This window comes from Bacillus sp. KH172YL63 (assembly GCF_011398925.1).
Classification (GTDB): Bacteria; Bacillota; Bacilli; order Bacillales; family Bacillaceae_B; genus Rossellomorea.
Genome location: NZ_AP022842.1, coordinates 3001759 through 3059429 on the forward strand (window position 1 = coordinate 3001759; position 57671 = coordinate 3059429).

Sequence of the window (57671 nt, forward strand, 5' to 3'; positions counted from 1 at the left end):
GTTCAATTCCACGCTGCGCTGTAAATAAGGCAGGGCAAGTTTCGGCTGTTCTAATTGGAATAGACTGACACCGAGCATAAAGAATACATCAGCATTTTCCATCCCTTTTGAAACAGCTTTTTCAAACTGACTCTTCGCCTCGTCGAAATTGTTTTCATTGAAGTACAGATTACCAAGGGAATAAAACGCTGCAGCGGCATTTTCGTCAATCGAAATCGCACGTTCAAAGAATCTCTTTGCCTTGTCATTGTCGCCAACCGACATGAGGACGTTACCGAAATTGATGTATCCAACAGGTTCATTCGGCTTTTCCTCGATCGCTTCGGTAAAAAGTTTCACGGCTTCTTCCACTTTGCCTTCTTGTAATAATTCGATTCCTTTTAAATTCTTATCCATGATAAACACCTCTATATTGTAATTGATTTATGTATGCAAATTGAGAAAGAGTTTCCCTCTTTATCTTTACCAGTATAACATAATGGGCCGTACAAAATGACAGGGATCACTGAGGCAGGTTTTGTATAAAACAAACAAAAAAACAAAAAGGACCAAGCGAAGAGAGGATTGGTTTCTCTTCTTCTCAGTCCTTTTTTCAGATTCATGCCTCAGCCCACGAATGTGAGCTTCTTTTCGTCCCGGTAGATCGTATCGATCGTTCCGCCGCCCAGGCATTCATCGCCGTTGTAGAATACGACTGCCTGTCCAGGTGTGACCGCTCGGATCGGTTCGTCAAAAATGACTTTCACCTTTCCGTCTTCCAACGGAACAACCGTTACGCTGTTATCGTCCTGGCGATATCGGAATTTTGCCGTACAGGCAAATTCCGCCGGTTTCTCCACATTTGAAGTCCAGTGAACATCGGTCGCAAGAATGGAGTCAGAATATAGGGCAGGGTGCTCGAAGCTTTGCCCGACATACAGGACGTTCCTTTCAAGGTCCTTGCCGATGGCGAACCATGGATCACCGGCTCCGCCGATTCCAAGGCCATGACGCTGACCGATTGTGTAGTACATCAGTCCATCATGTTTCCCCATCACTTTTCCGTCTAACGTTTCCATCGTGCCTGGTTGGGCAGGGAGATAGTTGCTCAGGAAGTCTTTGAAGTTCCGCTCTCCGATGAAGCAGATCCCGGTACTGTCTTTCTTTGCCGCTGTAGCGAGTCCCGCTTCCTTGGCAATTTCCCTTACTTTTTTCTTGTCGATCCCGCCGAGTGGGAACATGACTTTTTCTAACTGCTCCTGGCCAAGCTGATTAAGGAAATAGGTTTGGTCCTTATTGTTATCAACCCCGCGGAGCATCTTATATTCACCGTCACGGTACTCAACCTGGGCATAGTGGCCGGTAGCCAGATAGTCTGCTCCAAGCTTGAGTGCATGCTCAAGGAACGCCTTGAACTTGATTTCCTTGTTACACATCACATCCGGATTCGGCGTTCTTCCCGCTTTATATTCATCAAGGAAATAGGTAAACACCTTATCCCAGTATTGTTTCTCAAAATTCACCGCGTAGTAAGGAATCCCAATTTGGTTACATACCCGGATCACATCGTTGTAATCTTCCGTTGCCGTACATACTCCGTTTTCATCGGTATCATCCCAGTTTTTCATGAAAATCCCGATTACTTCGTATCCCTGCTGTTTGAGCAACAGAGCAGCAACTGAAGAATCCACTCCGCCGGACATTCCGACGACGACCCTTGTATCCTTTGGTTCTTTCTTCACTTACGCCACCTCCTTTTTCCTTCATCCGCCCGTTGACAGATGCTTTAAGCTGTTAACCGTTTGACGATTTTTGCGACTTCACGTGCCGCCCCGATGACCTGTTCTTCCGTGTTGCCGAGTCCAAAACTGAAACGGATCGAGTTCCGGATATGGTCGGACTCCTTGCCGAACATTGCAACAAGCACATGGGAAGGTTCTATTGATCCAGCCGTACAAGCAGAACCGCTTGATACAGCGATACCTGACATATCTAAATTAACCAGCATGGATTCAACATCCGTGCCGGGAAAGCTTAAGTTTAGCACATGAGGCAATCCGTGCTCAAGGGAACCGTTCTCTTCAAATTGGATTCCCTCGGCTTTCAGCGTATCTTTCATCAACGTCTTGAAGCCTGTGTACAGGGTATTCTTCTCTTCAATGGCGCTGACGGCGAGCCCGACTGCTTTACCGAGCCCTGCAATTGCCGGGACGTTCTCGGTTCCCGCACGGCGCTTTCTTTCCTGCTCCCCGCCGTAGAGACCCGGTTGAAGCTCCACTGATTTTCGTGCGTACAGGAAGCCGATCCCTTTCGGCCCGTTGATCTTATGGCCTGACACAGACATCAGGTCGACACCAAGCTCACGTACATCAAGCTTCGTCAACCCAAAGGCCTGTACAGCGTCACAATGAAAATAAGCCTGATGATCCTTCAGCAGCTCACCGATCTCTTTAATCGGCTGGATCGTCCCCACTTCATTATTCCCATACATGATCGTCACGAGGATTGTGTCCTCCCTGAGAGATTTCTTCAGATCATCAAGAGAGATTCTTCCGGTCCTGTCCACAGGCAGATAGGTGACCTCGAACCCTTTTGATTCAAGGAATGTACAAGCATGCAAAACCGCATGATGCTCAGTCTGTGTCGTGATGATATGTTTCCCTTTTTCTTTATGTGCCTCGGCTGAACCGATGATGGCCAGATTATCCGCCTCAGTTCCCCCGCTTGTAAAAATGATTTCATTATAGTCTGCATGGATGCTTCCGGCAATCGCATTCCGTGCCTCATCGACCAGCTGACGGGACGCACGGCCAAACGCATGGATGCTTGATGGATTGCCAAAGGTCTCCTTCATCACAGATGTCATTTCTTCAATCACATCAGGATGCATAGGGGACGTTGCAGCATGATCCAGATACATTCTTTCCATTTATCGCAACCTCCTAGATGTAGAACATGTACGCATCGGATTCACCATCATCGGAATGACTGGCCAAATCTTCGATCGTCGTATTGTCGAGCACTTCTTTGACTGCATCACGGATACGGATCCATAATTCCCGCTTTGCCGGCTCCTCATTTTCGATCCCCTCAACAGGGCTGATCGGTCCTTCAAGGATGCGGATGATATCGCCTGCAGTGATTTCAGAAGGCTCATGCCCTAAAACATACCCACCGTAGGCACCTCTGATACTCCGGACAAGCCCTCCATTACGAAGGGGGGCTACGAGCTGCTCTAAGTAGTGTTCCGAGAGCTCATGCTGCTGAGCGATCGTTTTCAGGGATGTCGGCCCTTCACCGTGGCGTTTAGCCAATTCAATCATAATCGTTAAACCATAACGGCCTTTAGTAGATATTTTCATAACCAGCACCTCAAATATATTTAATAACGCCCCGCGCATGACGAAGCGTGTATGTCCACTATATTGACTTTGTTATTATAGCATATCCGGCAACCGTCTGCGAAAGGGTCTGATTCTCCCTCCCACCATCCACATCATTTCCTAAATGGAAGAGCCTGTGATAAAGTGAAGCTAACTAGAACGCCAGTTTGGAGAGATGTTTCATGTCCATTAAACCACTTGCATTTAAGATGAGACCAAGGACCATTGATGAAATCATCGGGCAGCAGCATTTAGTCGGTGAAGGAAAGATCATAGACCGGATGGTGAAAGCGAAGCAGCTGTCATCGATGATCCTATATGGACCGCCCGGGATCGGAAAGACCTCCATCGCCAGCGCCATCGCCGGAAGCACGAAATACCGGTTCAAAACCTTGAACGCTGTCACGAATAATAAAAAAGATATACAGATCGTCGCAGAGGAAGCGAAGATGTCCGGTAAAGTAATCCTCCTCCTTGACGAGGTTCACCGGCTGGATAAAGGGAAGCAGGATTTTCTCCTCCCTTATTTGGAGAACGGCATGATCACCCTGATCGGGGCAACGACAAGCAACCCTTATCACGCCATCAACCCTGCCATCCGGAGCAGGTGCCAGATTTTCGAATTGAAGCCGCTGACCACCGAGGAAATGAAGACGGCGCTGACCAGGGCGATTGAAGATGAAGACCGTGGGCTCGGTGGATACTCCCTGGATGTGAGTGACGAAGCGATCGGACACTTCGCAGGCAGCAGCTTCGGGGATGTCAGAAGTTCACTGAATGCCCTTGAGCTTGCCGTATTGTCCACTTCCCCCGATGAAAACGGCGTGATCCATATCGATGTCGGTATTGCGGAAGAATGTCTTCAGAAAAAGAGCTTTTCGCATGATAAGGACGGGGATGCTCATTATGATGTGCTGAGTGCTTTCCAGAAATCGATCCGGGGCAGTGATGTGAACGCAGCCCTTCATTATCTCGGAAGGCTCGTCGAAGCCGGTGACCTCCCAAGCATCGCCCGCAGATTGCTGGTGATCGCTTATGAAGATATCGGACTCGCCAACCCGCAGGCCGGGCCGAGGACATTGGCAGCAGTTGAAACCGCCGAGAAAATCGGGTTCCCCGAAGCAAGGATCCCCCTTTCAAACGCGATCATTGAGCTGTGTTTGTCACCTAAGTCCAACTCTGCAATCATGGCGATCGACCTTGCCCTTGCAGATATCCGCAAAGGAAAGAGCGGTGAAGTGCCGGATCACCTGAAAGATGCTCATTATCAGGGCGCGAAACAGCTGGGCAGGGGCGTCGAGTACAAGTACCCTCACAGCTTTGAATCGGGATGGGTGCCGCAAACCTATTTGCCCGACAAATTAAAGAACGCTCACTATTACACCCCGAAATCGACCGGAAAGTTCGAGCAGGCGATCGCCCAGGTGTATGAGAAGATCAATAAGCAGATGAAATAAGAAACCGGAAGCGTCCTGGATGGGAATCCTTTTCCCAGTTCAGGACGCTTTTTTGATGTGTGTAAAGGTTTGAACGTGTGGTGTCTGCCTTGTTCGAAACCGGATGGTCATTTTCTTGCGGCCGGAAACCGATCCCTTTTTTCCTTTGTATGAGATACCACATCCCCCATCGGAACATACATTAATAAAAAGCCAAGGAGGTGGATGGGTATGATTGTGATCAGCAATGAACTCCCCCTTAAAACGCTCCCGGATTTGACCCCTGTTGAAGAAATCATTTTTCAAACATTGAAGGGAAGCCCTACCGACTATCGCTATCAGCATCTCGGCGAGCTCAAGTATGAACTGAAAATAAGAGAGAGAATCATCAGCAATGCAAAAGCATTGAATGAAAGTGACGCTAAATTCTCCGCTTTCGAGCACTCAACCTTCAATACAGCATATTGGGATAAGACCCCCTACGGTTATAGACTGAAGGAATCAAAGCGCCCTTCAGACGGGATAGAGGATATTTTCACAAACAGCTCGGCCTACAGCTTCGAATGCGTCACAAGCATCGTCTTGATCTATTACAAATCCATCCTCGATACGATCAGGACTTCTTCATTCAACGAACTGTTTTCTCCGCTGCTTGTGTGGGGCCATCATTATGATGATGACATGGGGATGGTCACGTATGAAGGTCTTGATTACATCCCTGGGGACGTATATTATTTCTACAATCCTGATTTCGAGGATCCGATCTGGATGGGGGAAAACTCTGTTTTCTTGAAAGAAAATGAGTACTTCGGCCATGGGGTCGGCGTCGTCTCCCATGATGAAATGATCGATGCGCTGAATACACTCAGGAAAAAAGATGCAAAAGAGTCAGCCTATCTCCTCAATCAAGTGACAAGACTGAAGTTCTCTGAATTGTATCGATTCACATAAAAAGGGACGGACTCAGATGAGCCGTCCCTTTCCGTTCATTATGCTGCAACGTCCCGTTTGTTGAAGACGATGAAAGCAAGCAGCTGGAAGATGATGAAGTAGATGATCAGCATGGTGATGGAGAAGCCCATCGTCATACTGTCAACGAGTGGCGACGTGAAGCCTGTATATTGCGTCAGGTCTGTATTGGCAAACAGGCTGTATTTGGCCCAGTCGAATTTCATTGCCAATAAAGTCGTCGCATTCCCACCGACGAACAGGAGAAATAGTGAAATCCCGATAGCCAGTGAGCTGCTTCTGAACACAGCAGAAATCATGAAGGCCATCGTAGCCATCATCACAATATTGATCGTTTGCAATAAATAAGTTTTGATCAGGTACCCGATGATGTGCTGTTCCACCACTTGTCCATCCACGTACGCCAGGTGAGTGGATTGATCGGTTCCGCCGAACAATAAGAGTCCCAACACTACTGACAGAATAAATAATAATAACAGCATACTCATGCCATACAAAATGACAGTGATATATTTAGAGAGCAGGATTTTGGTTCTTGAAATCGGGCGGATAAGCAATAATTTGATGGTGCCCCAGCTAAACTCACCTGCGACAATGCCCGCTGCCACGATGATGGCAAACAATCCGACAACCAACACGATATTGGCGTTCGTTTCAACGTATGTCCAGGCTGTCTCCTTTACGGTTGGCGCGATATCGTTTTCAATCCGATATTCATTCAATGCAATTCTTCTTTCAGCATCTTTTTTGATGAATTTATTCATATCCGGAGCTTGCTCCAGCCTTTGCTTCTCTGCTTCTACCTGCGAAGAGAGTTCCTGCTTCCAGTTCTCCATTTCTTTTGTTTTCCCATCATCATACTTTGAAAACGCAGCTGTCACCCCAATGATGAGAATAAGCAGACCCAGCATGACATATGTACCGACACGTTTGAAGATTTTTGTCCATTCGTTCCTTATGAGACTAAGCATGCACGACCTCTCCTTTATCGTTTGTGATTTCAAGGAATCTGTCTTCCAATGTTTTCGCGACAGGCATGACGCTGTAGATTTCGATATCAGCTTCCACTAGAGCACGGATGACATCCGGCACTTGTTCTTTGAGAAGGGCAGCCTGTATGTCAGTGCCTTTTATTTCGAATTTGATTTCCGGATCCAATGCAGTCAGGGCTGCTTTCAGTTTGTCAGCATCATTGACTTCCAGGTGATACACTTGTTCTGATCCTTCAACGAAATCACGGACCTGTTGGACTTCCACAAGCTTACCGGATTGAATGATCGCGATCCGGTCACACATCATTTCCATTTCGGATAGCAAGTGACTCGACACGATGACTGCCATGCCTTCTTCCTCTGCAAGCTTTCTGATATATGCACGGATCTCACGGATACCGGCAGGGTCCAGTCCATTTGTAGGTTCGTCGAGAATGAGGAGCTTCGGCTTATGAAGCAGGCATTGAGCAAGCCCGAGACGTTGTCTCATCCCAAGGGAATAGGTTTTCACCTTATCATGGATCCGGTCCTTTAACCCGACAAGCTCGATGACTTCTTTCATTCTTTCTTCAGTGATCCCTTTTTGCATGCGGGCGAAATGTTTAAGATTTTGATAGCCTGACATGAACTTATAAAGCTCAGGATTTTCAACAATGGCACCGACATCCTTGATGGCACCTTCGAAATCTTTCTTGATGCTTTTTCCCGAAATCAGGATGTCACCTTTTGAAATATTCATCAAGCCGACGATCATTCGGATCGTCGTCGTCTTACCGGCACCGTTAGGGCCGAGGAATCCGAATACTTCCCCTTCATATACATCAAATGTCAACTGATCGATGATCGTCTTGCCTTTGATGATTTTCGAGACGCCTTGTAGTTGTGCAATAGCTTTCATCATTTCATCTTCCCTTCTGATTTTGTCGTTTGTTTCAGCCATTGAAGGACGGACAGACCTTCTGACTCCCTGAGTTCTTCCACGTCACAGTGGCCTTTCACTTCCCCATTCTGGATGATATAGGCTTCATCCAGGATTCCTTCGATCTCATCAATTTCATGGGTGGCGATGATCACCGTCTGGTTCCCAAAATCGATATAAGACAAGAGCCCCTTCACAATCGAATCCCGTACCATCGGATCCAGTCCTGAAAACGGCTCATCGAGGAGAAGGACTTCCGTGTTCCGGGACAGGGCGAGGACGAGCTTCAATCTCCCCCGGTTCCCTTTAGATAAATGCTTGATCTTCTTATCCCTGTCGAGCGCCATGAAATCCAGCAATTCCAGGGATCTCTCCCGATCAAAATCAGGGAACTGAGAGGCGTAGAATCGGATCATCCCTTCCACTGTAAAAGCGTCATAAAACATATCCAGCTCTGTTAAATAGGCTACAGCACTGGCAAACTTCCGGGTGACACGCTCCCCGTTCATCGTTACAGATCCGGTATTCGGAAGAACAAGTCCCGCAATCATCTTTAACGTTGTCGACTTTCCGCTGCCGTTTGGACCAAGCAGGCCATAAATCTTGCCTTTTTCAAAATGGAGGGATGTGTTACGCAAGGCTGCTTCATTGCCGTACTTCTTTGTCACATGTTTGAATTCCACAACCACCTCTATTCCCCCTCCCTCTTATTCAAATATTTCTTTACGCCTTGAATCATTTCCGCCTTCGTCAATCCAAGTTCTTCCATATTATTAATGAATGACTGGATGACCTCAGCCTGCACTTTTTCATTTATCACCGAAAGAATCTCTTCCCTTTCAGTCACAAATGTCCCTTGACCTCTTTTCGTCTCCACAATGTCCATCCTCTCCAGTTCACTGTAAGTACGTTGAATGGTATTCGGATTCACCCCGGATTGTACGGCCATTTCCCTGACAGAAGGCAGTTTATCTCCGGGGGATAATTCCTTCCTGACGATTCTCCTGATGATCCGGTCTGCTATTTGGACGTAAATCGGCTTGGATGCAGCATATTCTTCCGTCATAGCCTACACCTCAACTCTGCGGTCGAGAAGCCTGCAGGAAATGGTAAGGATGATGACCATGATCAGTGCCTCAAAGAGAAAAGGCATGACAGGCAAAGGAATCATCACAGGGCTTAAACCCACATCCGCCTCATGGGCGCCTACCGATAAGAAAATCCCTGAACTGACCTCCACGGTGAACGTATCCAGGAAAAAGGTCTCCACCCTCTGAATGCTCATGAAGAAAGCGACAACCGTCTGATATATGATGATGAAGCCGATAATGAACAGCCAGCGGATATTCTTCAGTGTTGGATATTTTGAGAGTGAGTGATAGAACGTCCACAGGAATATCACCCAGCCTGAAAAGTATAGACCAACGAGGGTCACACCCAGGTTGAAAAGAATTCCTTCTTTGATCGGCCAATAGGAAAACAGGGAATCAGCGGGATACAGCACCATCATTAAGACGCCAAGCCCGTCGATCATCAACAGGGACAGCGTGGAGTAGATGAATGCAATGATCAGTTTTGGCAATAAGAGCATGAAGCCATTGTGGGGACTGTGCAGCCAAAGCTGCGTTTTTCCTTCCAAGCGGAGCATGGAGCCTATCATCCCCGGAAGACATGTGATGTGCAGCACACCGATCATGATAAGAAACAGTTGGGACATCCTCAGTTCATTCGAATGGTGCCCGATGATCACCCCAATGAGAAAAAGCAGCAGAATAATGACAATCCAGCTATAAAACCAAAGGATTGATGTTTTAAAATCTTTCCAGAGGAGTCCTGTAAAAGCACTCATTTGTTCACTTCCTATTTCTTCGCGTTTTAGTGTTCTAGTTAGATAGTACACTGACACAACATGGCTCGTCAATCCTTTTTTACCTATTAATGGAATTATTTTTCCGGACGTATGAGTAAAACTAGGAGAAGAGGAGTGTGAATGATGGAGAAGAAAAAGTGTCCCTGGACCCCGGCTGAAGAAAAGCTTCTCAAGGAAATCGTCCAGGATCATATAGAAAGAGGAAAATCCAAAAAAGAAGCATTCATTGCGGCATCAAGTAAAATCAACAGAAGTCCCGGAACATGTTCGCAACGCTATTACAAAAAAATCAATTCATATCAGACAAACCTTACATTGGAAGCATGCATCGAATTTTTACGGCAAGCACACGCCCATAGACAGCTGTTGAAAGAAAGAGACGATCTCCTATCCAGGCAAACTGAAATGAAGAAACAATACCACACCCAACGTGATTATTATGAAAAAATGATGGATCTTCTCTCCATTTTGAAGAAAGCAGAAAATGAATAAACATAAAGAGGCTGGACAAAAGGGTGTCCGCCAATAAAAAAATCCGAACGAAGTCGAAAATCTACTTCGTTCGGATTTTTTATGCTACCACTATTATTAGACGATAATGTGAGCATCTACGGTTCGAGACTGTGGAATTAAAAAATTGCCATAGCAGTGAATCAAGGGAAATTGTAATTGAATGACGATGATCACTACTATTAAGAAGATGAATAAGCAGTAATTCAATGATTTTTTGGTTTTTTTATCTTAGTTAGTTGATTGGAGCGGAAGATGCTCGACTCCTGCGGGAAACGCTGGACAGGTGAGACCCCGCAGGCGCAGCCGAGGAGGCTCACCGCCAGCCCCGCGGAAAGCGAGCATCTGGAGCGGAAATCAACTGCACCTAACTTATCTAAAAGCAACAATGTTTACGAAAACAGCCTTTGGGAAAGAAAAGAACGATTATTTGTCTTTTACCCTCTTGATTTCAATATCCTTCAATAATTGGTTGATTACATGACTGGCTGCAATCAGACCAGCTACTGATGGAACGAATGCATTTGAGGAAGGAGGAAGCTGTGCTTTACGGATTTTCGCATCATCTTTCCCTACTTCTTTACGGATTTCTTCCCGGATGACGATTGGACTTTCATCAGAGAATACAACCGTCACACCCTTTTTGATTCCTTCTTTTTTCAGGCGGGTACGGATGACCTTTGCAATCGGGTCGGTATGGGTTTTGCTGATATCCGCAATCTGGAAGCGGGTCGGATCGTTTTTGTTCGCAGCGCCCATGCTCGCAATCAATGGAATGTCACGCTTCAGGCATTCTTTCATCAAATGGATTTTATAAGAAATCGTATCAGAAGCATCGATAACAAAATCCAATCCTTGATTAAAGAACTCCTCATACGTTTCTTCTGTGTAAAACATCTTTAATGCAATGACTTCGCAGTCTGGATTAATATCTTTGATACGGTCCCTCATCAGGTCCACTTTCGGTTGACCTACTGTCGAAAGTAAGGCGTGCACCTGACGGTTGACGTTTGTGATATCAACATCATCTTTATCCACTAGAACAAGACGGCCTACACCTGACCTCGCTAAAGCTTCAGCTGCAAAGGATCCGACTCCCCCGATTCCAAGTACTGCCACCGTGCTATCTTTAAGGGTTTGAATTCCTTGTTTGCCGATCGCTAGTTCATTTCGTGAAAACTGGTGTAGCAAAATAATCAACTCCATTATAAGTATTCAACTAGGTTTATACTGAATTAGAATAAAGGAAACAGGGCCGAAAATCAATATGAAATGTTGGCCATAGCTTTCGTTTACCCTATTTCGGGCTTCTTTAGTCAAGGACCAAGGCTGAATCTGCACGCTGCCCAGATCTGAAAAACAAGCGCAAAAGAGCCAGGCTGTCTTCAGCCTGGCTCTAGGATTATATAGGTTCTATTAATTGAAAAATGATTGGTCGAGTCCCAATCGTGCCGTCGCCATCGTGTCCTTCGTTTTGAACCCGCTCTCGGCAGGTGGGTGCTCTATTCCACTATTTGTTAGTCCTCGGAATGAGGCATGAACGCCTAGCAGAAACGTCAAGCTCCCGAAGTTTGAAGTGTTCGGTCAAAACTGTTAGGTAAAAACGTCGCACACATCAGGACTCGTTTGTGATTGATTAAATAATACCATATCAATCTCTGTATTTCAACGAATGACCCCCGGAATTTATTTACATCATTCTACATCCAGCGACAAAGACAGTTCTTTCAACTGATCTTCACTCACTCCACCAGGCGCATCGGTCAATACGCAGCTTGCACTCGCCGTTTTCGGGAAGGCAATTGTATCACGCAGGTTCGTGCGTCCTGCAAGAAGCATGACTAAGCGGTCAAGTCCCAGTGCGATACCGCCGTGTGGAGGCGTTCCGTATTCGAATGCTTCCAGTAAGAAACCGAATTGGGCTTCTGCTTCTTCTTTAGAGAAGCCAAGTACTTTGAACATTTTCTCCTGAATATCACGCTCGTAAATACGAAGTGATCCACCGCCCAGCTCGTAGCCATTCAACACAAGGTCATATGCTTCTGCACGGATTGAAGCAGGATCCGTTTCGAAAAGGTCCAGGTCTTCCCTGACAGGCATCGTGAATGGATGGTGTGCTGCGTAATAACGGTTTTCACCTTCGTCATACTCAAGCAGCGGCCAGTCTGTCACCCATAGGAAGTTGAATTTCGATTCATCGATCAATTTTAATTCTTTACCCAGTTTTAAACGGAGGGCACCAAGGGCATCGGCGACCACAGACTTCTTGTCAGCAACAAAGAGTAATAAATCCCCTGTTTCAGCGTCTGCAGTAGAAGAAATTTGGGCTGCATCTTCTTCAGTGACAAATTTCGAGATCGGTCCTTTTAAGCCTTCTTCCTCCACTTTCAGCCAAGCTAGTCCTTTTGCACCGTAGCGTGAAACGAATTCTGTCAGGCCATCGATGTCTTTACGGGAATAAGATGACGCCCCGCCTTTTACGTTGATCAGTTTGACTTGACCGCCATTTGCGACTGCGCCGGCAAATACTTTGAATCCTGATTCTTTGACAATTTCAGAAACGTCGATCAGCTCCATACCGAAGCGTGTGTCTGGTTTGTCAGAACCATAACGGCTCATGGCTTCATCGTATGTCATTCGCGGAATTGGTAATGATACGTCCACTTCTTTCACATCGTTCATCAGCTTTTTCATCATGTCTTCAACAAGTGCGATGATTTGCTCTTTATCCATGAAGCTCATTTCCATATCGACCTGAGTAAACTCAGGCTGACGGTCTGCCCTAAGGTCTTCATCACGGAAGCAGCGAGCGATTTGATAATAACGGTCAAAGCCTGACACCATCAATAATTGCTTGAAGATTTGCGGTGATTGAGGAAGTGCATAGAATTCCCCTTTGTGCACCCGGCTTGGAACAAGATAATCCCTTGCCCCTTCAGGTGTGCTCTTTGTCAGGATCGGTGTTTCAACATCCAGGAATCCATTGTCGTTCAGGAAATTCCGGAATGATGTCGTCACATTATGACGCATTTTGAACGTTTCGAGCATCGCAGGACGGCGAAGGTCTACATAGCGGTATTTCAAGCGAACATCCTCTGACACTTCCATTTGATCGTCGATCATGAATGGAGGTGTTTTCGCTTCGTTGATGATTTGAACGTCATCTGCCTGAATTTCCACACTTCCTGTTTTCAGGTTGGGGTTCACCGTTCCTTCTCCCCTAGCTACGACTGTACCGGTCACACTCAATACGTACTCATTCCGGATCTTCTCGGCAAGTGCAAGCGCCTCACTTGATACATCTGGATTAAAGACGACCTGGACGATGCCTTCTCTGTCACGAAGATCGATGAAGATCAATCCTCCCAGGTCTCTTCTTTTTTGTACCCAGCCTTTGATCGTGATTTTTTCACCGATATATGATTCTGTTATTTCTCCGCAATATGCCGTTCTTCTTGTCATGCTTTCTCCTCCTCGTCTAATCCTTCTGTTCTATTTGCCAAGCTTGAGTTTGATATTTTCCACAAAACGGTCGAGGTCCACTTCTTCCTGCTCGCCTGTCGTCATATCCTTCAGGTTGATTTTGTTTTCCTGTATTTCATTGTCGCCTATCACGGCTACATATTTTGCTTCATAGCGGTCTGCCGCTTTGAATTGACCTTTGACTTTACGGTCCAGGTAATCCTTCTCAGAAGATACACCGGCCGCTCTTAATGTGTGGAGAAGCTTGACTGCATAATCCTTTGCCTCTTCCCCCATGGAAACGATGAAACAGTCAACACCCTGCTCGATAGGCAGTTCGACCTTTTCCGCTTCTAATGCTGAAAGCAGCCTTTCGATACTGAAGGCAAAACCGATCCCTGGTGTTTCAGGGCCGCCTACCATTTCGACAAGGCCATTGTAGCGTCCTCCCCCGCAAAGCGTGGTGATCGCGCCGAATCCTTCTGCATCACTCATGATTTCAAAAGCTGTGTGATTATAGTAATCAAGTCCCCTTACAAGCGTCGGATCGACGACGAATTCCACATCCATTGCAGAAAGGTGAGCCTGAACCTTTTCAAAATAAGCCTTTGATTCGTCATTTAAATAGTCCAGGATAGAAGGTGCCGTCGCCATCAACTCATGATCACGATCCTTTTTACAATCGAGGATCCTGAGCGGGTTCTTCTCTAATCGGTTCTGACAATCTCCACAGAACTCTTCGATCCTTGGCTGGAAGTGGTTGATCAGCGCTTCCCTGTGAGCGTCCCTGCTGCCCGCATCGCCGAGGCTGTTGATGACGAGCTTTAATTGAGTGAGACCCAATTCCTTATAGATCCCCATCGCCAACGAAATCACTTCTGCATCGATTGCCGGATCTTCACTTCCGAGAGCTTCCACCCCGAACTGGACGAATTGACGATAACGGCCCGCCTGCGGTCTTTCATAACGGAACATCGGTCCTGCATAATAAAGCTTTGTCGGTTGATTCGGGTTGCCGAACATTTTATTCCCAACGAAAGAGCGGACAACGGAAGCCGTTCCTTCCGGCCTCAATGCAAGGCTCCTGCCTCCCCGGTCTTCAAACATATACATTTCCTTCTGGACGATATCGGTCGTATCCCCGACGCCCCGTGTGAATAGTTCGCTCGCTTCAAAAATCGGCGTGCGGATTTCTTTATACTGATAGTTGCGGCAAAGGGTCTTTGCCACTTCCTCTACATACTGCCACTTTTCTACTTCACCAGGCAGAATATCCTGTGTACCTCTTGGAATCTGAATGGACAAGATGATTTCCTCCTTCTTACCTTTAAATTTAAATTTATGTAAATAAAAAAAGCCCTCAATCCCTTGTATCATATACAAGGGACGAGAGCTGTTATTCCCGTGGTGCCACCCTAATTGAGATCTATAAGACCTCCACTTAGCCAGTTAACGCCTGGTACGTTCATCTCCTACTAAAGGGACTTTTTCAGAGAGAAACCTCCTGAGTGTTCATTCACTAAGTCACATTGTAGAAATGCTTTCAGCCGGGGCATTTCCTCTCTTTACAAGTGGGGTTCAGCTACTGTGCTCGATCAACGGTTTTTGTAAATGTTATTTTATTTCTATAATGATACGGATGCACCAACCCCATGTCAAGAGGTTAAAGAAAATTTCGTCACGATCTCTCCATTTTCTTCTTTAACAACTTCACTTCCCTCAAGGTAAGCCCGAACTCAGATGCAAGCTCCACATTCAATGCATCTTTTTCCCTAGCTAAAAATTGATGAAAATCCACATCAAATAATTGATTGTCACCATTGGCATTCATAAATCCTTTTTCACTTGACCTCACATCACTCATCCTTTCAAAAAACATTCCTACCCCTATCATTTCCAATTACCTATTTTATTTTCGTCATGAAGGAATTTTATTTTTTTTATCGTATTAAAACGTTAAGGATTCTATTGAGCCGGACGAATTTCACAATCACATTCAACAGTCAGGGTAAAAGATCCGATATATACTAAGGTAGTGGCAGCATACATACTGGAGGTGTAGAGAATGAAGAAATTGATTGCATCACTATTGATCCTCCTCCTGATCGCCCCTGTGCAGCCCGGTGCACCTGCACATGCAGAATCTGGGGGCGTGACAATCAGTGTTTCCACGCTGAACGTCCGGACCGGACCGGGGTTGAGTTACCCTGTCTTGACCAAGGTACACCGGGGAGAATCGTACAATATAGTGGACACAGATAAAGAATGGTATAAAATACGGACGGAAGCCGGGGATGGCTGGGTGGCAGACTGGCTTGTTTCCGCCGATACCGTTTCGACAGGGAACCCTTCTACCAAGGAAGAAGGAACCGTCAATACAGACGGCCTCAGGATGAGAAAAGGACCAAGCACTGCCGATCAGGTGATCACCGTCTTAGATAAGGGCGATGCCGTAACCGTCACCGGTAAAGAAGGGGACTGGCTGAAGATCGAGAGCGGAAACACCAGCGGATGGGTGCACAGGGAATACATAACGGGTGGGGTCGATACCCAAGCCTCCTCATCAAGACGAAGTGAGAATAAACAAGGGATCATCACCGATAACGCCTTAAATGTGCGCAAGTCCCCTTCCATTCAAAGCTCCGTGCTTGGCGTGTTAAACAGAGGAGATCAGGTCGAGGTGACCGGAAGCGTATCAGGCTGGTATGAAATCGCCTTTGGTGACACAAAAGCATGGATCAGCGAAAGATACGTAGAGTTTTCTTCAGGGGGTGGCGGCGCCAATGCAAACCCACCCGCAGAACGGGGAGACGCTTCAACTGAACTTCTTGGCATCATTACCGTCCACGGATTGAATGTCAGGGATGAAACTTCCCTAAACGGGAAAGTCATCGGCAAAGTTTCCAAAGGGGAACGATTCAAGCTGTTAAAAGAAGACAACAACTGGTATCAAATCAAGCTCGATAATGGAAAAAAAGGCTGGATAGCGGGATGGTATGTTCAAAAAACGATGAATGTCCCTTCTGAAGGCAGTCGGGATACAGACAGCAGCGAAAACCTTACCATCTTATATAATGGGACAAATATCAGAAGCAGCGCCACTACACAATCCAGTGTCATCGAACGTGCTTCGAGCGGGGATTCTTTCCCGGTCGTCAGCAAAGACGGTGATTGGGTTGAAATTCAATTGGCAGACGGCCGTGCTGGATGGGTTGCAGGATGGGTCACTTCAATCCGGTCAGCTGCAGGGGAAAATACAGCACCTGCACGGGAAAGAAAAGGCGGGCTGCAAGGCAAGGTGATCGTGATCGATCCAGGTCATGGCGGCAGGGACAGCGGAACAACGGGAGCAAGCGGCACGCTGGAAAAACTCCTGACCATGAAAACAGGCGAGCTTCTTGCTGAAAAGTTAAAAAGTGCCGGGGCAAAGGTTGTTTTGACAAGAAAGACGGATGAGTATTTATCATTACCATCCAGGGTCTCATTATCACATTATTATGAAGCTGATGCCTTCATCAGCATCCACTTTGACAGCATCATGGATTCTTCGGTAGCCGGGCACACCACTTATTATTACCGGAGTCAGCAGAAAGAACTGGCCGAGGACATTCACGGCAGCCTGTCTGCACGATTACCGACTTCAGACCGGGGTGCCCGGGTCGGTGACTACCATGTGATCAGGGAAAACAATCGGCCTGCCGTCCTCTTGGAACTGGGCTTCCTCAGCAATCCAACTGAAGAAGCGAATGTAAACACACAGTACTTCCAAGACCTGGCATCGACGGCCATCTATCATGGACTGGGTGATTACTTCTCGAATTGATGGACACCCGTCCTGATAGGGTTGGATTAAAAGGCTGATATACAAAGAAAATCCGAACGATCATTCGATCTCTCTCAGAAATCGAAGTCGTTCGGATTTTTTTATGGTGATTGGGCCGGAGCGGGATGTTCAGCCTGAGCTCAAGCCTCTGATAGGCATGTAACCCCGTTTTAATTTATTTGCTTTCGATGATCAGGGTCACAGGGCCATCGTTCGTCAATTGGACGTCCATCATAGCGCCAAAGACACCCGTTTCCACCTTCAGGTTCTTTTCCTTCAGAAAGGCATTGAATTGGTCATACAACCCTTCCGCCTGGTCGGGCCTGGCCGCATTCATGAAGTTGGGCCTTCTTCCTTTCCGGCAATCACCGTAAAGGGTGAATTGGGAAATCGACAGAATCTCTCCTTCTACATCGAGCAGGGAATGATTCATCTTCCCTTCTCCGTCTTCAAAGATGCGGAGATTCGCAACCTTATCCGCAACGTAGCGGGCATCTTCCACGGTATCCTCATGTGTGATGCCCACCAGCAATACGGCACCCGATGTGATTTCACCTTTCACTTCTCCATCTACGGTGACGGAGGCTTCTTTACTTCTTTGCAGTACAACTTTCATAAAGAAATCTCCTTTAATTCATGATTCTTCTTACGGCATATATATCTGAGATCTGCTTGATCCGTTCCACCACTTTGTGAAGGTGGGAAATGTTATGAATGGAAATCGACATATTGATGGTGGCGACTTTATTCCGGTCTGACTTGCCGCTCACCGCCGATATATTCGTCTTCGTTTCGTTTACCGCCTGAAGCACCTCATTCAATAGTCCTCTGCGGTCATATCCTGAGATTTCAATATCGACATTGTATTCCTTACGGTCATTCCTGTCACTTTCCCATGAAACAGGGATAAGACGCTGACCGACTTCATCCGCCGTCACGTTCGTGCAATCTGCGCGGTGGACCGAAACGCCGCGGCCTTTCGTAATGAAGCCGACGATTTCATCACCGGGCACAGGACTGCAGCACCTGGACAGGCGGATGAGAAGGTTATCGATTCCCTCCACCTGGACGCCTGCATCTTTTTTCCGTTTGACAGGCTGGGCGTTCAACTCTTTCATTGTTTCTTCGAGACTGTCTTCCTGCTCACGCTTCTTCCGGTCTCTTTCTGTCAGGCGATTGGCGATCTGGGCAGCGGTGATGCCGTTATACCCTACTGCCGCGTACATATCATCTTCATTGGAAAAATTAAATTTCTCTGACACGCGCTTGATATTTTCAGGATTCAGGATTTCTTTCACATCGAAGCCTTGATTCTTGATTTCTTTCTCGACAAGATCCCTGCCCTTTTCAATATTCTCTTCTCTGCGCTGTTTTTTGAAGAATTGCTTGATCTTGTTTTTCGCCTGAGAGGTTTGGGCAAGCTTCAGCCAGTCCTGACTCGGACCGTAAGAATGCTTGGATGTGAGGATCTCGACGATATCTCCGGTTTTCAACTTATAATCAAGGGTGACCATCTTTCCGTTGACCTTGGCTCCGATCGTTTTATTGCCGATTTCCGAATGGATACGGTAGGAAAAGTCGATCGGTACAGATCCTGATGGCAATTCGAGTACATCCCCTTTTGGCGTAAAGACAAAGACCATATCTGAAAACAGGTCGATTTTAAGAGACTCCATGAATTCTTCAGCATTGGCCGATTCATTCTGAAACTCAAGTATCTCCCTGAACCAGGACAGCTTCTTTTCAAAGGAAACCGTTTCACTCGCTTCCTTACCTTCCTTATAAGCCCAGTGTGCAGCTACCCCGTATTCAGCGATCTGGTGCATTTCAAGGGTCCTGATCTGTACTTCAAGCGGATCCCCCTTCGGACCGATGACGGTCGTGTGAAGGGACTGATACATATTCGGTTTTGGCATCGCAATGTAATCCTTGAAGCGGCCGGGCATCGGTTTCCAGCATGTGTGGACGATACCGAGCACTGCATAGCAGTCCTTGATGCTGTCGACAACGACACGTACGGCCAGCAGGTCATAAATTTCATTGAACTGCTTATTTTGCAACGCCATTTTGCGGTAGATGCTGTAAATGTGCTTTGGCCGTCCGGATATGTCAGCGACAATCTTGACATCACCGAGCTTGTCCTTCACTTCATTTACGACTTCCTCTAAATACTGCTCACGCTCAGCACGTTTCTTCTTCATGAGATTGACGATGCGATAATATTGCTGTGGATTCAAATACCTTAAAGAAGTATCTTCCAGTTCCCATTTGATCTTCGAAATTCCGAGCCGGTGTGCCAACGGAGCAAAGATTTCGAGTGTTTCATTTGCGATCCTCCGCTGCTTTTCCTGTGGCAGGTGCTTCAATGTCCTCATATTGTGAAGACGGTCCGCCAATTTAATTAGAATGACACGGATATCCTGTGCCATTGCCACGAACATTTTCCGATGATTTTCAGCCTGCTGCTCTTCATGTGACTTGTACTTGATTTTCCCAAGCTTCGTGACACCATCGACGAGCATGGCCACTTCGGCATTAAATGCTTCGGCAATCTCTCCTAGAGATGTACCCGTATCTTCCACTACATCATGAAGAAACCCTGCAGCGACGGTTGCCGGGTCCATTTCCAAGTCGGCAAGAATCCCTGCCACCTGGATTGGATGGATGATGTATGGTTCACCGGATTTCCGGTACTGTTCGCTGTGGGCATCCCTCGCGTACTCATACGCTTTTTGAACCAGCGCAACATTCTCATCGTTCAAATATGCTCTTGTCTTTTCAATAACCTGTTCAGGGGTTAGTACTTGATCTTTAGCCATGATCAAAATCACCTTTGTATTTTATTAAATTTCACTAGTTTATCGATTTTAATGATTGTTACTATTATCAAAAAAAAATGTAGTTCTGTAAAGGGTTTAGGGAGAAATTCTCAGATTTCATCTATTTTTGTCGAATATTGGCGACAAAAAACGACGGTGTCCTGTTCTATGTTTCCTTCTGCATAGAAGTTAAACTCTCATAAAAAAATAAGGGCTGACACCAGAAAACCAGATGTCAGTCCCTTATTTAAGTATATCACAAACTATATGTGTTTTATTCGGATTAGTATTGCATCAATGTCATGATGTCATAGTTTTTAAGTTTTTCACGGCCGTCAAGGTACGTTAGCTCGATCAAGAATGCTGTACCTGCAACAATTCCGCCAAGCTCTTCAACAAGCTTAATTGTCGCTTCGATCGTCCCGCCAGTAGCAAGAAGGTCGTCTGTGATCAGAACACGTTGACCAGGCTTGATCGCATCTTTATGGATGGTCAGCGCATCTTTACCATACTCAAGACCGTATTCTTTTTGAATCGTCTCACGTGGTAATTTACCAGGTTTGCGGACCGGGGCAAAACCTACACCCAAAGCGTACGCCACTGGACATCCGATGATGAATCCACGTGCTTCAGGTCCGACGATCAGGTCGATTTCCTTTTCTTTCGCATATTCGACGATTTGGTCTGTAGCATATCTATAGGCATCACCATTATCCATCAATGTTGTGATGTCTTTAAACTTAATACCTTCTTTAGGCCAATTCTCAACGATTGTAACATATTGTTTTAAGTCCATGCTTTTACTTCCTCCTCAATTGTAACAGACTCTTCTATCCTTTCGTCAAACCAAGCCTTCAACTCTTGATAGGAAGAATATAACAATTCGTTTTCAAGCTCGTATTGTTGTTGTTTCTTCTGGTATGTTCGAGATTCAGAAAGATCTTTCTTGGTTTTCTCAGGATTAAGAGAAATAAATCCATTCACTATTGTAACAAACTTCAATTCAAAAAACACCTGTGACATGAAATCAATTGTTTCTTTTGACCATCCTTTGTATTTCGCAAGGTCTTCACCGTGTTTGTTCAAATCAAAAGAACCGCGTTTCGTCAAAAATCCATAGTACCATTTAAAATGATCACGGCTCGGCATCGTACTGAAGAAATGATCTTCCTCCTGGAAGAAATGGGCATAAATGCGATGTGGCCTGCCCCTTTTCAAAAGCTCATCGAGGAGCGGTTTGGAAGTCGGCAGATCAAGCAGTACTAGGCTTGTACCTTCTGTCCTCAGGTCTTTCAGGTCAGCCCCTTCTTCCAGTAGCGTGACTTCTTCCTTTGACAGGTCAATCTTGTCCAATGTTGACCGGTTAAAGCAAATGATATGTTTACGCTCTGCCGGAATGAGTTCATTCCACTTTTGGAATTGCTTGATCCCCCGGACATCGAATAATTGCCACTGATCAATCTTTACATCCTGAAGGAACACCTGGGGCTTCTTGCGGTTATTCCATTCATTGATGGATAACTCCCCAATGATTGAAGCAGGTGTAAACGGCGTCATATGGTCGGCGAGTTCACCCATTCCAAAACCGACGCCATCCAGCTGGATGCCATCATCCTGAAGCACGAGCTTCAGATGATTTTGTGAAGAACCGATCTTTTTGTAATGCTCGATGCTGACATTGTCTATGATCCATTTTGGCTTAGGATTTTTCATACCAAAAGGTGCCATGAGTTGGAGCTTTTCAATCGACTCCACCGTGATTTCCCCCACAGTGACAGAAGCGTCAAGCTGCGTGACCGGTATGAAGTCCTCTTCCGTCAGCTGTGCACTTGCCAGCTCGTTCAACCGCTCCCTTAATTCGGCAACATCTGTCAACTGCAGCGTCATTCCCGCAGCCATTGGATGTCCTCCGAAATGAGGGAGTATATCACGGCATGTGGAAAGATTTTTAAACAAATCAAATCCGACGATGCTTCTGGCGGATCCTTTGGCTGTTCCTTTTTCACTGTCGAAACTGAGTACAATCGTCGGGCGGTAGAACTTATCCACTAAGCGTGATGCAACGATCCCCACCACGCCAGGGTTCCAGCCTTCTTTCCCGATGACGAGGACGCCGTTTTCATCCAGCGGGAAATCCTTTTCAACCATTTCAACCGCTTCTTCAGTCATCTTGGAAACGATCGCCTGTCTTTCCTTATTCAATCCGTCAATTTCTTCAGCAAGCGCTTTAGCTTCCTCACTGTCTTCCGTCATCATCAGTTCAACGGCTGGGTCTGCGTCTCCCAGCCGGCCGACGGCATTGATGCGGGGAGCGATCATGAAACCTACCGTTTCTTCTGTGATTTCCTGCTGACTTGCATTGGCGATTTTACATAGTGCTTTGATCCCCAATCGGTTCGTGACACGAAGCTGTGCAAGGCCCCGCTTTGCCAACAGGCGGTTCTCCCCCCTTAAAGGTACGAGATCCGCAATCGTTCCGATGGCCGCAAGATCCAATAAATGAACAGGCAGTTCCCCGTACAGGGCATGTGCAAGTTTAAACGCCACCCCTACACCTGCAAGCTCACCGAAAGGATAGGCCGTACCTTCCACTTTCGGATGCAGCAGTGCATACGTTTCAGGGAGCTCCGGACCAGGTTCATGGTGATCGGTGATGATCAGGTCCATGCCAAGCTCTTTCGCGAGTCTTGCTTCGTTCACAGCTGAAATACCTGTATCCACTGTAATGATAAGCGTGAAGCCCTCATCACTTGCCCAGCGGAAGGCATCCTCGTTCGGTCCATATCCTTCGCTGAACCGGTTCGGGATATAGAACTCAGCGTCGGCTCCGAGATCTCTCAGCACCGTCATCAGGACAGAAGTAGAGCTGACTCCGTCGGCATCGTAATCGCCATAAACGAGAATCCTTTCCCCTGCCTCGATGGCTTTATGGATCCGGTCGGTCGCTGTTTTCATATCTTCAAACAAAAACGGATCGTGAAAGGAATCGCCACTGTCGAATAAAAAATCCCGGGCTTCTTCTGGATCATCCAAGCCCCGGTTTATCAATAATTTCGCCACAAGTTCGGGCACATTCAATTGCTCTTTTAATTCTTTTATTTTATGTTCATCTGATTCTGTCATTATCCAACGTGTTTTCGAGTTTAACATACGTTCACCCCTCAGCCTTACTCATTATACAAAAATGAAGGGGTTGTTTCAATCTTAATAAGGGGAGGGATGATAAGAATGATGAGCTGAGAGTTGACTCCGCCCGATCCTCTTTCCATCATAAAAAAAGCCTGGTGGCAAAAACCACCAAGCTTCTTACTCTACCGTTTCGCCGACTGAATCCGGGGCACGTTTTTTTAAAGGGACGTCCTCAACCTTTTCTTTATGGATCCCTTCTGCCTGTTCCTTCAGGCGCAGATTTTCTTTTTCAAGGGTTTTGACTTTGCGCTGTACGACGAATAATCGAAACAGCCCCACAGACCCTACGATGATCCCGCCCATCAATACCGATCCCAGTATAACTAATATAAGAGGCCAGTCTGATTCACCGAATAGATAATTGACAGTGACAGGGTCCACGTTGATCACTGCGAAGATCGAAACTACCAACGCAAAGAAAATGCCTAATAATAAAGTCCATTGAAATTTCATGTTTTCCCCTCCCTTTAGGTTAAGTCTATTTTGTCATCCTTTTTTTCAGAAGAAGAATTGTATGGGTTGATATGGATGAACACATCATTCACATTGGATTCCTCCATGAGCTTCTCTTTGACCTGCTTTCCGACCCTGTGACCCTCTTCAACCGTCATGTACGGATCAACGCTGATCTTCAGATCGATGATCACATAGTGACCGTGTTCCCTTGCATGGAGCTCATTGATTTCTTTCACATCGGGAACAGATGCCACAATCTCACGGAAAGGGAACACATCCTCTTCGTGCATGACGTGATCCAGGGTGGTATGTATGGATTCGGACCCTAAGTGCCAGGCCATCTTGAGGACAAGGAGTGATACGAGTATCCCCGCTACCGGATCGGCATATACAAGCCAGCCTACATCGAGCTTCCCTCCAAGAATCGAAGCTGAAATCCCGAACAGGGCCGCAATTGAAGAGAATACATCCGAACGGTGCTCGTATGCATTTACGATCAAGGCATCACTCTTAATCCTTTTACCCAACCGGTATTTATATTGAAACATCGCTTCTTTCACAATGATGGAAAAGATGACGGCATAAATGGCGATGGCTGTCGGAGGTGTCAAAGGATGAAAAAAGGACTCTATCGACGATTTTCCGATTTCGATCCCGACGAGGAATAATAGAACGGCAACGATGATGGCTGCAATGGATTCAGCCTTCCCGTGACCATATGGATGATCTTGATCGGGAGGCTGCTTGGCTGCACGCAACCCGATAAAGACGGCGAGGGATCCCGCTACATCTGATGCAGAATGGACAGCGTCTGCAATCAATGCCCTACTGTTTCCCAAAATGCCTGCCGCCCACTTGATAATGGCCAGCACAATATTCCCTATAATTCCGATCATGGCTGCAAATTCTGCCTTCTTGAAGCGGTCTTCATGATTCATTCATAGCGCCTCCTTTCTCCAATTTTCATTGTACCCCAACTCCCCGGAAAAACAAAAAAAGACAGGTCCGGGAAAAAGCACCCCCGGACCCGATTCTCTTTATACTTGCGGCTCATCTGACCATGTTTTCTTTTCTTTCACAGTCTTGATTGTACCTTTTTTCTTGAGTTCCTTCTTCTTCATTACAAGCCATACTTGCGCTGCAATGAATACAGAAGAGTATGTCCCTGAAACCAATCCAACAAGCAGTGCGATTGAGAAGTTGCGGATTGATTCACTGCCGAAGATCATCAAAGCGACGACCGTGAATACGACGGTCAATACCGTATTGACCGAGCGTCCCATCGTCTGTCTGATACTTTGATTCACGACATCTTCAATGTCTTTATCGGTTTTCAGACGGCGTTTCTTGTGCAGATTCTCCCTGAGCCTGTCGAAGGTGACGATTGTATCATTGATCGAATAACCGACAATCGTCAAGACGGCTGCGATGAATGTGATGTCCACCTCAAGCCTTGTCAAACTGAAAAAGGCGATGATGAAGAACGCATCATGCAAGAGGGCAAGGATCGCCCCGATGGCCATTTGCCATTCAAATCGGATCGTCACATAGATGATGATCCCGACTGACGCAATCGCCACAGCGATCATGGCATTTTTCGCCAGTTCCTTCCCAATAACAGGAGATACAGTGCTGATGCTTGGCTCTGCACCATATACCTTCACAAAATGATCTTTAAGCTTCGCAATATCTTCCTTATCCAGATCATCAGGATACCTTACGACAGCGATATTTTCTTTATCCCCAGAGATGATGACATCTTCAGAAGGGAGTTTGAGTTCCTTCAGTTCATCCTGTATCTCTTCTGTTTTCAAACTCTTGTCAGCAAGGACTTCCATTCGGGAGCCGCTGACAAAGTCGATCCCAAGATTTAATCTGAAAATCGCCAGGATGATGATACCTGCTGTGATGAGTGCAGCTGAAAGCGTAAAGAATTTTTTGCGCTGTGCTGCAAAATCAAAGCGGTCGAAGCGTGTAGGCAGATCGAGCGTATCGTAGTTCTCTGCCAGATCCTTGATTTCGGTTGTTTTCACACCGAACCAGCCCGGCTTTTTGTTGAAGATGCGGCTGTTGACCCATAGGCCCAGCAGCAGTCGAGAGCCCCAAACAGCCGTCAGGAAGCTTGTCAGGATTGAGATGATCAACATCGTCGCAAACCCTTTGACAGAACTTGTTCCGTAGAAGAACAGGACGGCTGCTGCGAGCATTGTTGTCACGTTTGCATCCAGGATCGTTAAGAAAGAAGACTTATTTCCAGCCTGGAAAGCAGAACGTATCGGCTTGCCGACCCGCATTTCTTCTTTGATCCGCTCATACGTAATGATATTGGCATCTACTGCCATCCCGACACCGAGGATAAGAGCTGCGATTCCCGGCAGCGTCAGCACACCGTTCATCAGATCGAATATCAACAGAATCAGGTAAATGTAAACAGACAGGGTGATCGTTGCGATCAGTCCCGGGAAGCGGTAGTACGCAATCATGAATAAGAAAATGATCGCAATCCCGATGATACCGGCCGTAACGGTCTTATCCAGCGCCTGCTGTCCAAATTGAGCGCCGACAGATGTAGAATAGATTTCATCCAGTTTGACCGGGAGTGCACCGGCATTTAAGAGTGAAGCAAGATTCTGGGCGCGCTCAACCGTGAAATTCCCTTCGATGATGACTTCATCGGAATTGATTGGCTTGCTTACCGCAGGATCGGAGATGAATTTCGGATCCTGTTTCCCTGCTTCTTCTTTGTATGAATCTTTTCCTTCCTCGAAATCAAGCCAGATGACCAGCTGATTCTGAGGATACATAGCCGAGATTTCTTTCGTTAAGTCATAGAACTTCGCACGATCTTTCAGTTTCAATGAAACGATCGGATTATTTTGATTATCAAAGGTCTGCTTTGCAGAACCAGATGCAAGATCCGCTCCGTCGAGGCGTACTTTATCGTTTACGTCCCGGAAAGTCAGATTGGCTTGAGTGGAAAGGATTTCCCTTGCCTGGTTTTGGTCTTCCACACCGGCAAGCTGAACACGGATACGGTTCCCGTCTTCAATTTGGATATTCGGTTCACTTACACCAAGAACGTTGATACGCTTGTCCAATGCATCAGCTGTATTGGCGACTGTTTCCTTGGTGATTTCCCCGTCCTTTTTGATTGGCTGGACTTCATAAAGAACTTCAAAGCCACCCTGGAGGTCAAGCCCCAGTTTGATGTTGTCGATAATACTCTTCGTCGTTCCTCCCATAGTACCTGCAAGTAACACCACAAGTATAAAGAAGGCAATAATTCTGCCACGCTTTACCATTATGTATAAATCCTCCTTGCCGTTTTAAAAACCATATGAACTGTTCAAAAAGTAATAATATTCCTTTAAAACTCCAAGCATTCTCATTATCTACGAGAAAGAAATGAGTGTCAATTTCTTTTAGGGCTATTTTCCATTCTTCTTTGGATGAAGAAGTTCATTCAACTCCTCTTCATTCACCTCTGCAAACCAATTGGGAGAATGATATGCTTCCATCGTTTCGAAGTTCATATATTCGCCAGGCTTGACCGTCAGTACATCACTCACCAATTGAAAGATCTTCACATCTGTTTCTGGCTTCTTCCATTTCTTCTTCGTTAAATAGGCCCACAGACGATCCACGGTTGCTTTACCATAGCCGAGAATGTCGAATTCTTCCACTTTGCTTTCAAGTGCTGGCAATAACGAATCATAAAAACGGTCATAAGGATGCTGGTTATTCTTCATTCCTCGGTCACCCCATCTGGGCTATATATAGCCGGAATTGTTCACTACTTGTCATGCTTTGTCCACCCTTGTGCATATACATCATTGTATACGATTATACCAATTTTGAGAAGGCAGGGAATTTTATGTCAAAATTTCTTAAAGGCACCATGATTTTAATGATGGCAGCCTTTATCACCAGAATATTAGGGTTCGTAAACCGGATCGTCGTCGCCAGATTCATCGGGGAAGAAGGCGTCGGCTTATTTATGATGGCTTTTCCTACCCTCATCCTTGTCATTACAATCACCCAACTCGGACTGCCTGTTGCCATCTCAAAGAATGTGGCGGAAGCAGAATCGATGAATGACACCCGGAAAGTGAAGAAGATCCTGGTCGTTTCGCTGTCCATCACAATGGGACTATCCATCATTTTCACCCCGGCCCTCATCCTTCTCGCCCCTTACCTGACAGACGTATTGTTCACAGACGAGCGCATTTATTATCCGTTGGTGGCCATCGCCCCGATCATCCCGATTGTCGCGATATCTTCCGTGATCCGCGGATATTTCCAAGGCAGACAGAACATGAAGCCTTCTGCTTATTCACAGGTGATCGAGCAGGTCGTCAGGATTACACTGATCGCCGTATTGACGAAAACCTTCCTTCCATACGGGATCGAATATGCAGCGGCTGCGGCAATGGTAGCATCCGTATTAGGGGAACTTGCATCCCTCCTTTATCTGTTCACAAGCTTTAAAATAAAGAAAAAGTTCAAAATCAGGCGTAACTTCTTCACCTCGATCCGAAATGGCCGGGAAACGTTCAATGAATTGATGAGCGTGGCACTGCCGGCAACCGGGAGCAGGATGATCGGCTCGATCGCCTGGTTCTTTGAACCGATTGTTGTCGCCAACAGCCTGGCGCTTGCCGGTGTGGCGGCCGGGATGGCCACGAAACAATACGGTTCACTGACCGGATACGCCCTTCCACTTTTGTTCCTGCCATCGTTCGTGACCTTGTCATTGTCTCAATCGCTCGTACCTGCAATCAGTGAAGCCAACTCCCAAAAGAACTTCAAAGTGATCGAGCACAGACTGCAGCAGGCTCTCAGGTTCTGTTTGATCACCGGAGGGATATCAGTCGTCATTCTCTACGTGTATGCGAAGCCTCTTATGGAAGTCATGTACGGTAATGAAAATGGCGCAGGCTTTTTGATGATCATGGCTCCATTCTTTTTATTCTATTATTATCAGGGACCGCTGCAGGCCGTGCTGCAGGCATTGAATCTGGCGAGGGCCGCCATGATCAACAGCCTGATCGGGGCTGTAGTGAAGACCGGCGTCATCTTCGTCCTCGCTTCACAGCCTGCATTCGGCATCAACGGCGCAGCGCTTGGGATTGTGACAGGCTTCATGCTCGTGACGCTCCTTCATCTCCTGACGATCCTGAAGCATATCCCCATGACCATCCATCTCAGGGATTATGTGAAGACGGTCGTTGTCCTCATTGTCACAGGTGCCTGGGGGCATTATTCTTATGTGTATCTGTTTTCCGACGGGTCATCACTATTCCGCCTGCTATTCGGGGTCGTGACGTCGACGATTGTCTATACCGCCCTTTCCATCCTCTTCAAGCTGATTGTCAAACAGGATCTTGCGAGGATTCCGTTTATCCGGCGTTTTATCATTTTATGATTTGGTAGTGACGCCCCAGTTAAGAAAAGACAAAAAATCCGAACGATCATTCGAAGCAGTTGAGGTTCGAATGATCGTTCGATTTTTTGTGATGGATCTTATTCGTCATTCCTGTTGTTTTTTTAAAACTATGCGCTGGACCTGCTCTGTCATTGAGTCAGTGCAAAAGAGTGAAGGGAAATGCTCCGCTTTCCACGGACGTTCGGCCGAGCCCGTTTTCCGTAGGAGTCTACGCATTTCCCTTCACACTTTAAAGAATGTCATCGTTGACAGAGCTAAAAAGGATGGAGGCTAGTAAAAAACATTCACTTCACCTTTCCACTAAAGTTAAGTTGGGAGGACATTCCTCCATCTACATATGATGCTTGTCGGGCCTGAACGAGCCGCCTTCGCTTTTCTTTTTGTCCAGCTGCGGCGGCTAGGCCCTCGAGGTCATAAGCTAAATGGACCAAAAAGGCAAAGTGCGCCTTTCCGGTCCATTCATCTTATGCTTGTCGGTCCTGATCAAGCCGCCTTCGCTTTTCTTTGTTCAGCGGTCTTTTTTGTCTATGTAAAATTCACCGTCTTGAAAGCTGCAGAAGGACACTTCCTGGATGTCTCTGAATCCCCGGTCCTTTAGTTCCTTTCTCAACCAGAAGGCTGTTTTTCCGATCATATCAAGGTGTGAGGATTGAATCTGCCCATCCAGTACGAGAGGGAGCGTCAGGGAGTGTGGTGTTTGCGCTTCTTTTTTGATGACAGACAGTTTGCCTGACGGCTCGAGGATGGCAAATTCGACATCGGCCAGGTTAAAGATATCTTTCTCCCTCAGCTGCAGAAGCAGGTCATCGTAATTGTAGCGTTGCTTCTTCATCCCCCTGTCATCGATTTTGCCGTTGTGGATGATGACGGACGGCTTTCCGTCCAGCAGCTCTCTGAATGATTTCGACCTGAGCGAAAGCCATGCAAACAGAATCTGCACGAAGACGATGACCCCCATCGGCAGTACCGTGTGGATGATCGGGTCATCCGGCTGTTCAATCGCCATGACGGCCATTTCAGCGATCATCATGAATACGACCAAATCCAGAATGCTTAGTTCACCGATTTCCCTTTTCCCCATAATCCTGAAAATAACAATGATTAAACCGTATAGAAAAAGAGTGCGAATGATAATGATGAAATATTCTTCCACTACTTTTCCCCCTCTGCATCTGTCATGTTTTAGTATCGGCAGAAGGAAGAAATTAATCGGAGGAATATTTAACCACCAAGGAACGGCCGGATATATTTGAAATACACGTATACGGTTGAGATGGCAAGGGAAATGACCGTAACCGGAACACCGATCAATACATATTGATAAAACTTGATATGTACATTTTCTTTTGAGGCAAGTCCAGCAATGACAAGGTTGGAGGATGAACCGAGCAGCGTCCCATTCCCTCCGAGACATGCCCCCAAAGCCAACGACCACCACAGGGGATCCATATTGACCATGCCGAATTCACCGAACTCCTGTATGACCGGGATCATTGCGGCGACAAACGGAATATTGTCGACAACCGCAGACAGCAACCCCGTCCCCCACAAGATGACAAAAGCCGTATTCTTCATATCCCCTTCGGTTGCCCTCAGGATTTCACGTGCGATTTCATCTATGAAACCTGCCTCTTCAATCCCTCCGACAAGTAGAAAAAGCCCCATGAAGAAAAACAGCGTCCCCCACTCCACCTCTCTTAATATGTTCTCAGGTGGATAGATCTTCTCCAGCAACAGCAAAAGGAGTACAGCCCCGGCAAGGGATACCGTTGTCACATCAAGATGAAAGACTGGATAGACAGAAAAACCTACCAACACAAGGGCAAGGACAAACATGGACTGAAATAACCCACTGTTCCGCTTGAGGTATTCTTTTGGGTCAATCCCTTTCAAGAGCAGCTTCCTGTCTTCTTTCACATGCAGCACCTGCCTGTACAGGACACACATGATCAACAGCGTCACCCCATAGATCAACAGCACGACCGGCAACAGATTTTCAAGGAAGGCGTTGAAGGTGAAATGTTTCACTGCCTGCCCGATCATCATATTCGGGGGATCACCGATCAACGTCGCCGTGCCGCCTATGTTACACGCGAGAATCGTCATGATCAGAAAAGGGATCGGCGGAAGTTCAAGGATCCTCGTCAGCTTGAACAAAATTGGCACCAGCAGCATTGCGATCGTCACATTCGCCAGAAATGCAGAGCCGACAGCAGCCAGGGAAGAAAACAGGATCAGGAGGGCAAGACCGTTCCCATTCACCCACTGTGCAAGGAGAATGGCGATATATTCAAACACACCGGTTTTGCTTGTCATCGTCACAATGAGCATCATTGAAAACAATAATGTGATCGTCTTCCAATCAATATACGTAAACAGGGCCTTTTCGATGGGAAAGGCCCCGATCAGGAGCATGACGACCCCTCCGGTCATCGCTGCCAATACACGGTTCCACTTCTCTGTCATCAGCAGGATGTATACAGATACAAACACGAACAGTACAATCATCGGTGACATGGTCGACACGCCTCCTTTCCAGGAAGTTTCATAATAGTGTATGAGGCTTGGCCACGGAAAATTTCTAGTCTTTTTCATCTCCAAGGTGAATATGCTTGTACTAACACGGCGTAAAAAATTTATTGGGATAGAAGGGGGAGGACCGTCATCGAAGCGAAAAAAATGGGTGGTGCCGTACTTTACGGAACAACCACCATCTTTGTCATAGCGATAGTTGCAAGCTTGCTATTTTCTTTGCTGCTTAGATTCACTGATCTCACTGAAAGCTCCATTACATTATTTGTCACGATCATTTCATTTCTTTCTTTATTTGTCGGCGGGTTTATGTCCGGCGGGAAGGGCAAGACAAAGGGATGGGTGCTCGGGGGCTCGACGGGACTGATTTATACCGTGGTCATTTTCTTATTTCAATACCTTGGATATGACAGCTTATTCTCTACGGAACAGCTCATCTACCACGGCTGCTACATCCTTACAGCCATGATGGGCGGGATCCTCGGTGTGAATATGAGCGGCGGCCAAAGGGAAAGTTAATTCAAAAACAAAAAAAGGTTCCTCCCGATGTGCAACTGCAGATGAGAGGAACCTTTTTACTATGCCTATTAAGCTTTCACGACTTCTCTGATCGCATTACGATCATATGTAAGACGGCTGCCGTCACCACACAGGATGACTACTTTACCTTCTTCGATTGCGTCGATCGCTCCGTGTAAACCACCGATCGTGATGATTCTATCACCCTTCGCCAGCTCATTTTGCATTTTAGAGACTGCTTTTTGACGCTTTTGCTGAGGACGGATCAGTAAAAAGTAAAACAGAACGAACATTAAAATCAAAGGTAGAATTGTTCCTAAACTTCCTCCCATTCTTTTCCCCTCCTTTCAGTATTGGTTGGTTAGCATTTTATTAGAAGTTTTTCGCATCAGGACGATTGAAACCGTATTGCTCGAAAAATTCTTCTCTAAAGTCCCCCAGACGATCTTCACGTATCGCTTGTCTGACTTGCTCCATCAATTTTAACAGAAAATGAAGATTATGATAAGTCGTAAGACGAATTCCGAACGTTTCGTCACATTTAATCAGGTGACGGATGTAAGCACGGCTGTAATTTTTACAAGTATAGCAATCGCAATTCTCGTCAATCGGTCTGAAATCTCTTGCAAACTTAGCGTTTTTCACAACGAGGCGCCCTTCGCTTGTCATCAGTGTACCGTTTCGTGCAATACGAGTCGGCAGCACGCAGTCGAACATATCGATACCACGGATCGAACCGTCGATAAGGGAATCAGGGGATCCCACTCCCATTAAGTAACGGGGCTTATCAGACGGCAGGTGAGGCGTCGTGAAATCAAGGACGCGGTTCATGACATCCTTCGGTTCGCCGACAGACAGACCTCCGACAGCATAGCCTGGGAAATCCATCGATACAAGATCTCGCGCACTCTGCTTCCGGAGCTCTTCATACTCCCCGCCTTGCACGATACCGAATAACCCTTGATCTTGAGGTCTTGACGCTCTGCCCAATTGAACTCTTCATATAATCATATTCAGCAGGATACGGAGGACATTCATCAAATGCCATCATGATATCAGAGCCGAGGGCGTTTTGGATTTCCATCGCTTTTTCCGGACTGAGGAATAATTTATCCCCATTCAGGTGATGACGGAAGTGCACTCCCTCTTCTTCAATCTGACGAAGCTTACTTAAACTGAAGACCTGGAAGCCGCCTGAATCGGTAAGGATCGCCCGGTCCCAGTTCATAAATTTGTGAAGGCCGCCAGCCTCCCTGATGATTTCATGTCCAGGACGAAGCCATAGGTGATACGTATTGCTCAGGATGATCCCTGATTCCATGGATTTCAGATCCTCAGGGGACATCGTTTTGACGGTTGCCATCGTCCCAACCGGCATAAAGGCAGGGGTTTCAAAGGAACCGTGTGGTGTGTGTACCCGGCCCAGTCTGGCACCGGTTTGTTTACATGTTTTGATTAATTCATATCTGATTGCAGTCAACGTGCGTATTCTCCTTCCAATTACATGGGGTTTCCAAAAACTATTTCTGCAAAATTCTTATTTAATGAACATGGCATCTCCAAAGCTGAAGAAGCGATATTGTTCTTTGACGGCCGTTTCATAGGCGTGCATGACGTTTTCCTGACCTGCAAACGCACTGACAAGCATGATGAGGGTCGATTTAGGCAAATGGAAGTTGGTGATGAGGCCATCGATCCCTTTGAATTCATAACCTGGATAAATGAAAATATTCGTCCAGCCATTCTCTTCCACGAACTCCCCGTGCTTGGAAGCAATCGTTTCAAGTGTACGGGTCGAAGTCGTTCCGACCGTGATGATCCGCCCGCCACTTGCCCTGACTTCGTTCAGGAGGCGTGCAGTTCCTTCTGATACTTGATAGAACTCTGCATGCATGTCATGGTCCTCAATCGTATCAACCGATACCGGCCTAAACGTCCCCAAGCCGACATGAAGGGTGATGAATGCAATATGTACACCTTTTTCCCTTAGTTCATCCAACAGCTCTTCGGTAAAGTGAAGGCCTGCTGTCGGTGCAGCCGCTGAGCCTCTTTCACGGGCAAAAACCGTCTGATAGCGGTCCTGTTCTTCGAGACGTTCACGGATATACGGTGGAAGCGGCATTTCGCCGAGTTCATCCAGCACTTCATAAAAGATGCCTTCATATTGGAATTCAAGGATCCTGCCCCCGTGTTCTTTTAATCCGACACAGGTAGCTTTCAGCTTGCCGTCCCCGAAGACGATCTCGGTACCGACCCGGATCCGTTTGGCAGGCTTGACAAGTGTTTCCCACTTATCTCCGTCCTCCTGCTTCAAGAGCAGCACTTCAATGTTGGCCCCTGTATCTTCTTTTTGCCCAAAAAGACGGGCAGGCAGTACCCTCGTGTCATTCAGGACGAGGCAGTCCCCTTCCTGAAGGTAATCGACGATATGTTTAAAGCGGAGATGATCCATCGAACCATCTTCCTTATCAAGCACCATTAATCTACTTTCAGATCGATTTTCCAGAGGGGTCTGGGCAATCAGTTCTTCAGGTAAATGAAAATCAAAATCTTCTACTTTCACAGTTTGTCACCTAGCTTATAAAATCTCACTCATGTTCCTATTTGAATCGGCCGATTATATAAAAGACAACCGAAAGTATAACACTTAACAGGATGGAAGTCATAAGTGGAAAATAAAATGTTGTATGTTCTTTCTTAACAATGATATCCCCTGGGAGTCTGCCAATTTTAATGAATTGCATCAGAAACCCGACGATGAGGATGATCCCGCCGACGATCATCAATAATTTAGGCAGTCCGGTCACTGGTTCGGCACCTCCATCTGGAAATGGTCATATACGTGATGGGTGACGATCCTTCCTCTCGGCGTCCGTTGGATGAACCCGATCTGCAATAAATACGGTTCATACACATCTTCAATCGTATGGGATTCTTCACCGATGCTTGCAGCAATCGTGTCGAGTCCAACAGGGCCACCCCTGAAGCGCTCGATGATGCCTTTGAGCAGCTTGTGATCGATGTGATCAAGCCCGAGCTTATCGACTTGAAGGAGTTCGAGTGCTTCCCTTGAAAGGGATGTGGTGATGTTTCCATCCCCCTTCACCTGGGCAAAGTCCCTTACACGGCGCAACAGACGGTTGGCGATCCGGGGGGTGCCCCGTGAACGCCTGGCGAGCTCCTCGGATGCAGTCGCCTCGATCTTCGTGTTCAGAATCGCAGCGGTCCGCTGGACGATTTCATTCAATTGCTCTTCATTATAATATTCCAATCGGCATAAAACACCAAATCGATCCCTTAAAGGGGCTGACAGGGCACCGGCACGGGTGGTGGCCCCCACCAATGTGAACGGCGGAAGATCTAAACGGACAGAACGTGCACTCGGACCATTTCCGATGACGATATCTAAGCAGAAGTCTTCCATTGCAGGGTACAGGACCTCTTCGATCGCCCGGGGCAATCGGTGGATCTCATCGATAAACAGCACATCCCCTGGTTCCAAAGCCGTCAGGACAGCGGCTAAATCCCCCGGTCTCTCGATGGCTGGACCGCTCGTGGTCCGCAGATTCACGCCCATTTCATTGGCAATGACAGCGGCAAGCGTCGTCTTACCCAATCCCGGAGGGCCGTATAAGAGGACATGATCCAGTGTTTCCTGTCTCATCTTTGCCGCTTCGATGAATACCTCGAGATTATGCTTCACCTTATCTTGCCCAATATATTGTTTTATCGTCTGCGGACGCAGCGAATATTCAAAGGAATCTTCATTCATTTCCGATTCGCCTGATACGATTCTTTCTTCCAAATCGATCTCCCCCTTTCAAAGAATCCACTTATTTCAATAAAAGCTGGAGCGCTTTTCTGATGATTTCGTCGGATGAATGGCCTTCTCCTTTTAGCTTAGGCGTAATTTTCTTGATTTCACGCTCAGAGTACCCCAATGCTTTAAGGGCAAGGATCGCTTCATCAAATGCTTCATCTTTCCCGTGAGAAACATCGGTTTCTTCAGGATTCGAGAATAAACTCGGAAAGTAATCGGGAACAACATCCTGCAGCTTCCCTTTCAGATCGAGGATCATCTGGCGGGCAGTCTTTTTCCCTACGCCGGGAAACTTCGTCAGGAAGCTTTCATTCTCTTCTTCGATCGCAGTGATCACCTGCTGTGGTGCACCGGAGGCAAGGATTGCCAAGGCACCCTTTGGACCGATCCCTGATACATTTAATAGTTTCATAAAGAGCAGCTTCTCTTCGATTGATAGAAATCCGTAAAGAGCAATAAGGTCCTCCCTTACATGCTGGTATGTAAAAATCTGAATCTCTTGATTCTGATACTTGGAATACACGAACGGGTTCGCCGTGTACAGCTGATAGCCGATCCCGTTGTTCTCCACCACGACATACTCGGGCCCGACTTGACTCACGGTCCCTTTAATATATTCGTACATTCAAATCGCTCCCTGTGTGCTATATCACATGACATTTCGTCATGTTTCTTTAAAAAGTCATATAAAACCTATTGTATCATATCACTATTTAAAACGGGGAGAAAGATGGACCGGAATGAAACACTTGTTCTAAGAGCAGGATGGCTTGGGCAAAAGGATCGTGTCAGAGGGGATCACTCAATCTGCGTCGGACCTCCGCTTTTTTGGCGGAAGGGTGATCCTTATCCGAACCAACAGGATGATCGTGCATGAAAATAGAAAAATCCGGATGCATTCGATTTTCATCAATCACATGAGTGTCGAATATCGTCCGGATTTCCCTTCACCTTATGGAAGATAGGCGCTGCCACTTCCGATGATTATTTAGGTACAGAATAAGGCTTATATTGTTCAAGTACCTCTTCATATTCCTGCTTTGACTTGATGGGGATGCCTTTGACCAAATCTTCATGCCGTTTGCTTTCAAGCTTTCCGACATCGATTTGAAAGAAAGATTGAATGATCTCGGCCTGCCCCGGCTTGCCGTTGAAAATGGAGAGGACACCCCTTTCGGAAATCCCGAAATACCCGTTCGTCTTCAGCAGAGGGGAGATATCATCCATCTGTCTTTGGAAAACAACCTGATCTTCCGTCATGTCGATCAGCTGCCATTGTTCGTATGTGGCCCAGAAATCTTCCATGCTCCAGATCGTTTCCTGCACGATTTCTTCACTCACTTCACCATCAAGGTACACCCTTTCCAGAATGACCGTAATCGTGTGGGCCGAAGCCACCTCTGCAGGTGTTTCATTCAGCTCCAGCAAAGAATTCCCATCGGCAGCCTGTTTCTCCTCAGAATAAAAGAACGTAAAGTAAAATGCACCAATTAACAACATCACCATAAACACGATCCGAACCTTCATCGTCATCGTGATCACCTCGAACTTAATTTATGTACCACTCTATCCACTAGTCTTTCCAAACCCTGTTCACAATATCCACCACAATGGATATTTTAGGGACGGACCTTTATAAAAAAAGACTGTTTTCGTAAACATTGTGGCTTTTAAAAAAGCGAGATGCGGTTGATTTCCGCTCCAGATGCTCGCTTTCCAGGGATGGCGGTGAGCCTCCTCGGACTTCGTCCTGCGGGGTCTCACCTGTCCATCAGTTCCCGCAGGAGTCGATCATCTTCCGCTCCAATCAACCATCGAAGATAAAAACCATAAATCCACGGAATTAACTGCTTATTCATCTTCTAAATAGTAGTGATAAACTTAATTCAAGTACATACCCCTTGATTCATTGATTTATTACGCAGTCTCAAATTACTGAAGCTGCTCACATTAACACCTTATAGCAACAATCTATGCGAAAAGAGCCTCATAAAAAAGACTACCCAAGAGATCGACTCTTAAAGTAGTCCTTCATTGCTATTGTTTGATGCGGTTCTTCAAGGTGGTAAACATATCGTGGAGGTCGAAATTGATTCCGTCCCTTGGCCCTCCGTCACGAAGGTCATTATCGATGTTTCTTACCCTGCTGAACGTCCCTTCATCGGTCACGACCGAAACCGTCCGTCCGTGAAGATACGGCTGCACGGCTTTTTTCACTCTGGCCTTCGTTTCGTCCACTTTGCTGTGATCATCAAGTTCGATCGCAATCAGGACGTCAGACCCATAAGCGACAGCACGGACGTCGCTGACATTTTCCACCTTACCGGTCACATCACCGATCTTCTCAGCCAAATCCCCTTCATAGGCAGTATAATAAGATCTTTTCGCTTTCCGTGTATTGTCATCGAGGTGCCCGTGATAATTTGCATCTCCGTGGCTCGCACGGGCATCCTGCTTCAGGAAATTCTCATCATATTCTGCAAGGGGGCTTGATGGATTCCGTGGATTTCCGTTTTCATCCTTGACTTGAAGGAATTTACGTTTCTGCTTCCGGATATCCTGGCCTTCTTTCCCGACAGAATGATCATACATTTCGGTCAGAGGTCCGTCCCTCTCATCACGTTCATCACCGCCATGGCCTTCGTTTGAGTAGAAGCCAAGCGGTTCATAGGAGTCTGAATATCGATCCTGCGCTTTTTCTTCACCGCTATTGCATGCTGTCAGACCCGCTGTCATGACGAGAGTCAATGGGACCATGAATAATCGTTTATCCAATGGTGATTCCTCCTTCAACCCGATACTTGAGCAGAATGCTGCTCACCATTAGGTTGTGAAAGGAAGCACCCCTTCATTCAATCAATGTTTGGATTCATCCCCTGCAATTGGTTAATGATCCGTCGCACTTCCCCGTGAAGCTCTTGATTGAACTGCATTCTCTCCGGGAATTGCCGGATCGTGATGTTCATTAAATATCCCCATACCCGTTGCTTATAGTACTGATCTTCACGTATGAATCGATTCCATTCCCTGAATACATCTGTGGGATACATTAATCCAATATAAAACAGGAGCTCATTTTCATACTTCCGGAAAGCGTCCAGCTGTTTGAGTTCAGAGAGGGACCAATTCACATATGGCAGGATACGGTTGGCGTACTGCAGGTCATCGGTCATTTCTGTAGAACGGGACATCAAATCGAAATCAATCATATACACCCTTCCATTTTTCCCACGCAAAAAATTATGGTGGGCCACGTCACCATGGGTGATGCATGTGGCAAACGCAGGATGATTGATTGACTTTAATTCCTTTAACGACCATCTGCCCCATTCTAAATACGTGTACAAATAATAAGGCTGAATGAACGCTTGCAGATAGGGAAGATTATATTGAAATTGAATCATGCGCTTTTTCCATTTTTTCAACCATTTATACTGAGGCACTTCTTCTGTCCATGAGTGACGGATCCGCTTGGAAACGGAGTGGAATTTCTTTAATACGTTCAATGCATCCTGCCGGTCCTTCGGGTGATCATATGAAATCGGCCGGGACGTTTCCAACCAGGTGGTGATCCCGATCGGAAACCCTTCGAATAAGAGCATCTCCCTGTCATGGATCGGATGAAACGGGAGGACATGATGGAAATTCGCTTGAATCAAGTCCCCGATCAGCCGTTCCTGCAACAGGAATTTCAATTGATTCGGATACCGTTTGACAAACCATTTCGTGCCATGGGTCTTCAGCACCCACTTCCCGTCTTTTATCCGTTTCAGGGTTGCGCCGGGATCGTTCATCTTTCTTTGTAAAAAAGAAAGGAGACGATGTGAATAATCGTCCCCTCGTGCATGCATGTTATCCTTCAAAGTCGTCATCGTTGAAATTCGGCATTGCAAATGGTCTTGGACCGAACATCCCCTGGGGTCCCATCTGCATTCCCTGACCTTGAGGTCCCATCGGCATCCCTTGCGGCCCCATTTGCATTCCCTGGCCGGGCATTTGTCCGGGCATTCCTTGACCCATCATTCCCGGTCCGAAGCCGTAGGGCTGCTGCTGCATTCCTTGGGGCATCTGTTGTTGCATTCCTTGAGGCATTTGCTGCATTCCTTGGGGCATCTGTTGTTGCATTCCTTGAGGCATTTGCTGCATGCCTTGAGGCATCTGCTGCTGCATCATCGGATGAGGCATCATCGGACCGAATCCTTGAGGTCCGCCGCATCCACAATCACCTGGATCACTTGCCCCCATCACGTTTGACGGCTGACCCATCGGCATTTGCGCTCCCATGACATTGGACGGCTGACCCATCGGCATCTGGTATCCGTTCATCATCGGCGGCGACTCTTCTGTCGATGCTCCCTGGACTTGACCGCCCGGCCCCATCATCCCCGGCATTCCGCCTTGGAATCCTGGTCCCGGCATGACCGGTGAAACAGGATAACAATGCTGCGGGAACATTTGCGGCGGCATTTGAGGCGCTTGCCCTTCATCAGAAGCGCCCATCACCCCGGACGGCTGACCCATCGGTTGTTGCATTGGCATTTGCATCGGCATTTGCATTGGATTCTGCATTGGATTCTGCATATGCATAGGCATTTGCATCGGATGCTGCATCGGCATCTGGCCTTGAGGCATGTATGGCATGACTGATGATGATTCATCGTCATATCCCATCTGCTGCATCATTGGCATATTCTGCATGCCAGGCATGGACTGAGCACCTTGAACCTGACCGCCTGGTCCCATCGGCATTCCATATCCGGCACCTGGATGCATCCCCCCTGGAGGCGGGCAGAAGCCTGGTCCTGGCATTACAGGCGAAACAGGTACGCAATTATTCGGGTTATTGTACATAGGCTGTGCGTTTCCTCCTTGTGATGGCATTTGTAAGCTTTCTTCTTCTTGAACACCTTTTACGGCTTCTTGCTTTGGTTTTGGCTGTTCTTTCGCTTTCGGGAGCACATTGGTCGGTTTAGGCGGGGATTTCGGCTTCGGCTTCATTTGCTGTTTCGGCTGCTGCACCTGCATGTTTGCCATATTCATCATGTAGTAATTGTTGATATCGATTTCAGGGACAACTGGCTGGGGCATTTTTGGCGTGAATGGCTTTTGGGCTTCTTTCGGCTTTTCTTTCTTCGTTTCCTGCACCGGCATGGCCATAGGTTTCTGCTCTTTGAATGGATGCTCCGCTTTAGGCATCTCTTTCTTCGGCATCTCCTTGGATCCGTAATTGATTTGTGTCTCTTTTTTCACAGATCCGCCTGTAGTCGGCACTTTGATTTTCATCCCCGGCATGATCATATCGGGGTTTGAAAGCTGGGCGTTCATCTGTTTTAATTCTTCGAAATTCACGCCGTACTTCTTGGCGATTTTCCAAAGAGTATCTCCTTTTTGAACAATATGGATTTTCACTCTATTTTCCCTCCTCAGGCATAAGTCTATATATCCTATGACAAGATAGGCAAATTGCTAATCATCTACATAAAAACTTATGAGATATCAAAAAAAAATATACCGTCCCGGACGTCCGGGACAGTATATTTCAATTGATCATTTCTGAGTGATGATGCCTCATGCCCGTGATAACATGCGCTCCAGAGCAAAAATGGCATTCTCCGATACCTTTTCATCCACCTTGATGATATTTCTCGGATTTCCTTCTACAATATTTTCAAGGGACCATAAGAGGTGGGGCAAATCGATGCGATTCATTGTCAAACAAGGACACATATAAGGATTCAGGGAAACGATCTCCTTATCAGTGTGTTGATCGATCAATCTTTTCACAAGATTCATTTCTGTGCCGATCGCCCATTTCGAGCCGGCTTCGGACTGTTCAATCGTGTCGATGATGTATTTCGTGCTTCCATTCATATCGGATTTCTCTACAACTTCCCGGCGGCATTCCGGGTGGACGATGATATTCATGTCAGGATGCTTACTCCGCACATCTTCAATATTTTTCACTGTGAAATTTTCATGCACGGAACAATGCCCTTTCCACAGAATCACCTTTATATCCCCCAGTTCCCCTTCAAAAGCAAGCTCATTCATCACCGGATCCCAAACGGCCATTTCAGTCAGGGCTACACCAAGGTCGGCAGCTGTATTGCGCCCCAGATGCTGATCGGGCAGGAACAGGATGCGCGGCTTTTCACCCAGCGCCCATTCTACCATCCTGTGGGCATTCGAAGACGTGACCGTCGCCCCACCATTCTTTCCGACGAAGCTTTTGATCGCCGCAGTCGAATTCACGTAGGTGAGCGGAAGGATCGTGTCACCGAATATGTCCATGAGGATTTCCCAGGCTTTTTCTGTTTGATAAATATCTGCCATATCGGCCATGGAACAGCCAGCCCTCATGTCAGGGAGGATGACCGACTGATTTCCATCAGTTAAGATATCAGCCGTTTCAGCCATAAAATGAACCCCGCAAAACACAATGTATTCTGCGTCTTTATTACGGGCGGAAATTTGCGCAAGCTGAAGGGAATCACCGACGGCATCGGCGAATTGAATCACTTCATCCTTTTGGTAGTGATGCCCTGGAATAAACAGCTTCTTGCCCAAAAGGTCTTTGATTTCCCTTACCCTCTCCTCCATTTGTTCGGTTGTAAGATTGGTGATGCTTTGCGGCAACATGCCCGTTTCCTTCGTTAATTCATCAAGTAACCCCATGTTCATACCCCTTTCCCAATTGTGACCCTTGCACTGATGTCTAATGATTTCACTGAATGGGTCAAGTATCCGAGAGAAATATACTGAACCCCTGTCGCCCCGTACTCAGCCAGACGGTCCCTCGTGATTCCCCCGGAAGCTTCCGTTACGATATGGGAAGGGACAAGCGGAATCCATGATGCAATCTCCTCAGGACTGCAGTTATCGAACATAATGACATCTGCCCCGCTTTCGACCGCTTCAATCAACTGCTCTTTCGTTTCAATTTCCACTTCCACCTTCACCATATGACCGACCTTCGCCTTCACCATCTTCACCGCTTCAGCGATGGATCCTGCGAAGGAAATATGATTGTCCTTCAGCATGACACCGTCGTAAAGACCATTCCGATGATTGAACCCGCCACCGGTCCGAACCGCATATTTCTCAAGCATCCTGAGTCCCGGTGTCGTTTTCCGCGTATCACAGATCCTCACCCCGGTGCCATTCACCTCCTGGACGGCCCGATACGTCTCAGTCGCAATACCGCTCAGGCGCTGTATCAGATTCAGTACCACCCGTTCAGCCTGCAGGAGATCACCCATCGGACCCTTGATTGCGGCAATCCGCTGCCCTCTTTCGACCCATTCCCCGTCTTCTGCAAATACCTGGACGTGGATGTCAGGATGAAAGAGACTGAAACCTGTTTCGATCACTCCTTTTCCGCAAAAAATCCCTTCCTCTTTCATATAAAAGGAAAAAGAACCTTCGTCATCCGTAAACAAGGTGTCAGACGACAGGTCCCCATCGCCGAGATCTTCAAGATAAAACGCTTCAAGCATAGATTTCAGTTTCATTTTGTTCATGATATCCCACCTTCAATCTCCCTTGATTATGTTGTATAATCAGCTTTCGTTTCCGCCAGGCTTCAGCTTCCCACGGGTAATCGGCACGAATATGCCCTCCCCTGCTCTCTGTCCTTCTAAGTGCCGACTCGGTAACAAGCAGGCTGACAATCCAGAAGAAATAGCGTTGAATTTCTTCCCGGCTGTCACAATCAAGCGGCCTTTCGAAAGTCAAAGGCTGTTCTTTAAGCCAGTTCAAATGGGACAACAGTCTTTCTTCATCCCGGATGATTCCCGCATGACGAATCATTCTCTCTTTGATTTCTTCTTCTGTATACGGAATGGAAAGGGCATTTTTTTCCTGTACAGGCATGAGTGCGCATCCAATGGTCGGGGAGATTCCCTTCTCGATGAGATGATCCCCGAGCCTGTCACCATATACCAATCCTTCCAGAAGTGAATTGCTCGCCAAGCGGTTTGCACCATGAACCCCGCTGCAGGCAACCTCTCCAATCGCGTACAGCCCAGGTATACTCGTGCGTCCGACAGAATCGGTCACGACTCCCCCCATGATGAAATGACATCCGGGTGAAACCGGGATTCTTCCGTCTTCAATGGGGACACCATGTTTTCTGCAGAGACGTGTAATCGAAGGGAATTTCCTCTCGAAATCATCGATCGGACTGATATCCAGATACACGTCCCTTCCCCTTTCTCTTTCCCTGAAGATGCATTCGGCCACAATGTGACGGGGAGCAAGCTCCATGAGGGGATCTACGCCTTCCATGATCCTCTCACCCACATCATTCAACAGCAGCGCACCTTCACCCCTCACTGCCTCTGAAATCAGGCCGCGCGTTTTTCCTTCCACTGTAAGCAGGGTCGGATGAAATTGGATGAATTCCATATCCGCAAGCTCTGCCCCTGCAAGAAACGCAAGGGCCATCCCATCCCCTGTAACCGCGGGATGATTGGAGGTTGCCGGATAAAGCCCGCCGATCCCCCCTGTTGCGAGGACTACGTGTGAAGCATGATACATACGGGTTTGCCGCTTATCCTTCGACTTCAGCCCGCAGCAACGGCCCCTTTCATCTTTCAGGAGCTCATACACCATTTCATCTTCATGGAACGTGACCTTTTCTTCAGAGAGTGTTCCAAGCAGGTGTTTCATGATATATTTTCCGGTCTGATCCCCGCCTCCATGCAGGATCCGGTTGTGACTGTGGGCACCTTCCATCCCGAGGGAAAGCTGTCCATCAACATCCCTGTCAAAAGGTGCACCTTCTTCAACCAGCATTTCTACCATTCTTTTACCATCTATAATGAGTTTGTGAATAAGATCTTCATCCCCGTGGAACCGTCCTGCTTCCAACGTATTTTCCACATGTGATCTGATCGTATCATTCAACCCGAGTGGCGCTGCGATCCCCCCTTGTGCAAGATACGAGTTGCCACTATGAATGCTTCCCTTTGTGATAATCCTCACATAATAATGATCCTGAAGCCGCCGTGCCAATTGCAGTGCTGCTATGCCACTTCCTACGATGATAATATCGGTTTTTTCCATCAAAAACCCTCCTGATTATTTACAGGTGTCTTGACACATATATTTACACAAATTTAAACTAATGACAAGAGTTTTTTACTGGACTCATAGATTCAGAGGCTAAACTAACAAAGGCAGGTTATAAAATGAACTATTTCGATTACGCCGCTACCACCCCTGTAAACCTGGATAGTCTGCACGTTTTCCGCACTGTCAGTGAAGAATTCTGGGGAAACCCGAGCAGCCTTCACGATACTGGCGGGTCAGCGCTGCAGCTGCTGACAAAATGCCGGGAAACATTGGCAGACATGCTCTCTGTTCCATCAAAAGGCCTTTACTTCACCTCAGGCGGAACAGAAGGAAACCATATGGCTCTCGTCACCATGGCACTTGGCAGACAGAAACAAGGCAAGCACATCATCATAGGGGCAGGGGAGCATTCATCCGTCCATTCCTCTGCCGCCTTTCTTGAAAAATTGGGTTACTCCGTCTCTAAGATCCCCTTAACTTCCGAGGGATTGATCGATCTGCCCCTGCTGGAACAAGCGATTACAGACGAAACGACTGTTATCAGTATCGGATTTGTCAACGGGGAAATCGGGACGATCCAGCCTCTCAAGCGTGTGAAGGATGTGCTGGGAGACCGGGGGATTCTCCTCCACAGTGACATGGTGCAGGCATTTGGCAAGATCGACATCTCAGCACTCACCTCCGTCGTAGACAGCTTCACCCTCTCTTCCCATAAAATCTATGGACCAAAAGGGGTTGGCGCCGTGTACATCGATCCGGCCCTTGCCCTGTCACCGATGATTCCGGGACAGAGTCATGAAGGCGGATTCAGAGGCGGAACCGTGAATCTGCCTGGAATCGCAGGATTTGTTGCGGCTGCGAGCCTTCAATCAGAAGGTCCGGCACTCTCGCATTACAATAAGCTGCGGTCTTATTTCCTTTCCCGGCTGAATGAGAGGATTCCCCGTTCCTTCACACTGTATGAAGGCCCGGAAGATGCACAGCTTCCCCACGTGGTCGGACTCGGACTCCACGGCATCGAGGGGCAGTGGCTTATGCTCGAATGCAACCGCAGGGGGATCGCCATCTCCACCGGCAGCGCGTGCGGTTACGGAAGCATGGCGAAAACCATGACCGCCATGGCCGTGAGCAGGCAGGCTGGTAAAGAATTCATCAGGATCTCATTCGGGAAGGACACCGATGAAAATCAAATCGACACCCTGGTGTCCGCATTATCTGCCATACACACAGAACACGCTGCTGCCTTAACTTAAAGATCGACTTGTGGTATGATTTCCTATATGAATTCGGGGACGGAGGAGATACCTTTGACAGGAAAGAAAATCCTCGGGGATGAAAGAAGACAGTGGATCCTCGATAAATTAATGACAAAACCAGCCCCTATAACAGGCGGCGAACTGGCGAAGCAGACCAACGTCAGCAGGCAGGTGATCGTCAGCGACATCACCCTCCTCAAAGCAAAAGGAGAGCCGATCATCGCAACGAGCCAGGGCTATCTCTACATGCCTGCTTCCAATCAGGAAACCATGATCGAACGGACGGTTGCATGTCACCACCCGCCTGAGAGATCTCAGGAAGAACTCAACTTACTCGTCGACCACGGCGTCACCGTCAAAGATGTAAAAATCGAACACGGCGTATACGGAGACCTGACCGCTTCCATCATGGTCTCAAACCGCAAAGAAGTCGAGCAGTTCATGAAAAGGATCGAAGAAACAGGCGCTTCCTTCCTCTCAGAATTGACCGACGGCGTCCATCTCCACACGCTGATGGCACCAACTGAACAAGCGTTGGAAACAGCCGAAAAAGCCCTTCAGGATGCAGGTTTTTTAATTCAAACCCATAGCTGATGCTCTTTGCACCAAAAAAAGTCAGATCCATAAGCGGATCTGACTTTTTTGTGTACCGTTTTGATAAGATATCGGCGGAATATTAATTTTAACGGCGAAATCTGTGATATAACGGCGATATTTTTATTTTATCGGCGAAATCCAGGATTTAACGGCTAAATCAAATTTTTATCGACGAAACCGGGACTTCCCCTTCCTCCCCGAAACGCCTCATCCACCGACCTCAAAACTCACTCCCCCAAAAGATAAGACCGGTACGTCCCGATCATCTTCACCTTGCATCCGAGGGCTTCCATTTCACTGATCGCGCCCGGCAGGAGGACGTCATCCATGCCGTGTGCCACATCAATCAAGAAGAAATAATCTCCGAGGCCTGTCTTTAACGGCCTGGATTCGATTTTACTCAAGTTCAGCTGTCTCCAGGCGAAAGTGGAAAGAACTTGATGCAGCGCCCCGGAGCGGTCTTTCGGGAGCGTGACCATCAAGGTTGTCTTCTCTGTGGACTGCTTTTGAGAAAGCGACAGGGTTTCTGCGTTTTTGTGAAGCACGATGAACTTTGTATGATTATAGGCAAAATCATGGATGTTCTCATGGCGGATCGTTAATCCGTATTTCTTCGCTGCAAGCTCGTTTCCGATCGCACCAAGGAACGTGTCCGGATGTTCACTCACGAATTTAGCGGCGGCAGCTGTACTCGTCGTTTGTTCCAGAGGTACACCTTTATAGTGACGATGTAAAAACTTATGACACTGTGCAAGTGCATGGGAATGGGACAGGATCTTCAGAATCTGCCCGTTTTCTCCATTCCAGTCTGGATGTACCATGAGATGCTGCTGGATGGGCGACGTGAGCTCAGCCACAATCGATAGATTCGCCTCATGGAACAGATAATCGACCGTGATGTGAACAGAGCCTTCCAGGGCATTCTCAAGGGGTACCACGGCATAGTCCACTTCGTCCTCGATCACCGCTTCGATACAGTCGGGGATCGTGACATATGATACGGTCTCTTCTTCTGGAAAGGCCTTCTGGACAGCAAGATCCGTAAAGGAAGCCCGTGGTCCTAAATATGCTATTTTCACTCTACTCTTCCTTTCAGTTGCTACAAATTTATTTGAACATTCTAACATGTATGGGTCGAAAGAGAAAGAGCCATACGAAAATCCCTTGAAACAAAAAAATAGAAGCATCAGGCTCCCGAGCCCAACACTTCTACTTTTTCTACGAATTCTAATCGTCTTAGTTTTGAGAGTAAATCTTCCAATCCGATGGTGAGGTCCGTCACGTTCAATGATAGGGTGACATTCGCACGCCCCTGTAATGGAATCGTCTGGTGGATCGTCAGGATGTTACAGCCGTGCTTGGCCGTTTCAGCCAGCAGATGTGACAGCGTACCAGACCGGTCTTCCAAATGAAAGAATAGGGTGATGATCCGTTCTTTCACCACAGTATGGAAAGGGAACACGGTATCCCGGTATTTATAAAAGGCGCTCCGGCTCAAATCGACCCGGTGGACAGCCTCCCATACCGAATCCGCCTTGCCCCGTTCAATCAATTCTTTCGCATCCAGGGTTTTCTTCATCGCTTCTGGCAGCACGTCTTCACGCACCAGATAAAACTTGCCTTCTTGAAATTTTTTCCCCAATGACTATTCCTCCAATTGTCTAGCTTCAGAGGTCCGGGGCATCATGCACCCCTTTTAAAAAACCGCTTTTGCTTTCTTATTGTAGAACCGGGTCCCCCGTTCATGGGAAGACCCGGCTGCTTTTGTCTGAAATAGATGAAGAATGAAACTTAATCTACAAATTCGAATTCATATTTAATCAAGCGGATTGTATCGCCGTTTTTGGCACCACGTTCACGAAGGGCATCATCCACCCCATATGAACGGAGCTGTCTGGCGAAACGTCTAGCCGAATCTTCACGGGAGAAGTCGGTCATCTTGAACAGTCTCTCGATCTTCGCACCGCCCACAACGAATGTTCCATCAGGATCACGTGTGATTTCGAATTCTCTTTCCTCTTCTTCATGCTTGTAAAGAACACGGTGAATGCTCGTTTCCTCTTCTTCATGGATTGGGAATTCCGGTGTCGTTTCCACTTTATCCGCAACCGCATAAAGAAGTTCGCTCAAGCCCTGCTGGGTAACAGCCGAGATCGGGAAAATCGGATAATCTTCCTGAAGCTTCTCTTTGAATAATTTCAGATTCTCTTCAGAATCAGGCATGTCCATCTTATTGGCCACGATGATTTGAGGACGTTCCGTCAAACGAAGATTGTATTGCTTCAGCTCTTCATTGATTGTCAGGTAATCCTCATACGGGTCTCTGCCTTCCATACCGCTCATATCGATGACGTGGACGATGACGCGGGTCCGTTCAATATGGCGAAGGAACTGATGACCAAGTCCGACTCCCTCGTGGGCACCCTGGATCAATCCAGGCAGGTCGGCCATGACGAAACTTCTTCCGTCACCTGTTTCTACCATCCCTAAGTTAGGGACGATTGTCGTGAAGTGGTAAGCCGCAATCTTCGGCTTAGCCGCTGACACGACTGACAGCAATGTCGACTTCCCGACGCTCGGGAACCCGACCAACCCAACATCAGCAAGAAGCTTCAGTTCCATCACGATATAACGTTCCTGACCCGGCTCCCCTTTTTCAGAAAGCTCTGGTGCAGGGTTTGCAGGAGTGGCAAAGCGGGAATTCCCTCTTCCACCGCGTCCGCCTTTCGTGATGACCGCACGTTGACCATGCTTGGTCAAATCCGCGATCGTTTCTCCTGTATCATCATCTTTCACCACGGTGCCAGGCGGGACCTTGACAATCATGTCTTCCGCATTTCTTCCGTGCTGGTTCTTACTCATCCCGTGCTCTCCACGGGGTGCTTTAAAGTGACGCTGATAGCGGAAATCCATTAAGGTTCTCAAACCTTCTTCCACTTCGAAAATAACGTCTGCTCCGTGTCCGCCGTCTCCGCCGGCAGGACCGCCTTTCGGTACATATTTCTCACGACGGAAGGCAACCATACCGTTACCGCCGTCTCCGCCTTTTGTATAAACCTTGACCTGATCTATAAACATATTTTCACTCCTCACTTATCCGTGCAATCATTGAGTGCCCGCCTGATGCGGTCATTCAACAACGGCATGAATGACAAGAATCTCTTCTTGAAGCTGTTCTATTTCTATATTTTCTCCGTTTGATTGCTGATTCTTAAGCCACTCTTCTACAATGCTTGTACTCTTTAGTATACCTGTGAAATCAAATATCAAACGGGAATGTTCTTTCGTAATGTCCAGTAAAATGGATAATTGATTTTCCACATTGTTCATTACATTTGATTCAAGGAATTCAAGAAACTCCTTGCACCAGTTAAAAAGCCTGCGATCATCAAGCCCATGGGATGACTCCGCTTGAAGGACTTCAAAATCAAGCTTAATCAAATGTCTTGACCAATTATATGTTAAAATCCATTCCGTCAATAATGGAAGCCGTAAATTCGATAGCTTTGATTCATTTTGTGCAACGAGGACCATTTCCTCGATCACCTGCTTCGCACGCTCCACACGATCAAGATCCAGATTGCCTTTAATTAACTGCAGATCATTCATCCAGTCGTGACGGGCATGCCTTAACGCCTCGACTACACCCCAATTTTCGCTCATAATCTAACTCCTATACTAAGTGCTACCTTTTAGTATATCAAAGATATGAGGGGTGCGTATATTGTTTCTGTAAAATTGATTGTTGTGAATGAAATCGTGACGGCTGATGGGGAGAGGATGGTGATTGTGCCGGCAGCGGTCAGGTATGGGGAGAGTTGGATATATAGCAGGTGGACTTGATAGTGTAGCTGCCGAACTCGATAATATATCCGAAAAGTCGATAATATTCCTGCCGAACTCGATAATATATCCGAAAAGTCGATAATATCCTTACCAATCTCGATAACATATCCGAAAAAGTCGATCATATATCCGACATCCAGCTATTATAATCCCCAAACTCAGCAATATCCCACTCTAAACTGCCATTTCCCTTCTCAAAACCTATCCTTTTCTCGCTCAAACTGCTTTCAAACCTTACAACTCCACCGCCATCTTCAATAAAAATAAAACTCTAACCGAAAGTCGGTTAGAGTTTTCGTTAAAGATATGCGATTAAGCTTCATTCGCAACTGGGTATACGCTCACTTTTTTCTTGTCACGACCCATGCGTTCGAAACGAACAACACCGTCGGTCTTAGCGAAAAGTGTATCGTCGCCACCACGGCCAACGTTTAGGCCTGGATAAATTTTCGTACCGCGTTGACGGTAAAGAATTGATCCACCAGTAACCATTTGACCGTCTGCACGTTTAGCACCAAGGCGCTTTGAGATAGAGTCACGACCATTCTTAGTCGAACCTACTCCTTTTTTAGACGCAAAAAACTGAAGGTCTAATCTTAACATCTGTTCCACCTCCTACTTTTTGAAGGTTATTTTAATAAAATCACTATAGTCTCGTTCAATTGTCTGGAGGCTGATGAGCATGCTGTTTAACAGCAGCTGTATCTTGCTCTCTGTTTCTTCCGGGAGATCATCAGGGATGACGCAGCGGAGATATCCGCCATCAGCAGACTGCTCGATGGAAGGCTCTACGCCGGTTAACGCCATAATGGCATTAATACTTCCGAATGAAACAGCAGAAGCACCTGCACAAACAATGTCTTGCCCATGTTCGGCAAAATCAGCATGTCCATCCATGGAGAAGGAACGGATCCTTTCCTTGGCGGAACGCTCAACGTAAACGTTAATCATACTATCACGCCTTACGCGTTGATTGCGTCAATCACAACTTTAGTGTATGGCTGACGGTGACCTTGCTTACGACGGTAGTTCTTTTTCGCTTTGTATTTGAATACTACAAGCTTTTTCGCGCGGCCTTGTTTTTCAACTTTCGCTGTTACAGTAGCTCCATCCACTAAAGGACTTCCTACTTTAACATCGTCACCACCAACGAATAGAACTTTGTCGAATGTAACTGTTTCGCCTTGTTCTGCGTTTAGCTTTTCGATGTAGATTGCTTGACCAGCTTCTACACGGATTTGCTTACCACCTGTTTCGATAATTGCGTACATAATCGCACCTCCTTATAAACTCAGACTCGCCAATGACAGGTGTTGGATTGCTCCAAGCTTTTGTACCTGTAATGAGCGGTTGTAGCACGGGTGCTACAATCAATAACATTAGAATCCTATCATATAATTCGATGCACTGTCAATAACATTCAAGAAATTCATATGATCTTTGTGATTTGATAATGTGGAAGATCGCCAGCGACCACTTTGATAGCGATTTTCTTATTCAATGCTTTCTCGAGTCTCTGCAGATGAGTTTCCTGCTCACCGGCGAACACCTTCGCCACTTCCCTGGTCGCTTCCACTTCGATCCGTGAACCCTCCGTCCCGTCCATTTCCCACAGTTCCCTTTCAAGTTTGAACGCAAGGGTTTCAGGGGTCATTTCCCTGCCCGTCCCGTTACATACAGAGCAAGGTCTCGTCAGATAGGTAGGAAGGGGCTGAGAGGTCCGTTTCCGGGTGAGCTCAAGGATGCCAAGCGGAGTGAAACCGACGATGGTCGTCCGCTGGGAATCAAAAGCGATTGCATCTGACAACACATCGAGCACAGCTTTTTTGTCGGCCTCTTTCTTCATATCAATGAAATCGATTAGAATCATCCCGCTCAGATTCCGGAGGGTCAGCTGCTTCGCCATTTCCTTTGCTGCAAGCTTATTCGTTTCCAGTATCGTTTGCGCAAGATCATTTTTACCGGTGAATTTTCCTGAGTTCACGTCCACAACGGTCATCGCTTCAGTCGTCTCAATGACAAGAAATGCACCATTTGAGAGCCAGACGACCTTTTTCAGCACGTTCTCCCAGACAGACGAAACGTGAAAGTGGCGGAGAATATTTTCTTTTCCCTGATAGTGCTCAAGGCGCCATTTCGCCTTGATTCCTTCCCCGCTCATCGCTTCAAGATGCAGGAGCGTTTCATAGTCATCGACAACGACTGTGCCGCCTTCCCCTTTTTTCATTTGTTCGTAGATGTCTTCATAAAAGCGGTCCTGATGTGACAACAGGGATGGACACTTCGCCCTGTGAGAAACCCGCTCAAGGTTTTCATAGACGGTACGGAGCGAACCGATTTCCTCTTCCAGAAGCGCTTCTTGCACCCCGGCAGCATTTGTGCGCATCACGATTCCTTCTTCCCCACGCTTCCATTCATTCCCGAGGCGCCTTAACACTTTTCGATTGTCATCATCCACTTTCTTGGACACGGCCACATAGTGTCCTTTCGGCATGTAGACAAGGTGCTCCCCCTTGAGTTCGATCACCGCTGTCAGGCGCGCCCCCTTCGTTCCGATTTCATCTTTCATCACCTGGACGATGACTTTCTGTCCTTCATGGACGCATTTTTCGATCGGGACCGGTGGATTCCCCGCTTGATACGCGGCGACATTTTCAGGAAAGTCCTTTTCATGAAGATAACCGTTCTTAGTCTGGCCGAAATCGACAAATGCTGCACCCAGTCCCCTTTGGACCTTGACGACCCTTCCTAAATAAATATCCCCGGTCAGGCTTCCTTCGCCGGGCTGATATGTAAATAAACCGCTTATTTCATTATTTGAACGGTGCACCCACCGTTTTTCCCTGCCTTTACTATGTACAATGATCTCTTCCACTTGGGATCCCTCGTTTCTAAATCGGTTGCCGGGGTGGAAACAGCCACATCACAGGACAACTCTTTCAGGTCAATAGAAAAAAGGGTTGGAAACAACCCTTTTTCCAGTATGCCCTTACTTTAAACAGTTCCCATCGATTCGTCAATAAAGGTAAAGAAGATCCTTCGTTTTGGCGGAGGTCATCTTTTCAGCGAAAAATGCATGAAGCAGCTCATTTTCATCCAGCTTGCCGACTTCCACCCCTTTGTCGAACACCACGAGTGGATGCTTCACCCCGCGCTGAAATCTTTCCACCACCGTGATGATGGATTCTTCCCCTTCAATGGGCAGCGGACGGAGCTCCATGAACTGACGGCTCTTCCCGTAGTACCTTTCTAACAGGAACTTCATGAACGCATACCGCCTTTGTTTCCAGTCCACCCAAAGGGAGAAGTAAAGAAAAGAAAGGACGATCCATAAGTTTAAGTGAAGCGGGGCCGTCGCAAGCACAATCAGATGAAACACGAGCAAAAGACCAAATGAAAAGAGGAGCGTGTATTCATACGCCCTCATATAATTGAATTTGGTAGCAAGCCACAAGGAAACCATCTTGCCGCCATCAAGCGGCCAGATGGGTAACAGATTAAACAATAACACCATCATATTCAATTGCAGGAACAGGGAAAATGTATCATGGCTCATCACTCCCGTCCTCATCAGCACCCAGCCCAGTCCTATCAGCCACACATGCTGCAATGGACCCGCAGCCACCACCAAGAATTCCTCCCGCAGCGACCGGTTCCCATGTTCATCCATCTCGGCGACGCCTCCAAAGGGCAATAATGCAATTTTCTTCACCCTCCAGGAAAACGATTGTGCCATCAGACCGTGCCCCAGTTCATGAATCGTGATGATGACCAGCAGCAAGATCAGCTCGAAAAAATGAGCGGTCATGATGGCGATCGCAATGACGAGCCATAGAAGGGGATGAATGTAAAATTTCTTCAACAGAGAAATGAAACTAGTCAAAGGACATCACCTGTATCGGGTCGATAAATGTATCACCCATTTTGATCGCAAAATAAAATTCCCCGGTCCCATCGTTTTGGCTGCTTGTGGACACCTCGCCGACCAGAGACCCCTTCTCGATCTTTTCATATTGCTTCACGTCGATCGATTCGAGATTTCCGTACCATGATTCAGATTGATCTGCATGCTGGATGACGACCGTATTTCCAAACTCCTCTTTCTTCCCGGCAAAAATGATCAAGCCCCCTTTCATGGCGGTCACATCTTCACCGAGTACCGTTTCAAGCATGATGCCCTGTCCATTGGTCTTGAAATTTTCAACGACTTTTCCTGATGCAGGCCTTGCATATTCAGCACTTTGGCCAGAAGCGTTTTCCCCACCCGTCTCACTTGTCGGCAGCAGCGCCAACGGTTTTCCAAACTGATCTTCATACCAGGTGGATATGGCGGCGAATTGAAATTCTGTATCCATCGTTTTCGTCACGACCGATTTGGCCTCATCAAATACCGGGGACGGACTTTTGAACATGATGGCCGTCACAAGGACCATAATTCCGGCCCCGAGAATTTTCAGCATAAACGTTTCCTTCTTGAAAAGAGGGTGCATCACTTCCGGCGGAGGACCGCCTTCAAAGCTCGCCGGACGCTCCATGCCGTAACGTTCCTCATCCGTCGGCAGGTAAAATGAAGGGTTTTGTCCTGACACCTTCTTTCGTTTCGCGATTCGTCTGCGTATCTCATCCGCTCGGTTCCCCATTTACACCATTCCTTTTTATTAGGTAGATTTCATCGATTCCCTTCTCGGTGCCATCGTCCAGACTTCTCGACAGGACGGATTCATTTCAGTCTGATTTGCTACAATGTATGACTTGTCCTCAGGGATTATTCCTAGTTACAAGAAAAAAGCCCCGACAGCTTGAACTGTTGGGACTCGGTTGGCGCTGTTATGCTTTCACGCCGAATAACTTTTTAATTTTCGTAAACATACCGGATCTTTCGTCTTCAAGTGATTGAAGGGGAACCGATTCCCCGAGGATCCGTCTTGCGATATTACGGTACGAAATGGATGCCTTACTCGAAGGATCGAGTGCGATCGGTTCACCCCTATTGGATGACTTGATCACATTTTCATCGTCAGCGACGATGCCCAGGAGATCGATGGATAAATGTGAGGTGATTTCATCCACATCAAGCATTTCTCCATTCTTCATCATGTGGTTTCTGATCCGGTTGATGACGAGCTTAGGAGGCTCGATATTCTCTTTCTCGAGCAAACCGATGATCCGGTCCGCATCCCGGACGGCAGAGATTTCAGGAGTCGTGACGACGATCGCACGGTCCGCCCCTGCCACCGCATTCTTATACCCCTGCTCGATTCCTGCAGGGCAGTCGATGATGATATAATCATAGTCTTGCTTTAAGTCCAGTACTAGCTTTTTCATCTGTTCAGGGTTTACAGCAGATTTATCGCTTGTCTGTGCAGCCGGCAATAAAAAGAGTTTGTCTTCGAATCTCTTATCCTTTACCAGGGCCTGATGTACTTTGCAACGGCCTTCTACTACGTCCACCAAATCATAAATGATCCGGTTTTCAAGTCCCATCACCACATCTAGGTTTCTGAGCCCGATATCAGTATCAATCAAACAAACCTTTTTGCCTTGTAGAGCTAATGCTGTACCAACATTGGCAGAAGTAGTCGTCTTTCCCACTCCACCTTTACCTGAAGTAACAACTATGGCTTCACCCACATTAGCTTCCTCCTTTAAAACTAGTAATATTTGGTCTAAGATGTTTCAATACTTGCAATCTGTCGACAACAATTTGTCCGTTGTCGTCCACATATGCGCACTCCATCTCCCGGTCATCCTCTTCGTCCACCCGGTCGGGTGCCCTGTTCAGGGCGTCACCGATCCGCAGCTGTGTAGGGAGCATTTTCGACGCCACAATGACCCCTTCATCGTTCCCGTTACAGCCGGCATGGGCGATGCCCTTCAGCGCACCCAATATGTAGATGTTCCCGCCGGCAAGCACTTTCCCGCCAGGATTGACATCGCCTACAATGAGGATGTCACCGGAGACTTCGACGACCTGACCCGAGCGGATCACCCCGGCAAGGGTTTCAATATTCCGCTCATCTATGAGTTTCTCTGCATCATTTTTCGTCATGACGTTACTCAATACTTCATTAACTACTAAATTACGTTTTTGTCTTACGATGTCTTTCAACTCTTCTATTTGATCGTCTGCCAAGTACCGATTGCCTGTTTGGATATTAACCGTGAGAAGGGAATTCCCTTCTGTTTCCCGGTAATGAGCAGACAGCTTATCGTCCAATTCCTTCTTTAATTCATGAAAAGAGCATTGATCGTTGAGATGAAGAGTCAGTCCTTCTTTCGTTCCCTTTATCATCACATTTGGCTTTTTATTGTTCATGTCGTAAATTCTCACCTCAGTCGTCTATTAAATTCGACATAAGCAGTGTCATTTCCTCTTTTTATGAAAAAATTACTAGTGAAATTTAATCATCCAGCCAATCTTTTCGTTTCTTCTGAAGAAAGCTTTTCAGTGGAAAAGCGAAAATGAGATAAAACAGGGCGTTCAGGGCCAATGTCGGCCAGAGACGCCAATCAACAAACTGCATGAATGTAAAATCAGTCCGTTTGATGATCAAATTGATTTGATACACCAAAAATTCCAGCACCGACACGTTCACGAGGGAAATGATCCCGAGTACAAAGAGGTTATTATGTAACACTTTCATCATTTGGTGAGACAAGAAAATGACGAACGGGAACAACACCAGATAGATCCCGTTGATCTCCGTGTAATAAATATCAAACAGGAAACCAAAGATGAACCCATACACGAGCGCAGTCCGGTATTGAAAATA

The 57671-nt window shown here is 47.0% G+C and carries 56 protein-coding genes, 1 other RNA gene, 1 pseudogene and 2 other annotated features (2 of these 60 only partly in view); of the genes and pseudogenes, 8 read left to right on the top strand and 50 right to left on the bottom strand.

What is annotated here, in order from left to right:
* The 4 genes from KH172YL63_RS15430 to cymR all read right to left on the bottom strand — a co-directional run.
* Positions 1–396, bottom strand: the 5' portion of a protein-coding gene (locus tag KH172YL63_RS15430; protein WP_173106938.1) for a tetratricopeptide repeat protein. The gene continues 276 nt to the left of window position 1, outside the view; 396 of the gene's 672 nt are visible here — the first part of the coding sequence; its start codon is at positions 394–396; its stop codon lies beyond the left edge, outside the window.
* Between the two features lie 209 nt (positions 397–605).
* Positions 606–1721 carry a tRNA 2-thiouridine(34) synthase MnmA gene (mnmA, locus tag KH172YL63_RS15435; protein ID WP_173106939.1) on the bottom strand — a complete coding sequence of 372 codons (1116 nt, stop codon included), beginning with the start codon at positions 1719–1721 and terminating at the stop codon, positions 606–608.
* A 44-nt stretch (positions 1722–1765) separates the two neighbouring features.
* The gene (locus KH172YL63_RS15440; protein WP_173106940.1) at positions 1766–2908 is read right to left on the bottom strand and encodes a cysteine desulfurase family protein; all 1143 of its coding nucleotides are present in this window, start codon (positions 2906–2908) and stop codon (positions 1766–1768) included.
* A 13-nt stretch (positions 2909–2921) separates the two neighbouring features.
* The gene (gene cymR, locus KH172YL63_RS15445) at positions 2922–3341 is read right to left on the bottom strand and encodes a cysteine metabolism transcriptional regulator CymR (protein ID WP_173106941.1); all 420 of its coding nucleotides are present in this window, start codon (positions 3339–3341) and stop codon (positions 2922–2924) included.
* A 209-nt stretch (positions 3342–3550) separates the two neighbouring features.
* Between cymR and KH172YL63_RS15450 the strand changes: the two genes are divergently transcribed.
* Positions 3551–4819 carry a replication-associated recombination protein A gene (locus tag KH172YL63_RS15450; RefSeq protein ID WP_173108217.1) on the top strand — a complete coding sequence of 423 codons (1269 nt, stop codon included), beginning with the start codon at positions 3551–3553 and terminating at the stop codon, positions 4817–4819.
* 210 nt (positions 4820–5029) lie between these two features.
* Positions 5030–5749 carry a protein-glutamine gamma-glutamyltransferase gene (locus tag KH172YL63_RS15455; protein ID WP_173106942.1) on the top strand — a complete coding sequence of 240 codons (720 nt, stop codon included), beginning with the start codon at positions 5030–5032 and terminating at the stop codon, positions 5747–5749.
* 38 nt (positions 5750–5787) lie between these two features.
* On the opposite strand, the gene KH172YL63_RS15460 is transcribed toward KH172YL63_RS15455, so the two are convergent.
* Genes KH172YL63_RS15460 through KH172YL63_RS15480 form a run of 5 tightly spaced genes read right to left on the bottom strand, consistent with a single transcriptional unit; the run spans position 5788 to position 9527 of the window.
* Positions 5788–6738, bottom strand: a complete 951-nt coding sequence (locus KH172YL63_RS15460; RefSeq protein WP_173106943.1) for an ABC transporter permease — start codon at positions 6736–6738, stop codon at positions 5788–5790.
* Positions 6731–7657, bottom strand: coding sequence for an ABC transporter ATP-binding protein (locus tag KH172YL63_RS15465; protein ID WP_173106944.1), 927 nt, complete (start codon positions 7655–7657; stop codon positions 6731–6733). Before KH172YL63_RS15465 ends, KH172YL63_RS15460 begins: the two co-directional genes overlap by 8 nt.
* Positions 7657–8367 (bottom strand): ABC transporter ATP-binding protein, encoded by a 711-nt coding sequence (locus tag KH172YL63_RS15470; RefSeq protein WP_442858738.1) that lies wholly within the window; start codon positions 8365–8367, stop codon positions 7657–7659. Before KH172YL63_RS15470 ends, KH172YL63_RS15465 begins: the two co-directional genes overlap by 1 nt.
* A gap of 2 nt (positions 8368–8369) precedes the next feature.
* Positions 8370–8744: a GntR family transcriptional regulator gene (locus KH172YL63_RS15475; protein ID WP_173106945.1), complete on the bottom strand. Its 375-nt coding sequence runs from the start codon at positions 8742–8744 to the stop codon at positions 8370–8372.
* A gap of 3 nt (positions 8745–8747) precedes the next feature.
* Positions 8748–9527, bottom strand: coding sequence for a hypothetical protein (locus KH172YL63_RS15480; RefSeq protein ID WP_173106946.1), 780 nt, complete (start codon positions 9525–9527; stop codon positions 8748–8750).
* Between the two features lie 144 nt (positions 9528–9671).
* On the opposite strand from KH172YL63_RS15480, the gene KH172YL63_RS15485 reads away from it, so the two are divergent.
* Positions 9672–10040, top strand: coding sequence for a hypothetical protein (locus tag KH172YL63_RS15485; RefSeq protein WP_173106947.1), 369 nt, complete (start codon positions 9672–9674; stop codon positions 10038–10040).
* A 444-nt stretch (positions 10041–10484) separates the two neighbouring features.
* On the opposite strand, the gene KH172YL63_RS15490 is transcribed toward KH172YL63_RS15485, so the two are convergent.
* The 5 genes from KH172YL63_RS15490 to KH172YL63_RS15510 form a co-directional block, all read right to left on the bottom strand.
* The gene (locus tag KH172YL63_RS15490) at positions 10485–11249 is read right to left on the bottom strand and encodes a tRNA threonylcarbamoyladenosine dehydratase (RefSeq protein WP_173106948.1); all 765 of its coding nucleotides are present in this window, start codon (positions 11247–11249) and stop codon (positions 10485–10487) included.
* A gap of 244 nt (positions 11250–11493) precedes the next feature.
* A non-coding RNA gene (gene ssrS / locus KH172YL63_RS15495) (6S RNA) lies at positions 11494–11683 on the bottom strand.
* 70 nt (positions 11684–11753) lie between these two features.
* Positions 11754–13520, bottom strand: coding sequence for an aspartate--tRNA ligase (gene aspS, locus KH172YL63_RS15500; protein ID WP_173106949.1), 1767 nt, complete (start codon positions 13518–13520; stop codon positions 11754–11756).
* 30 nt (positions 13521–13550) lie between these two features.
* Complete coding sequence (gene hisS / locus KH172YL63_RS15505; protein WP_173106950.1) at positions 13551–14825, bottom strand: histidine--tRNA ligase; 1275 nt, start codon at positions 14823–14825, stop codon at positions 13551–13553.
* Between the two features lie 74 nt (positions 14826–14899).
* Positions 14900–15128 (bottom strand) — a binding site (T-box leader).
* A 70-nt stretch (positions 15129–15198) separates the two neighbouring features.
* The gene (locus KH172YL63_RS15510) at positions 15199–15375 is read right to left on the bottom strand and encodes an RNA polymerase subunit sigma-70 (protein ID WP_173108221.1); all 177 of its coding nucleotides are present in this window, start codon (positions 15373–15375) and stop codon (positions 15199–15201) included.
* Positions 15376–15585: 210 nt separating this feature from the next.
* Between KH172YL63_RS15510 and KH172YL63_RS15515 the strand changes: the two genes are divergently transcribed.
* The gene (locus KH172YL63_RS15515) at positions 15586–17343 is read left to right on the top strand and encodes an N-acetylmuramoyl-L-alanine amidase family protein (RefSeq protein ID WP_173106951.1); all 1758 of its coding nucleotides are present in this window, start codon (positions 15586–15588) and stop codon (positions 17341–17343) included.
* Positions 17344–17518: 175 nt separating this feature from the next.
* Here the strand turns inward: KH172YL63_RS15515 and dtd are convergent, their stop codons facing one another.
* The 8 genes from dtd to KH172YL63_RS15555 form a co-directional block, all read right to left on the bottom strand.
* Positions 17519–17959 carry a D-aminoacyl-tRNA deacylase gene (gene dtd, locus KH172YL63_RS15520; RefSeq protein WP_173106952.1) on the bottom strand — a complete coding sequence of 147 codons (441 nt, stop codon included), beginning with the start codon at positions 17957–17959 and terminating at the stop codon, positions 17519–17521.
* Positions 17960–17972: 13 nt separating this feature from the next.
* Positions 17973–20162: a RelA/SpoT family protein gene (locus tag KH172YL63_RS15525; RefSeq protein ID WP_173106953.1), complete on the bottom strand. Its 2190-nt coding sequence runs from the start codon at positions 20160–20162 to the stop codon at positions 17973–17975.
* A gap of 283 nt (positions 20163–20445) precedes the next feature.
* A complete protein-coding gene (locus tag KH172YL63_RS15530) occupies positions 20446–20958 on the bottom strand; it encodes an adenine phosphoribosyltransferase (RefSeq protein WP_173106954.1) in 513 nt (170 codons plus the stop codon).
* On the bottom strand, positions 20949–23312 hold the full coding sequence (gene recJ, locus KH172YL63_RS15535; protein ID WP_173106955.1) for a single-stranded-DNA-specific exonuclease RecJ: 2364 nt from the start codon (positions 23310–23312) through the stop codon (positions 20949–20951). Before recJ ends, KH172YL63_RS15530 begins: the two co-directional genes overlap by 10 nt.
* 156 nt (positions 23313–23468) lie before the next feature.
* On the bottom strand, positions 23469–23804 hold the full coding sequence (locus tag KH172YL63_RS15540) for a LapA family protein (RefSeq protein WP_173106956.1): 336 nt from the start codon (positions 23802–23804) through the stop codon (positions 23469–23471).
* Between the two features lie 14 nt (positions 23805–23818).
* Complete coding sequence (locus tag KH172YL63_RS15545; RefSeq protein ID WP_173106957.1) at positions 23819–24745, bottom strand: cation diffusion facilitator family transporter; 927 nt, start codon at positions 24743–24745, stop codon at positions 23819–23821.
* Between the two features lie 99 nt (positions 24746–24844).
* Positions 24845–27109 (bottom strand): protein translocase subunit SecDF, encoded by a 2265-nt coding sequence (gene secDF, locus KH172YL63_RS15550; RefSeq protein ID WP_173106958.1) that lies wholly within the window; start codon positions 27107–27109, stop codon positions 24845–24847.
* Positions 27110–27235: 126 nt separating this feature from the next.
* A complete protein-coding gene (locus KH172YL63_RS15555) occupies positions 27236–27556 on the bottom strand; it encodes a post-transcriptional regulator (RefSeq protein WP_173106959.1) in 321 nt (106 codons plus the stop codon).
* A gap of 125 nt (positions 27557–27681) precedes the next feature.
* Here KH172YL63_RS15555 and spoVB point away from each other — a divergent pair, with 125 nt between their 5' ends.
* Complete coding sequence (gene spoVB / locus KH172YL63_RS15560; RefSeq protein WP_173106960.1) at positions 27682–29232, top strand: stage V sporulation protein B; 1551 nt, start codon at positions 27682–27684, stop codon at positions 29230–29232.
* A 529-nt stretch (positions 29233–29761) separates the two neighbouring features.
* On the opposite strand, the gene KH172YL63_RS15565 is transcribed toward spoVB, so the two are convergent.
* Positions 29762–30406 carry a DUF421 domain-containing protein gene (locus KH172YL63_RS15565; protein WP_232066041.1) on the bottom strand — a complete coding sequence of 215 codons (645 nt, stop codon included), beginning with the start codon at positions 30404–30406 and terminating at the stop codon, positions 29762–29764.
* Positions 30407–30474: 68 nt separating this feature from the next.
* Positions 30475–31770 carry an ArsB/NhaD family transporter gene (locus KH172YL63_RS15570; RefSeq protein ID WP_173106961.1) on the bottom strand — a complete coding sequence of 432 codons (1296 nt, stop codon included), beginning with the start codon at positions 31768–31770 and terminating at the stop codon, positions 30475–30477.
* Between the two features lie 162 nt (positions 31771–31932).
* Between KH172YL63_RS15570 and KH172YL63_RS15575 the strand changes: the two genes are divergently transcribed.
* Positions 31933–32304, top strand: a complete 372-nt coding sequence (locus KH172YL63_RS15575; RefSeq protein WP_173106962.1) for a TIGR04086 family membrane protein — start codon at positions 31933–31935, stop codon at positions 32302–32304.
* A 68-nt stretch (positions 32305–32372) separates the two neighbouring features.
* Here KH172YL63_RS15575 and yajC read toward each other — a convergent pair whose 3' ends face one another.
* From yajC to nadB, 13 genes and pseudogenes are all read right to left on the bottom strand, one after another.
* The gene (gene yajC / locus KH172YL63_RS15580; RefSeq protein ID WP_173106963.1) at positions 32373–32636 is read right to left on the bottom strand and encodes a preprotein translocase subunit YajC; all 264 of its coding nucleotides are present in this window, start codon (positions 32634–32636) and stop codon (positions 32373–32375) included.
* Positions 32637–32676: 40 nt separating this feature from the next.
* A pseudogene (gene tgt / locus KH172YL63_RS15585) lies at positions 32677–33784 on the bottom strand (tRNA guanosine(34) transglycosylase Tgt).
* Positions 33785–33841: 57 nt separating this feature from the next.
* Positions 33842–34867: a tRNA preQ1(34) S-adenosylmethionine ribosyltransferase-isomerase QueA gene (queA, locus tag KH172YL63_RS15590; RefSeq protein ID WP_173106964.1), complete on the bottom strand. Its 1026-nt coding sequence runs from the start codon at positions 34865–34867 to the stop codon at positions 33842–33844.
* A 37-nt stretch (positions 34868–34904) separates the two neighbouring features.
* Positions 34905–35111, bottom strand: coding sequence for a DUF2905 domain-containing protein (locus tag KH172YL63_RS15595; protein WP_173106965.1), 207 nt, complete (start codon positions 35109–35111; stop codon positions 34905–34907).
* A complete protein-coding gene (ruvB, locus tag KH172YL63_RS15600) occupies positions 35108–36109 on the bottom strand; it encodes a Holliday junction branch migration DNA helicase RuvB (protein WP_173106966.1) in 1002 nt (333 codons plus the stop codon). The genes KH172YL63_RS15595 and ruvB overlap by 4 nt, the downstream gene beginning before the upstream one ends.
* 28 nt (positions 36110–36137) lie before the next feature.
* The gene (gene ruvA, locus KH172YL63_RS15605) at positions 36138–36749 is read right to left on the bottom strand and encodes a Holliday junction branch migration protein RuvA (protein ID WP_173106967.1); all 612 of its coding nucleotides are present in this window, start codon (positions 36747–36749) and stop codon (positions 36138–36140) included.
* 359 nt (positions 36750–37108) lie between these two features.
* On the bottom strand, positions 37109–37657 hold the full coding sequence (locus tag KH172YL63_RS15610) for an intercompartmental signaling factor BofC (protein ID WP_173106968.1): 549 nt from the start codon (positions 37655–37657) through the stop codon (positions 37109–37111).
* A gap of 504 nt (positions 37658–38161) precedes the next feature.
* Positions 38162–38899: a YhcN/YlaJ family sporulation lipoprotein gene (locus KH172YL63_RS15615; RefSeq protein WP_173106969.1), complete on the bottom strand. Its 738-nt coding sequence runs from the start codon at positions 38897–38899 to the stop codon at positions 38162–38164.
* 77 nt (positions 38900–38976) lie between these two features.
* On the bottom strand, positions 38977–39975 hold the full coding sequence (locus KH172YL63_RS15620) for a phosphotransferase (protein ID WP_173106970.1): 999 nt from the start codon (positions 39973–39975) through the stop codon (positions 38977–38979).
* Between the two features lies 1 nt (position 39976).
* A complete protein-coding gene (gene safA, locus KH172YL63_RS15625) occupies positions 39977–41533 on the bottom strand; it encodes a SafA/ExsA family spore coat assembly protein (RefSeq protein WP_173106971.1) in 1557 nt (518 codons plus the stop codon).
* A gap of 159 nt (positions 41534–41692) precedes the next feature.
* Positions 41693–42799, bottom strand: a complete 1107-nt coding sequence (nadA, locus tag KH172YL63_RS15630) for a quinolinate synthase NadA (protein WP_173106972.1) — start codon at positions 42797–42799, stop codon at positions 41693–41695.
* Positions 42800–42801: 2 nt separating this feature from the next.
* The gene (gene nadC / locus KH172YL63_RS15635) at positions 42802–43644 is read right to left on the bottom strand and encodes a carboxylating nicotinate-nucleotide diphosphorylase (RefSeq protein ID WP_173106973.1); all 843 of its coding nucleotides are present in this window, start codon (positions 43642–43644) and stop codon (positions 42802–42804) included.
* Positions 43613–45190: an L-aspartate oxidase gene (gene nadB, locus KH172YL63_RS15640; RefSeq protein ID WP_173106974.1), complete on the bottom strand. Its 1578-nt coding sequence runs from the start codon at positions 45188–45190 to the stop codon at positions 43613–43615. The genes nadC and nadB overlap by 32 nt, the downstream gene beginning before the upstream one ends.
* Before the next feature lie 125 nt (positions 45191–45315).
* Between nadB and KH172YL63_RS15645 the strand changes: the two genes are divergently transcribed.
* Entirely contained in the window at positions 45316–46452 is a 1137-nt protein-coding gene (locus tag KH172YL63_RS15645; protein WP_173106975.1) for an IscS subfamily cysteine desulfurase, read from the top strand.
* A 54-nt stretch (positions 46453–46506) separates the two neighbouring features.
* Positions 46507–47049 (top strand): transcription repressor NadR, encoded by a 543-nt coding sequence (locus KH172YL63_RS15650; protein WP_269475158.1) that lies wholly within the window; start codon positions 46507–46509, stop codon positions 47047–47049.
* A gap of 230 nt (positions 47050–47279) precedes the next feature.
* Here KH172YL63_RS15650 and pheA read toward each other — a convergent pair whose 3' ends face one another.
* From pheA to mreD, 13 genes are all read right to left on the bottom strand, one after another.
* A complete protein-coding gene (gene pheA, locus KH172YL63_RS15655) occupies positions 47280–48131 on the bottom strand; it encodes a prephenate dehydratase (RefSeq protein ID WP_173106977.1) in 852 nt (283 codons plus the stop codon).
* A gap of 107 nt (positions 48132–48238) precedes the next feature.
* Entirely contained in the window at positions 48239–48694 is a 456-nt protein-coding gene (locus tag KH172YL63_RS15660; protein ID WP_173106978.1) for an ACT domain-containing protein, read from the bottom strand.
* Between the two features lie 149 nt (positions 48695–48843).
* Positions 48844–50130, bottom strand: coding sequence for a GTPase ObgE (gene obgE, locus KH172YL63_RS15665; RefSeq protein WP_173106979.1), 1287 nt, complete (start codon positions 50128–50130; stop codon positions 48844–48846).
* Positions 50131–50181: 51 nt separating this feature from the next.
* A complete protein-coding gene (locus tag KH172YL63_RS15670; protein ID WP_173106980.1) occupies positions 50182–50715 on the bottom strand; it encodes a Spo0B C-terminal domain-containing protein in 534 nt (177 codons plus the stop codon).
* A 495-nt stretch (positions 50716–51210) separates the two neighbouring features.
* Positions 51211–51501, bottom strand: a complete 291-nt coding sequence (gene rpmA, locus KH172YL63_RS15675; protein ID WP_044339518.1) for a 50S ribosomal protein L27 — start codon at positions 51499–51501, stop codon at positions 51211–51213.
* 12 nt (positions 51502–51513) lie between these two features.
* On the bottom strand, positions 51514–51849 hold the full coding sequence (locus KH172YL63_RS15680; protein ID WP_173106981.1) for a ribosomal-processing cysteine protease Prp: 336 nt from the start codon (positions 51847–51849) through the stop codon (positions 51514–51516).
* An 11-nt stretch (positions 51850–51860) separates the two neighbouring features.
* Positions 51861–52169, bottom strand: coding sequence for a 50S ribosomal protein L21 (gene rplU, locus KH172YL63_RS15685; protein ID WP_173106982.1), 309 nt, complete (start codon positions 52167–52169; stop codon positions 51861–51863).
* 12 nt (positions 52170–52181) lie between these two features.
* Positions 52182–52260, bottom strand: a sequence feature (ribosomal protein L21 leader region).
* A 67-nt stretch (positions 52261–52327) separates the two neighbouring features.
* Complete coding sequence (locus KH172YL63_RS15690; RefSeq protein WP_173106983.1) at positions 52328–53773, bottom strand: Rne/Rng family ribonuclease; 1446 nt, start codon at positions 53771–53773, stop codon at positions 52328–52330.
* A gap of 141 nt (positions 53774–53914) precedes the next feature.
* Complete coding sequence (locus KH172YL63_RS15695) at positions 53915–54781, bottom strand: M50 family metallopeptidase (RefSeq protein WP_232066042.1); 867 nt, start codon at positions 54779–54781, stop codon at positions 53915–53917.
* Positions 54774–55538, bottom strand: a complete 765-nt coding sequence (locus tag KH172YL63_RS15700) for a M23 family metallopeptidase (protein ID WP_173106984.1) — start codon at positions 55536–55538, stop codon at positions 54774–54776. The genes KH172YL63_RS15695 and KH172YL63_RS15700 overlap by 8 nt, the downstream gene beginning before the upstream one ends.
* Positions 55539–55725: 187 nt before the next feature.
* Entirely contained in the window at positions 55726–56529 is an 804-nt protein-coding gene (gene minD, locus KH172YL63_RS15705; RefSeq protein WP_173106985.1) for a septum site-determining protein MinD, read from the bottom strand.
* Position 56530: 1 nt separating this feature from the next.
* On the bottom strand, positions 56531–57214 hold the full coding sequence (gene minC / locus KH172YL63_RS15710) for a septum site-determining protein MinC (protein ID WP_173106986.1): 684 nt from the start codon (positions 57212–57214) through the stop codon (positions 56531–56533).
* Positions 57215–57299: 85 nt separating this feature from the next.
* Positions 57300–57671, bottom strand: partial view of a rod shape-determining protein MreD gene (gene mreD, locus KH172YL63_RS15715; RefSeq protein WP_173106987.1) — the 3' portion only. 150 nt of this gene lie beyond the right edge of the window; the window shows 372 of its 522 coding nt (coding positions 151–522); the start codon falls outside the window, past its right edge; the stop codon is at positions 57300–57302.

Bases quoted from the DNA above. Each gene is read 5' to 3' on its own strand.
- KH172YL63_RS15440 (WP_173106940.1), bottom strand. From the start codon at position 2,908: ATGGAAAGAATGTATCTGGATCATGCTGCAACGTCCCCTATGCATCCT.
- cymR (WP_173106941.1), bottom strand. From the start codon at position 3,341: ATGAAAATATCTACTAAAGGCCGTTATGGTTTAACGATTATGATTGAA.
- KH172YL63_RS15455 (WP_173106942.1), top strand. From the start codon at position 5,030: ATGATTGTGATCAGCAATGAACTCCCCCTTAAAACGCTCCCGGATTTG.
- KH172YL63_RS15460 (WP_173106943.1), bottom strand. From the start codon at position 6,738: ATGCTTAGTCTCATAAGGAACGAATGGACAAAAATCTTCAAACGTGTC.
- KH172YL63_RS15465 (WP_173106944.1), bottom strand. From the start codon at position 7,657: ATGAAAGCTATTGCACAACTACAAGGCGTCTCGAAAATCATCAAAGGC.
- KH172YL63_RS15475 (WP_173106945.1), bottom strand. From the start codon at position 8,744: ATGACGGAAGAATATGCTGCATCCAAGCCGATTTACGTCCAAATAGCA.
- KH172YL63_RS15480 (WP_173106946.1), bottom strand. From the start codon at position 9,527: ATGAGTGCTTTTACAGGACTCCTCTGGAAAGATTTTAAAACATCAATC.
- KH172YL63_RS15485 (WP_173106947.1), top strand. From the start codon at position 9,672: ATGGAGAAGAAAAAGTGTCCCTGGACCCCGGCTGAAGAAAAGCTTCTC.
- aspS (WP_173106949.1), bottom strand. From the start codon at position 13,520: ATGACAAGAAGAACGGCATATTGCGGAGAAATAACAGAATCATATATC.
- KH172YL63_RS15515 (WP_173106951.1), top strand. From the start codon at position 15,586: ATGAAGAAATTGATTGCATCACTATTGATCCTCCTCCTGATCGCCCCT.
- dtd (WP_173106952.1), bottom strand. From the start codon at position 17,959: ATGAAAGTTGTACTGCAAAGAAGTAAAGAAGCCTCCGTCACCGTAGAT.
- KH172YL63_RS15525 (WP_173106953.1), bottom strand. From the start codon at position 20,162: ATGGCTAAAGATCAAGTACTAACCCCTGAACAGGTTATTGAAAAGACA.
- KH172YL63_RS15530 (WP_173106954.1), bottom strand. From the start codon at position 20,958: ATGGACTTAAAACAATATGTTACAATCGTTGAGAATTGGCCTAAAGAA.
- recJ (WP_173106955.1), bottom strand. From the start codon at position 23,312: ATGTTAAACTCGAAAACACGTTGGATAATGACAGAATCAGATGAACAT.
- KH172YL63_RS15540 (WP_173106956.1), bottom strand. From the start codon at position 23,804: ATGAAATTTCAATGGACTTTATTATTAGGCATTTTCTTTGCGTTGGTA.
- KH172YL63_RS15545 (WP_173106957.1), bottom strand. From the start codon at position 24,745: ATGAATCATGAAGACCGCTTCAAGAAGGCAGAATTTGCAGCCATGATC.
- secDF (WP_173106958.1), bottom strand. From the start codon at position 27,109: ATGGTAAAGCGTGGCAGAATTATTGCCTTCTTTATACTTGTGGTGTTA.
- KH172YL63_RS15555 (WP_173106959.1), bottom strand. From the start codon at position 27,556: ATGAAGAATAACCAGCATCCTTATGACCGTTTTTATGATTCGTTATTG.
- spoVB (WP_173106960.1), top strand. From the start codon at position 27,682: ATGTCAAAATTTCTTAAAGGCACCATGATTTTAATGATGGCAGCCTTT.
- KH172YL63_RS15570 (WP_173106961.1), bottom strand. From the start codon at position 31,770: ATGTCACCGATGATTGTACTGTTCGTGTTTGTATCTGTATACATCCTG.
- KH172YL63_RS15575 (WP_173106962.1), top strand. From the start codon at position 31,933: ATGGGTGGTGCCGTACTTTACGGAACAACCACCATCTTTGTCATAGCG.
- yajC (WP_173106963.1), bottom strand. From the start codon at position 32,636: ATGGGAGGAAGTTTAGGAACAATTCTACCTTTGATTTTAATGTTCGTT.
- ruvA (WP_173106967.1), bottom strand. From the start codon at position 36,749: ATGTACGAATATATTAAAGGGACCGTGAGTCAAGTCGGGCCCGAGTAT.
- KH172YL63_RS15610 (WP_173106968.1), bottom strand. From the start codon at position 37,657: ATGACGATGAAGGTTCGGATCGTGTTTATGGTGATGTTGTTAATTGGT.
- KH172YL63_RS15620 (WP_173106970.1), bottom strand. From the start codon at position 39,975: ATGCATGCACGAGGGGACGATTATTCACATCGTCTCCTTTCTTTTTTA.
- nadA (WP_173106972.1), bottom strand. From the start codon at position 42,799: ATGGGGTTACTTGATGAATTAACGAAGGAAACGGGCATGTTGCCGCAA.
- nadC (WP_173106973.1), bottom strand. From the start codon at position 43,644: ATGAACAAAATGAAACTGAAATCTATGCTTGAAGCGTTTTATCTTGAA.
- nadB (WP_173106974.1), bottom strand. From the start codon at position 45,190: ATGGAAAAAACCGATATTATCATCGTAGGAAGTGGCATAGCAGCACTG.
- KH172YL63_RS15645 (WP_173106975.1), top strand. From the start codon at position 45,316: ATGAACTATTTCGATTACGCCGCTACCACCCCTGTAAACCTGGATAGT.
- obgE (WP_173106979.1), bottom strand. From the start codon at position 50,130: ATGTTTATAGATCAGGTCAAGGTTTATACAAAAGGCGGAGACGGCGGT.
- KH172YL63_RS15670 (WP_173106980.1), bottom strand. From the start codon at position 50,715: ATGAGCGAAAATTGGGGTGTAGTCGAGGCGTTAAGGCATGCCCGTCAC.
- rpmA (WP_044339518.1), bottom strand. From the start codon at position 51,501: ATGTTAAGATTAGACCTTCAGTTTTTTGCGTCTAAAAAAGGAGTAGGT.
- KH172YL63_RS15680 (WP_173106981.1), bottom strand. From the start codon at position 51,849: ATGATTAACGTTTACGTTGAGCGTTCCGCCAAGGAAAGGATCCGTTCC.
- rplU (WP_173106982.1), bottom strand. From the start codon at position 52,169: ATGTACGCAATTATCGAAACAGGTGGTAAGCAAATCCGTGTAGAAGCT.
- KH172YL63_RS15700 (WP_173106984.1), bottom strand. From the start codon at position 55,538: ATGGGGAACCGAGCGGATGAGATACGCAGACGAATCGCGAAACGAAAG.
- minC (WP_173106986.1), bottom strand. From the start codon at position 57,214: ATGAACAATAAAAAGCCAAATGTGATGATAAAGGGAACGAAAGAAGGA.